Source organism: Novosphingobium album (ex Hu et al. 2023) (assembly GCF_022832385.1).
GTDB lineage: Bacteria > Pseudomonadota > Alphaproteobacteria > Sphingomonadales > Sphingomonadaceae > Novosphingobium > Novosphingobium album.
Window position 1 is genome coordinate 55757 of sequence record NZ_JALHLE010000003.1, and the last position, 57486, is coordinate 113242.

General features: G+C 62.6%; 50 protein-coding genes and 2 tRNA genes (2 of these 52 only partly in view). 20 read left to right on the forward strand and 32 right to left on the reverse strand.

From position 1 onward, the window contains the following. The 3 genes in view from cysD to MTR64_RS02485 are tightly spaced (each overlapping or abutting the next) and all read left to right on the forward strand, a layout consistent with a single transcriptional unit that may run on beyond the window. A protein-coding gene (gene cysD, locus MTR64_RS02475) for a sulfate adenylyltransferase subunit CysD (RefSeq protein ID WP_243990356.1) crosses the window boundary here: on the forward strand, positions 1-865 show its 3' portion. It extends 38 nt beyond the left edge of the window; only the last 865 of its 903 coding nucleotides appear in the window; its start codon lies off the left edge, out of view; the stop codon is at positions 863-865. Further along, a complete protein-coding gene (gene cysN, locus MTR64_RS02480) occupies positions 865-2784 on the forward strand; it encodes a sulfate adenylyltransferase subunit CysN (RefSeq protein ID WP_243990357.1) in 1920 nt (639 codons plus the stop codon). Before cysD ends, cysN begins: the two co-directional genes overlap by 1 nt. Continuing rightward, entirely contained in the window at positions 2784-3521 is a 738-nt protein-coding gene (locus MTR64_RS02485) for a 3'(2'),5'-bisphosphate nucleotidase CysQ (protein WP_243990358.1), read from the forward strand. The genes cysN and MTR64_RS02485 overlap by 1 nt, the downstream gene beginning before the upstream one ends. 124 nt (positions 3522-3645) lie before the next feature. Here the strand turns inward: MTR64_RS02485 and MTR64_RS02490 are convergent, their stop codons facing one another. The 7 genes from MTR64_RS02490 to MTR64_RS02520 all read right to left on the reverse strand — a co-directional run bounded on the left by MTR64_RS02490 (position 3646) and on the right by MTR64_RS02520 (position 10739). Beyond that, a complete protein-coding gene (locus MTR64_RS02490) occupies positions 3646-4209 on the reverse strand; it encodes a MarR family transcriptional regulator (RefSeq protein ID WP_243990359.1) in 564 nt (187 codons plus the stop codon). Between the two features lie 187 nt (positions 4210-4396). Further along, a complete protein-coding gene (locus tag MTR64_RS02495) occupies positions 4397-4561 on the reverse strand; it encodes a hypothetical protein (protein WP_243990360.1) in 165 nt (54 codons plus the stop codon). 278 nt (positions 4562-4839) lie between these two features. Continuing rightward, positions 4840-5793, reverse strand: a complete 954-nt coding sequence (locus MTR64_RS02500) for an aldo/keto reductase (RefSeq protein WP_243990366.1) — start codon at positions 5791-5793, stop codon at positions 4840-4842. Then, positions 5786-6208: a 6,7-dimethyl-8-ribityllumazine synthase gene (gene ribH / locus MTR64_RS02505; RefSeq protein ID WP_243990368.1), complete on the reverse strand. Its 423-nt coding sequence runs from the start codon at positions 6206-6208 to the stop codon at positions 5786-5788. Before ribH ends, MTR64_RS02500 begins: the two co-directional genes overlap by 8 nt. A gap of 1 nt (position 6209) precedes the next feature. Further along, positions 6210-7523: a 3,4-dihydroxy-2-butanone-4-phosphate synthase gene (gene ribB / locus MTR64_RS02510; protein WP_243990370.1), complete on the reverse strand. Its 1314-nt coding sequence runs from the start codon at positions 7521-7523 to the stop codon at positions 6210-6212. 156 nt (positions 7524-7679) lie between these two features. After that, positions 7680-8513 (reverse strand): coniferyl-alcohol dehydrogenase, encoded by an 834-nt coding sequence (locus tag MTR64_RS02515; protein ID WP_243990371.1) that lies wholly within the window; start codon positions 8511-8513, stop codon positions 7680-7682. Between the two features lie 129 nt (positions 8514-8642). After that, positions 8643-10739, reverse strand: a complete 2097-nt coding sequence (locus MTR64_RS02520) for a PQQ-dependent dehydrogenase, methanol/ethanol family (RefSeq protein WP_243990387.1) — start codon at positions 10737-10739, stop codon at positions 8643-8645. A 129-nt stretch (positions 10740-10868) separates the two neighbouring features. On the opposite strand from MTR64_RS02520, the gene MTR64_RS02530 reads away from it, so the two are divergent. From MTR64_RS02530 to MTR64_RS02540, 3 genes are read left to right on the forward strand one after another with little or no spacing between them, the layout of a single operon-like run. Then, the gene (locus MTR64_RS02530; RefSeq protein ID WP_327194241.1) at positions 10869-11549 is read left to right on the forward strand and encodes a TetR/AcrR family transcriptional regulator; all 681 of its coding nucleotides are present in this window, start codon (positions 10869-10871) and stop codon (positions 11547-11549) included. Further along, a complete protein-coding gene (locus tag MTR64_RS02535) occupies positions 11546-12001 on the forward strand; it encodes an MEKHLA domain-containing protein (RefSeq protein WP_243990389.1) in 456 nt (151 codons plus the stop codon). The genes MTR64_RS02530 and MTR64_RS02535 overlap by 4 nt, the downstream gene beginning before the upstream one ends. Positions 12002-12036: 35 nt before the next feature. Beyond that, positions 12037-12825, forward strand: a complete 789-nt coding sequence (locus MTR64_RS02540; protein WP_243990697.1) for a kinase — start codon at positions 12037-12039, stop codon at positions 12823-12825. A gap of 2 nt (positions 12826-12827) precedes the next feature. Here MTR64_RS02540 and MTR64_RS02545 read toward each other — a convergent pair whose 3' ends face one another. Then, entirely contained in the window at positions 12828-13877 is a 1050-nt protein-coding gene (locus tag MTR64_RS02545; RefSeq protein WP_243990391.1) for a YihY/virulence factor BrkB family protein, read from the reverse strand. Positions 13878-13981: 104 nt separating this feature from the next. Here MTR64_RS02545 and MTR64_RS02550 point away from each other — a divergent pair, with 104 nt between their 5' ends. The 3 genes from MTR64_RS02550 to MTR64_RS02560 are packed head-to-tail and all read left to right on the forward strand — an operon-like array spanning position 13982 to position 20723. Continuing rightward, entirely contained in the window at positions 13982-16282 is a 2301-nt protein-coding gene (locus MTR64_RS02550; protein ID WP_243990400.1) for an autotransporter assembly complex protein TamA, read from the forward strand. Next, positions 16282-20538 carry a translocation/assembly module TamB domain-containing protein gene (locus MTR64_RS02555; RefSeq protein ID WP_243990409.1) on the forward strand — a complete coding sequence of 1419 codons (4257 nt, stop codon included), beginning with the start codon at positions 16282-16284 and terminating at the stop codon, positions 20536-20538. Before MTR64_RS02550 ends, MTR64_RS02555 begins: the two co-directional genes overlap by 1 nt. Next, complete coding sequence (locus tag MTR64_RS02560; protein WP_243990411.1) at positions 20538-20723, forward strand: hypothetical protein; 186 nt, start codon at positions 20538-20540, stop codon at positions 20721-20723. Before MTR64_RS02555 ends, MTR64_RS02560 begins: the two co-directional genes overlap by 1 nt. A gap of 31 nt (positions 20724-20754) precedes the next feature. Here the strand turns inward: MTR64_RS02560 and MTR64_RS02565 are convergent. The 7 genes from MTR64_RS02565 to MTR64_RS02595 form a co-directional block, all read right to left on the reverse strand. Then, a tRNA-Lys gene (locus MTR64_RS02565) sits at positions 20755-20830 on the reverse strand. A 25-nt stretch (positions 20831-20855) separates the two neighbouring features. Then, positions 20856-20931, reverse strand: a tRNA-Lys gene (locus MTR64_RS02570). Between the two features lie 103 nt (positions 20932-21034). After that, a complete protein-coding gene (gene rodA, locus MTR64_RS02575; RefSeq protein WP_243990699.1) occupies positions 21035-22147 on the reverse strand; it encodes a rod shape-determining protein RodA in 1113 nt (370 codons plus the stop codon). Next, entirely contained in the window at positions 22147-24267 is a 2121-nt protein-coding gene (gene mrdA / locus MTR64_RS02580) for a penicillin-binding protein 2 (RefSeq protein ID WP_243990419.1), read from the reverse strand. The genes rodA and mrdA overlap by 1 nt, the downstream gene beginning before the upstream one ends. Further along, positions 24264-24812: a rod shape-determining protein MreD gene (locus MTR64_RS02585; RefSeq protein WP_243990420.1), complete on the reverse strand. Its 549-nt coding sequence runs from the start codon at positions 24810-24812 to the stop codon at positions 24264-24266. Before MTR64_RS02585 ends, mrdA begins: the two co-directional genes overlap by 4 nt. Positions 24813-24814: 2 nt before the next feature. Further along, positions 24815-25699: a rod shape-determining protein MreC gene (gene mreC / locus MTR64_RS02590; protein WP_243990421.1), complete on the reverse strand. Its 885-nt coding sequence runs from the start codon at positions 25697-25699 to the stop codon at positions 24815-24817. Positions 25700-25767: 68 nt separating this feature from the next. Further along, positions 25768-26814, reverse strand: coding sequence for a rod shape-determining protein (locus MTR64_RS02595; protein WP_243990422.1), 1047 nt, complete (start codon positions 26812-26814; stop codon positions 25768-25770). A 185-nt stretch (positions 26815-26999) separates the two neighbouring features. On the opposite strand from MTR64_RS02595, the gene mutL reads away from it, so the two are divergent. Together mutL and MTR64_RS02605 are read left to right on the forward strand one after the other, a co-directional pair. Further along, on the forward strand, positions 27000-28823 hold the full coding sequence (mutL, locus tag MTR64_RS02600) for a DNA mismatch repair endonuclease MutL (protein ID WP_243990423.1): 1824 nt from the start codon (positions 27000-27002) through the stop codon (positions 28821-28823). After that, the gene (locus MTR64_RS02605) at positions 28823-29329 is read left to right on the forward strand and encodes a hypothetical protein (protein ID WP_243990425.1); all 507 of its coding nucleotides are present in this window, start codon (positions 28823-28825) and stop codon (positions 29327-29329) included. The genes mutL and MTR64_RS02605 overlap by 1 nt, the downstream gene beginning before the upstream one ends. Here MTR64_RS02605 and MTR64_RS02610 read toward each other — a convergent pair. The 3 genes from MTR64_RS02610 to ychF all read right to left on the reverse strand — a co-directional run bounded on the left by MTR64_RS02610 (position 29269) and on the right by ychF (position 31482). Then, positions 29269-29499 carry an alkaline phosphatase family protein gene (locus tag MTR64_RS02610; protein WP_419144906.1) on the reverse strand — a complete coding sequence of 77 codons (231 nt, stop codon included), beginning with the start codon at positions 29497-29499 and terminating at the stop codon, positions 29269-29271. The genes MTR64_RS02605 and MTR64_RS02610 overlap by 61 nt on opposite strands. 47 nt (positions 29500-29546) lie before the next feature. Continuing rightward, positions 29547-30290 (reverse strand): MauE/DoxX family redox-associated membrane protein, encoded by a 744-nt coding sequence (locus tag MTR64_RS02615; RefSeq protein WP_243990428.1) that lies wholly within the window; start codon positions 30288-30290, stop codon positions 29547-29549. Between the two features lie 91 nt (positions 30291-30381). Next, positions 30382-31482, reverse strand: coding sequence for a redox-regulated ATPase YchF (gene ychF / locus MTR64_RS02620; protein ID WP_243990438.1), 1101 nt, complete (start codon positions 31480-31482; stop codon positions 30382-30384). A gap of 98 nt (positions 31483-31580) precedes the next feature. Between ychF and MTR64_RS02625 the strand changes: the two genes are divergently transcribed. Next, positions 31581-33107 (forward strand): tetratricopeptide repeat protein, encoded by a 1527-nt coding sequence (locus tag MTR64_RS02625; protein WP_243990446.1) that lies wholly within the window; start codon positions 31581-31583, stop codon positions 33105-33107. A 79-nt stretch (positions 33108-33186) separates the two neighbouring features. Here the strand turns inward: MTR64_RS02625 and MTR64_RS02630 are convergent, their stop codons facing one another. The 5 genes from MTR64_RS02630 to MTR64_RS02650 form a co-directional block, all read right to left on the reverse strand. Further along, positions 33187-33894, reverse strand: a complete 708-nt coding sequence (locus tag MTR64_RS02630; RefSeq protein ID WP_243990449.1) for a cistern family PEP-CTERM protein — start codon at positions 33892-33894, stop codon at positions 33187-33189. A gap of 253 nt (positions 33895-34147) precedes the next feature. Further along, on the reverse strand, positions 34148-34717 hold the full coding sequence (gene pth / locus MTR64_RS02635) for an aminoacyl-tRNA hydrolase (protein WP_243990451.1): 570 nt from the start codon (positions 34715-34717) through the stop codon (positions 34148-34150). 87 nt (positions 34718-34804) lie between these two features. Then, positions 34805-35422, reverse strand: a complete 618-nt coding sequence (locus MTR64_RS02640; RefSeq protein ID WP_243990456.1) for a 50S ribosomal protein L25/general stress protein Ctc — start codon at positions 35420-35422, stop codon at positions 34805-34807. A 152-nt stretch (positions 35423-35574) separates the two neighbouring features. Continuing rightward, positions 35575-36426, reverse strand: coding sequence for a TraB/GumN family protein (locus MTR64_RS02645; protein WP_243990457.1), 852 nt, complete (start codon positions 36424-36426; stop codon positions 35575-35577). Positions 36427-36432: 6 nt separating this feature from the next. Continuing rightward, entirely contained in the window at positions 36433-37362 is a 930-nt protein-coding gene (locus tag MTR64_RS02650; RefSeq protein ID WP_243990458.1) for a TraB/GumN family protein, read from the reverse strand. A gap of 121 nt (positions 37363-37483) precedes the next feature. Here MTR64_RS02650 and MTR64_RS02655 point away from each other — a divergent pair, with 121 nt between their 5' ends. The 3 genes from MTR64_RS02655 to ppdK all read left to right on the forward strand — a co-directional run bounded on the left by MTR64_RS02655 (position 37484) and on the right by ppdK (position 43532). Further along, positions 37484-38389: a glycine--tRNA ligase subunit alpha gene (locus MTR64_RS02655; RefSeq protein ID WP_243990460.1), complete on the forward strand. Its 906-nt coding sequence runs from the start codon at positions 37484-37486 to the stop codon at positions 38387-38389. Between the two features lie 120 nt (positions 38390-38509). Continuing rightward, a complete protein-coding gene (gene glyS, locus MTR64_RS02660; protein ID WP_243990468.1) occupies positions 38510-40813 on the forward strand; it encodes a glycine--tRNA ligase subunit beta in 2304 nt (767 codons plus the stop codon). 55 nt (positions 40814-40868) lie between these two features. After that, positions 40869-43532 carry a pyruvate, phosphate dikinase gene (gene ppdK / locus MTR64_RS02665; RefSeq protein ID WP_243990470.1) on the forward strand — a complete coding sequence of 888 codons (2664 nt, stop codon included), beginning with the start codon at positions 40869-40871 and terminating at the stop codon, positions 43530-43532. Between the two features lie 21 nt (positions 43533-43553). Here the strand turns inward: ppdK and MTR64_RS02670 are convergent, their stop codons facing one another. After that, positions 43554-44312, reverse strand: coding sequence for a methyltransferase domain-containing protein (locus MTR64_RS02670; RefSeq protein ID WP_243990473.1), 759 nt, complete (start codon positions 44310-44312; stop codon positions 43554-43556). Between the two features lie 73 nt (positions 44313-44385). Here MTR64_RS02670 and MTR64_RS02675 point away from each other — a divergent pair, with 73 nt between their 5' ends. Both MTR64_RS02675 and hisI read left to right on the forward strand, forming a co-directional pair. Continuing rightward, positions 44386-45126: a ComF family protein gene (locus MTR64_RS02675; protein WP_243990474.1), complete on the forward strand. Its 741-nt coding sequence runs from the start codon at positions 44386-44388 to the stop codon at positions 45124-45126. 344 nt (positions 45127-45470) lie between these two features. Then, the gene (gene hisI / locus MTR64_RS02680; protein ID WP_243990477.1) at positions 45471-45848 is read left to right on the forward strand and encodes a phosphoribosyl-AMP cyclohydrolase; all 378 of its coding nucleotides are present in this window, start codon (positions 45471-45473) and stop codon (positions 45846-45848) included. Positions 45849-45851: 3 nt separating this feature from the next. Here hisI and MTR64_RS02685 read toward each other — a convergent pair whose 3' ends face one another. The 6 genes from MTR64_RS02685 to tyrS form a co-directional block, all read right to left on the reverse strand. Continuing rightward, positions 45852-46553, reverse strand: a complete 702-nt coding sequence (locus tag MTR64_RS02685; RefSeq protein ID WP_243990483.1) for a dienelactone hydrolase family protein — start codon at positions 46551-46553, stop codon at positions 45852-45854. Positions 46554-46598: 45 nt separating this feature from the next. Further along, positions 46599-47516: a cysteine synthase A gene (gene cysK / locus MTR64_RS02690; protein ID WP_243990484.1), complete on the reverse strand. Its 918-nt coding sequence runs from the start codon at positions 47514-47516 to the stop codon at positions 46599-46601. Continuing rightward, positions 47513-48787 (reverse strand): MFS transporter, encoded by a 1275-nt coding sequence (locus MTR64_RS02695; protein WP_243990485.1) that lies wholly within the window; start codon positions 48785-48787, stop codon positions 47513-47515. The genes cysK and MTR64_RS02695 overlap by 4 nt, the downstream gene beginning before the upstream one ends. Positions 48788-48830: 43 nt before the next feature. Further along, positions 48831-50957 carry a TonB-dependent receptor gene (locus MTR64_RS02700; protein WP_243990486.1) on the reverse strand — a complete coding sequence of 709 codons (2127 nt, stop codon included), beginning with the start codon at positions 50955-50957 and terminating at the stop codon, positions 48831-48833. A 137-nt stretch (positions 50958-51094) separates the two neighbouring features. Further along, entirely contained in the window at positions 51095-51433 is a 339-nt protein-coding gene (locus MTR64_RS02705; protein WP_243990497.1) for a PilZ domain-containing protein, read from the reverse strand. A 106-nt stretch (positions 51434-51539) separates the two neighbouring features. After that, positions 51540-52769 carry a tyrosine--tRNA ligase gene (tyrS, locus tag MTR64_RS02710; protein ID WP_243990503.1) on the reverse strand — a complete coding sequence of 410 codons (1230 nt, stop codon included), beginning with the start codon at positions 52767-52769 and terminating at the stop codon, positions 51540-51542. Positions 52770-52938: 169 nt separating this feature from the next. Between tyrS and MTR64_RS02715 the strand changes: the two genes are divergently transcribed. From MTR64_RS02715 to MTR64_RS02725, 3 genes are all read left to right on the forward strand, one after another. Then, positions 52939-53475 carry a DOMON-like domain-containing protein gene (locus MTR64_RS02715; protein WP_243990505.1) on the forward strand — a complete coding sequence of 179 codons (537 nt, stop codon included), beginning with the start codon at positions 52939-52941 and terminating at the stop codon, positions 53473-53475. Beyond that, positions 53472-54677, forward strand: coding sequence for an exo-beta-N-acetylmuramidase NamZ domain-containing protein (locus MTR64_RS02720; RefSeq protein WP_243990506.1), 1206 nt, complete (start codon positions 53472-53474; stop codon positions 54675-54677). The genes MTR64_RS02715 and MTR64_RS02720 overlap by 4 nt, the downstream gene beginning before the upstream one ends. An 82-nt stretch (positions 54678-54759) precedes the next feature. Beyond that, positions 54760-55245: a YybH family protein gene (locus MTR64_RS02725; protein ID WP_243990508.1), complete on the forward strand. Its 486-nt coding sequence runs from the start codon at positions 54760-54762 to the stop codon at positions 55243-55245. Between the two features lie 37 nt (positions 55246-55282). Here the strand turns inward: MTR64_RS02725 and MTR64_RS02730 are convergent, their stop codons facing one another. Both MTR64_RS02730 and MTR64_RS02735 read right to left on the reverse strand, forming a co-directional pair. Further along, positions 55283-56464, reverse strand: a complete 1182-nt coding sequence (locus MTR64_RS02730; RefSeq protein ID WP_243990510.1) for a vWA domain-containing protein — start codon at positions 56462-56464, stop codon at positions 55283-55285. 195 nt (positions 56465-56659) lie between these two features. After that, a protein-coding gene (locus tag MTR64_RS02735) for a DUF817 domain-containing protein (RefSeq protein ID WP_243990511.1) crosses the window boundary here: on the reverse strand, positions 56660-57486 show its 3' portion. It continues 64 nt past the right edge of the window; 827 of the gene's 891 nt are visible here — the last part of the coding sequence; the start codon falls outside the window, past its right edge; its stop codon occupies positions 56660-56662.

Genomic DNA, 57486 nt, shown 5'->3' on the forward strand with positions numbered 1-57486 from the left:
AAGCATCCACATCATCCGGGAAGTCGTCGCCGAGGCTGAAAAGCCGGTGATGCTCTACTCGGTCGGCAAGGACAGCGCCGTCATGCTGCACCTTGCCCGCAAGGCGTTCTATCCTTCTCCGCCGCCGTTTCCGCTGCTCCACGTCGACACCACGTGGAAATTCCAGGCGATGTACGAGCTGCGCGACAAGATGGCCGAGATGTCGGGCATGGACCTGCTCGTCTATCACAACCCCGAGGCGCAGGAAAAAGGCATCAATCCTTTCGACCACGGTTCGCTCCACACCGACATGTGGAAGACCGAAGGGCTGAAGCAGGCGCTGGACAAGTACGGCTTTGACGCCGCCTTCGGCGGTGCGCGCCGCGACGAGGAAAAGAGCCGCGCCAAGGAGCGCATCTTCTCGTTCCGCACGCAGTCGCATGGCTGGGACCCCAAGAATCAGCGCCCCGAGCTGTGGAACCTCTACAACGCCAAGAAGGCCAAGGGTGAATCGATCCGCGTCTTCCCGATCTCGAACTGGACCGAGCTCGACATCTGGCAGTACATCCACCTCAACGACATTCCGATCGTGCCGCTCTACTTCGCCGACGAGCGCCCCACCGTGGAGCGTGACGGCATGCTGGTGATGGTCGATGACGACCGCTTCCCGCTCAAGCCCGGCGAAAAGCCGGTGATGCGTTCGGTCCGCTTCCGCACGCTCGGCTGCTACCCGCTGACGGGTGCCGTCGAGAGCACGGCCAAGACTCTCCCCGAGGTGATTCAGGAAACCCTGCTCACCACCACGTCCGAGCGGCAGGGCCGCGCCATCGACAAAGATGCCGGCGGCGCCGGCATGGAAGTCAAGAAGCAGCAGGGGTACTTCTGATGACCACCAAGACCGAAGAACCCGTCTACGTCGTCGACAGCCTGATCGCGGAGGACATCGACGCCTACCTCGATCAGCACGAACACAAGACGATGCTGCGCTTCATCACCTGCGGCAGCGTCGATGACGGCAAGTCCACGCTGATCGGCCGCCTGCTCTACGATTCGAAGATGATCTTCGAGGACCAGCTCGACGCGCTGACCTCGGATTCGAAGAAGGTCGGCACGCAGGGGCAGGACATCGACTTCGCACTGCTGGTCGATGGCCTTGCCGCCGAGCGCGAGCAGGGCATCACCATCGACGTTGCCTACCGCTTCTTCAACACCGAGAAGCGCAAGTTCATCGTCGCCGACTGCCCGGGCCACGAGCAGTACACCCGCAACATGGTCACCGGCGCCTCGACCGCCGACCTCGCGGTGATCCTGATCGACGCGCGCAAAGGCGTGCTCGTCCAAACCCGCCGTCACAGCTACCTGTGCCACCTGCTGGGCGTGAAGAACATCGTGCTGGCCGTCAACAAGATGGACCTTGTCGACTACAAGCAGGAGGTCTTCGACAAGATCGTCGCCGATTACACCGCCTTCGCGCAGTCGATCGGCATCGAGTCGTTCACCGCAATGCCGATCTCTGGCTTCAAAGGCGACAACATCACCAAACTGTCGGAAAACACCCCCTGGTACACGGGCCCGTCGCTGGTCGAGCACCTTGAGACCGTCGAAGTGCTCAGCTCGGTCGATGCCGAAAAGGCCTTCCGCATGCCGGTGCAGTGGGTCAACCGTCCGAACCTCGACTTCCGCGGCTTCTCCGGCCTGATCGCCACTGGCGGCGTGAAGCCGGGCGACAAGATCCGCGTCCTGCCCTCGGGCAAGACCAGCACGGTCAGCAAGATCGTTACGTTCGACGGCGAGCTGGACGAGGCCGTCGCTGGCCAGTCGGTCACCGTCTGCTTCGAGGACGAGATCGACTGCTCGCGCGGTTCGGTGATCTCGATCGCGGACAACCCGCCGCAGACCGCAGACCAGTTCGAATCCACGATCGTGTGGATGGCGGACGAGGCCATGGTTCCGGGCCGCGCCTACTGGCTCAAGCTCGGCACCCAGATGGTTTCGGCGACGGTTCAGGAGCCGAAGTACGAAGTCAACGTCAACACCATGGAGCACCTGGCGGCCAAGACGCTGGAGCTGAACGCCATCGGCGTGGCTGAGATCGCGACCGACAAGCAGGTGGTGTTCGAGCCCTACGGCGAGAACCGCGCGCTGGGCGGCTTCATCCTGATCGACAAGATGACCAATGCCACGGTCGCGGCCGGCATGCTGAACTTCAGCCTGCGTCGTTCGCAGAACGTGCACTGGCAGGCGCTCGACATCGGTCGCAAGCAGCACGCTGCGCTGAAGAACCAGACCCCGGCTGTCCTGTGGTTCACCGGCCTGTCGGGCTCAGGCAAGTCGACGATCGCCAACCTCGTCGAGAAGAAGCTGCACCGGATGAACCGGCACACCTTCCTGCTCGACGGTGACAACGTGCGCCACGGTCTCAACAAGGATCTGGGCTTCACCGAGGCGGACCGCATCGAGAACATCCGTCGTGTGGGCGAAGTCTCCAAGCTTATGGCGGACGCGGGCCTGATCGTCATCACCGCCTTCATCTCGCCGTTCCAGGCCGACCGTGAGATGGTGCGCTCGATGCTGCCCGAAGGCGAATTCTTCGAGGTATTCATCGACACGCCGCTGAAGGTGGCCGAAGCGCGCGACGTCAAGGGCCTCTACAAGAAGGCGCGTTCGGGTGAACTGAAGAACTTCACCGGCATCGACAGCCCCTATGAAGCGCCGCGCAGTCCGGAACTCCGGATCGACACCACCGTACTGTCACCCGAAGAGGCTGCAAACCTCATTGTCGACACTCTGCTGGGAGACGCATGATGAGCATGACTGACGGTGATCTCGCCGCCCATCTGGCCGATCAGGCCGGCAAGATCCTCCTGCAGGTTCGCGCTTCGGGCATGTTCGAGGGCAAGTCGCTCGGCAAGGCCGGGGACCAGACCGCGAACCAGTTCCTCGTCCATGCGCTGCGCCAGCAGCGCCCCGAGGACGGACTTCTCTCCGAAGAGGAGAAGGACAACGCGGAACGTCTCGCCAAGGAGCGGGTGTGGATCGTCGACCCTGTCGACGGCACCCGCGAATATGGCGAGGAGCGCACAGACTGGGCAGTCCATGTCGGCATGGCCGTGAACGGCGTGCCGGTGCTGGGTGCAGTTGCGCTGCCGGGCCTCGACGCCGTGCTGCGTTCGGACGAGCCGGGTCAAATCCCGGCTGCGCCTGAAAAGCTGCGCATGGTCGTAAGCCGCACGCGCCCTGCCAAGGAAGCAACCGGTGTATGCGAGGCGATCGGCGGCGAACTGGTCCCGATGGGCTCAGCCGGCGCCAAGGCGATGGCAATCCTGCGTGGCGAAGCGGACATCTACCTGCACTCAGGCGGCCAGTACGAGTGGGACAGCATGGCACCTGCCGCCGTCGCACTGGGCTGGGGCCTTCATGCCTCGCGCATCGACGGCAGCCCTCTCGTTTACAATCAGCAGGATGTCTACATGCCCGACCTGCTGATCTGCCGAAAGGAGCACGCCGATCTGGTGCTCGACAAGGTAAAGGCGTTCCTCTGACCGGAACCTGATCATGAATGCAGGCGGCCGGCACGAGGGGGGTGTAGTGCCGGCCGCCCGTTCGACTCCGGGCTCATCCCAGGCCTCAATTCTTCCTTGGGGAGAAGAGACAGCGGCCTGAAAACTATCGTGCAGCCACGGCCTGAGCGGGTGCATCATCCAGCAACACGATGGAACGGGATGCGGAGGCGAAGTAGTCGAGCATCGCGGAATAACCGCGTGCACTCAGCTTGACGTAGACCCGCCTGGCATCGCCGGGGTCGGCTTCGCGGGCCAGAAACTCATTCTTTTCGAGGATCGCAATCCAGCGCAGCGCAGTCGTAGAAGGGACTGCCGATCCGATACAGGCGCTGGTCACCGAGACCCGCCGGCGTTCCTTGGCCGCGATAAACAGGTCCAGGAGAATGTCCCAGGCGGGCTCCCCGAACAGATCTTCGGAAGCGAAGATCTTGGCACGCCTGCGGCGGTCGTCATAAGTCTGGCGCGCCAGTTCCACCCAAACCGGGTGGTCCTGCGTCGCAGCTCTGCCCTTGTGAACCTCGTGCTCACTCTCGGCCAAGAAGCAGGCAGGCAGTGAGGGCTTCTCGCCGATTTCGAGTTCGCGCGCCACGGCGAGCAATTCGTTCGCAATGGCAATGAGGCGAATGGCTTTCGCCCTGTTGCGCATCAACTGACCAGTGCTGTTCATCGACGAAGATCACCAAGCCCGGGGCCGCACCTTCCGTCACAACTGAAGATGCAGCGGTTACTTCATATTCATTGATGGAACAGCCCGAACAATGTTCCGGTTAATTCACCCGGATTTGGTCGTGACTATTGTTGACCACCAATGCCCAGAAATAGTGCCATCCGTTACCTTGGCCGTCTTGAAAAGCTTACTCCGGATCGGATTTACCTCGCGAGAGTCCAAGCTCATCACACAAGGCATTTATGGCCGCATCAAGATGTGCAGCTGCCATGAGAGCATTCAGCTCCTCTAATTTCATGAGACAAGCTTCCAGTTCATCTTTGACTGAAGTGGCGGCAGCAACCTTGTCCACTGGAATATTCTCCGATTCACGCCGCCACACCCGGTATCAGGGCAGTCTGCTTGGCAGCATCGAAGGGGGCTGTGAGATCGAAAGGGGTATGAACAACTTGCAATGTCCAAATCCGATCAAAATTTACAACCTCTTCATCCCCAATATACCACAAACACCACACTTGAATCGATTTATTCTTGCTGACAGCATTATTGCAACAATCACGAACATATTTTTAGTTAAATGGATTAACTTGCACAAAAAGCACGACCCAAGCTGGTGAATATTTCGCAGTTCTATGATTCGGTTGCCTGCAGCGCATTGTTAAGGCTCTGGATCTGTGCAGATCCGAGCGCCAGACGTGCCGCACCCACAAGATCAGCCACTTGCGCCGACGTTGTAGCACTTGCAATGGGCGCGGCGATGCCCGGCTGTGCATTGAGCCATGAAAGGGCAACTTGCGCGGGCGCAACATCCAGTTCAGCGGCAATCTCGCGCAATGCAGCCAGAACATGCCAGCCACCCCGAGCCGCCACGGCGTCGAGCGAATGCGCGCGGCTCGATCCAGCCCAGTCACTGGCACTTTGATATTTTCCGGTCAGGAAGCCCGCGGCGAGACCGTAGTAAGGCAGAACGGCAATGCCGCGGGCCACACAAAGGTCCTGCAAAGGGCCTTCGTATTCGTTTCGCTCAGCAAGATTATAGAGCGGCTGCATCACGGAGAAGCCTTGCGCGCCCATACGGTCTGCCGCGGCAAGGATTTCGGCGAGTCGGCTGGGCGAGTAATTCGAGGCCCCCAGCTCGCGCACTTTGCCCGCCCGCAACACCTCGTCATAGACGCCCGCGACCTCCTCGACCGGGGTCGTGCCATCGTCGCGATGGGCGTAGTACAAATCAATATAGTCCGTCCGCAGGCGATCAAGAGAACCTTCGAGCGCCTGCCGGACTTTCGTCGGCGCCAGAGAGCCGGGCGCGCCGCCCTGGCCGGTCTTCGTGCCGACCCGCATGTCCGTGCGCACGCCTCGGCTTTCCATCCATTCGCCAATGACCGCCTCGGATTCGCCGCCCTTGTTGCCGGGCACCCAGTTGGAATAGCCCTCGGCGGTATCGATCATCCGCCCGCCCGCTTCGTAAAAGGCGTCGAGCACGGCGAAGCTGTCATCCCTGCCGATCGTCCAGCCGAAGACATTGCCGCCGAGAACCAGAGGAATGCCTGCAAGCGCCGGATGATCGCCAGAAAATTCAGCCACCAAATTTCTCCCTCAATTCGAGCAGGGCGATCGCAGCCCTGGCTGCCTCACCGCCCTTGTCCTTCTGGGCCGGATCGGCGCGCACCAGCGCCTGAGCCTCGTTTTCCACGGTAAGGATGCCGTTACCGATGGCAATGCCGTCCATGGTCAGTGCCATGACCCCGCGTGCACTTTCACCCGCGACGATCTCGAAATGATAGGTCTCGCCGCGAATGACGACACCAATCGCGACATAACCATCGTACTCGCCGCCAGCCTCGGCCAGCGAGATGGCGCCGGGGATTTCCAGAGCGCCCGGGACGGTAATCACGTCAGCCTTGTGACCCGCCGCCTTGAGCGCGGCCTTGGCTCCGGCCACCAGCATGTCGTTGAGGTGATCGTAGAATCGGGCTTCGACAATGAGAAAGCGGGCCATATCAGTTCATTTCCAGCGTAACGTCAGAGGGGATCGGGCGTTCACCCACGATGTTGAGGCCATAGCCTTCGAGGGCCACGAGCGAGTGGTGCGTATTGGTCAGCAGCATCATGTCGTGAACGCCCAGTTCGGCCAGAATCTGGGCACCGACGCCATAATCACGCAGCTCTTCCAGATCGGGTGCTTCACCGGCGCGAACGCGTTGCTTGATGTCCATCAGGGTGGAAACAAGCTTGTTCATCGGCCGGTTGATCACGACGATGACACCGGCGCCTTCTTCGGCGATGATCTGCATGGAACGCTGCAGCAGATTGCTGCGGTCTTCGACCTCTTCGCCCAGAACATCGACGAATATCGAAAGCGTGTGCATGCGGACCAGCGTCGGCTTGGACGGGTCGATCCGCCCCTTGATCAGGGCCATGGTCTCGTCCCCGGTTGCCTTGTTGAAATAGCTCCGGGCAGTCCACTGTCCGCCGAAGCGGCTCTCGAAGGTGATCTCGTTGCGCTTTTCCACCATGCGGTCGTGCTTGCGGCGGTAGGCGATGAGATCGCGGATCGTGCCAATCTTCAGGTCGTGCATGCGCGCGAAGCTGATCAGGTCATCCATGCGTGCCATAGTCCCGTCATCGCGCATGATCTCGCAGATCACGCCCGAGGGGTTGAGACCGGCAAGCCGCGAGATGTCCACCGCCGCTTCCGTGTGCCCGGCCCGCACCAGCACGCCGCCATCGCGGGCACGCAGCGGGAAGACGTGGCCGGGCGTGACGATGTCGTCCTTGGTCTTGCTGCCATCAACCGCGACAGAGATCGTACGGGCACGGTCCCCGGCGGAAATCCCGGTGGTCACACCCTCGCGCGCCTCGATCGAAACGGTGAACGCGGTTTCGTGCCGGGTGCCGTTGTTCCGGCTCATCAGATTGAGGCCGAGCTGATCGACCCGCTCGCTGGTCAGCGTCAGGCAGATCAACCCGCGCCCGTGCGTGGCCATGAAGTTGATCGCGGCCGGAGTCGCCATCTGTGCGGGGATGACGAGATCGCCTTCGTTCTCGCGGTCCTCGTCATCGACGAGGATGAACATTCGGCCGTTGCGCGCCTCATCGATGATCTCCTCGATCGAAACGAGCACTTCGCGGTCATCATTCGAGAGGAGCACGCGCTCGAGCTTGCCCAGTGTTTCCGCCGTCGGATTCCAGTCCGCCTCGGTGCAGTCACGCAGGGTGTTGGCGTGGAGGCCTGCCGCGCGGGCGAGCCCGGCCTTGCTCATTCCGCCCTCGGAGACAAGCTGGCGAACCTTTTCAATCACATTGCTGGACATTGGAATATCGCTTTCACATTTTGATGTGAAGTCCGTACCTCCAAATCACATCGCAAGGCAATATCCATCTGTTGCCACTGTGGACCCATCCCCGAAATACGTGAGGGCAGACTTCGAAAAGCCCGCCCTCTGCGTTTCCCATGCGGGCAATATAATTCAGGCGTCCTGCTTCTTGCCGCCCATCATGGCAGTGATATCGACCTGGCCGGTGGCGAGGCCGCCCATGAAGCCGCCATCGACCGGCATGACGATACCATTGACGACGCCAGCCAGATCAGAGTTGATCAACACCAGCGGACCAGCCTGTTCTTCCGGCGTCGTGTAGCGGCCCAACGGCTCGGCGGCGGCATCAACCACGGCCTTGCCCGAAGTTTCGTGGAAGGTCTTCATCATCGGGGTCTGGGTGGGCGAGGGCAGCGAGCAGTTGATGCGGATGCCCTTCTTGATCAGCTGCGCGCCCATGAACTGGGTCCACACGATCACGGCTTCCTTCGAGAAGGCATATCCCTCAAAAACCTGATCCATGTTCGCTTCGCACCACTCGACACCGGCCTGGAAGCCTTGAGTCATCATCAACTGCATGTGAACGGGGATGCGGCGGCTCCAGCCCAGGCCGCCGGTCGAGGCGATCGAGACGATGGCGCCCTTGCCGTCCATCAGCGGGATGACCTGTTCGGTCAGGTGGCGGGTACCGAGGAAGTTCACCTTCATCACGTCCATCGGCGGGAAGCCGCCGCCGCCGGGAAGGCCGGCGCAGTTGAACAGTGCATCGACCTTGCCGCCGACACCGGCCACGGCCGCTTCGATGGTGGCCGGGTCGCGAAGGTCGATCTGCGTGAACGAGGCCATCGGCACCGCACTTTCCCTGAAGTCGAACCCATGCACTTCGGCGCCGAGATCGACCAGCAGCTTCGCGGTCGCTTCACCCATGCCCGAAAAGCAGCCGCTGACGATTACCCGCTTGCCCTTGTAGCCGAGAACATCACTCATCTTGTCCGTCCTTCCACGTTCGGGCCCGATGCGCGGCATCCAGCCCAAAAAAACCTGCGCCGTAGCTACGCGGGGAGGGCCCCTCGCTTCAACCGCTGTCCCGGCTGATCGCTGGCACGATAACGGAGATCACGACGGGCCCGAAGGCGCCGTATCGTCCTTGGGCCGCTTCCCCAGCGCCTCGCGGGCCCTGGCCCGGATATAGGCGTGAATCTGGCGGATTTGCGTGTCCGTCAGATACTCGAAGCGCGGCATTCCCAGTTCCATCAAGGCGCCCGAATGCAGCAGGTCCTTGAGACTGCCTGGGTCAAGCGCGATTGCCGATTCCCGCAAGTCCGGCCCCGGCGTTCCGGTGGCGTGCAGGCCGACGCCGTGGCAGGCGGCGCATTGCACCGAAAGCGCGCGTCCGGCGGCGACATCCGCCTCGTTGAGCTTGAGCGACGGATCATCGAGCGCGTGAACGGTGAAATCGGGTGGCGGTGAGGCTGGAAGCGTCTTGTCGCCGCCGATGGCGAATGTCAGCAGCCGCCGGGGCTGCACGCCGAACTTGTAGCCCATGTCCATCAATTGCCCGTAAGCGGCAGTTGAGCCCCCATAGCCGGCCAGCACCGACACGTATTGCTTGCCGCCGAGGCTGTAGCTCATCGGTGCGCCGACAATGCCGAGCCCAGCGTTGAACTTCCAGAGTTCCTTGCCGGTCTTGCCGTCGTAGGCCTTGAAGTAGCCCGTAGCGGTGCCCTGGAAGACCAGACCGCCCGCGGTCGCCAGTGTCCCGCCGTTCCACAGGCCCTTGTGCTGGACGCGCCAGACTTCCTTCTGCGCCACCGGATCCCAGGCGACCAGCGAGCCATGGCCGTCGCCGGGGTCTTTCTTGAGCGCGCTGACCGACACACCCATGACGTCGAACGCATCGTCCGGCCCGCCTTCGCGCGAGAAGCGCTGGGCGATCTGCTGCACCGGAATGTAGACGAGCCCCGTGCGCGGGCTGAAACTCATCGACTGCCAGTCATGTCCGCCGACACCGCCCGGCCACACGATCGAGGCTCCGGTCACGTAGTGCGCATCGGGGCTGATTTCCGGAACTCCGGTCTTCGGATCGACACGCGTAGCCCAGGTGACCTTGGTCGTCTTGCCGGGTTCGTTGAGCAGCTTTCCGGTCTCCCGGTCGATGACGTAGAAGAAGCCGTTCTTGGGCGCCTGCATCAGCACCTTGTGCATTTTTCCGCCAATTTCGAGACTGGCCAGCGTCATCTGCGAGGTATTGTCATAGTCCCAGGAATCGCCGGGCACGGGCTGGTAGTGCCAGGCGTACTTGCCGGTGGCGGCGTCGAGCGCGAGGATTGAGGCAGTGTAGAGATTGCCCCCGGGGCCGCGCGCCTGCTGATCGTATGGGGCGGCGTTGCCGGTACCAATGTAGACGCGGTCCATTTCCGGATCGAACGTCATCGCATTCCACGGCCCGCCACCGCCGCCGGTCTTCTTCCAGAAGCCGTCCTCCCAGGTCTTGGCGGCCGCTTCCATGGCAGGGTTGCCCTTGTTGTCCTCTGGCGAGCCGGGAACGATGTAAAAGCGCCAGAGCTGCTTGCCGGTCGCGTCGTCGTATGCCGTCACGAAGCCCCGCGTGCCGAAGTCCGCGCCACCGTTGCCGATGATGACCTTGCCGTTCATCACGCGCGGTGCGCCGGTCACGATCGCGTTGACGCCCTCGGGGATGGTCTCGGCGACCCACAGCTCCTTGCCGGTCCCGGCATCGAGAGCGAACAGGCGCCCATCGAGCGAGGCAGCATAGACCCTGCCATTCTCAAAGGCGACACCGCGGTTGGCCCCGAAAGAGAAGTGCATCGCCTTCGGGTTGTGCTTCCACGTTTCGGGATCGTAGGTCCATTTGATCTGGCCGGTCCTGGCATCGACCGCGTAGACCTTGGCATGGCTGCCGGTGAAATAGATCGTTCCGCCCACCTCGACCGGGGTCGCCTCCAGGGTGACTTCGCCCGGCAAATCGAGCGACCATGCCAGGCCCAGTTTGCTTATACTGCCGGTGGTCACCTGATCGAGCCGCGAATAGCTCGTCTCGTCGGCGCCGCCGCCCACGCCGGTCCAGTCGTCTCCGCCGCCTACCCCAGCATCGGATGCGCTGGAACTGCCGCCAGGGCCGGAACATCCACCTAGAGCACCTGCGAAAACAACCGCCGTGATCGCCAAGACCGGCAGGATCCTACGCCGCATATCGAAACCTCTCCCATGATTTGGCGTCTTGTCTAAGGCAGTTTGAGCCATTGTAAATCGCATCTTGGCCGGCTCGCAATTGGGGCGGTGGCTTGCTAGGGCAGAAGGATGTAAAGGCAGGCGGAAGGTTTGCAGTTGGCAACAAGGCTGGTCAGCGCGCGCAAGAAGAAAGAGGATCGGCGTCAGGCAATCCTCGAGGCTGCGGCACGCCGGTTTGCCGAGTTCGGTTTCGAGGCGACGACCGTGCGCCAGATCGCTGATGACGTGAACATTCTGTCCGGCAGCCTCTATCATCATTTCGCGACGAAGGAAGAAATGCTCGGCGAAGCCGTGCGCGACGCGGTGCTGGACCAGCGTGAGCGGGCACAATGCATTGCCGCCTTGCCTTGCGATGCCGAGACGAAGCTCGTGACGTTGATCCGCGAGGAACTGGCAGCGCTGGCGGGGCGGATCGAGGCCTATGCGATCATTTTCAACGAGCGCAAACTCTTCCGCCGCAATCCCGATTTTCTCTATCTGATGAAAGCACGCAAGGAAACCTTCGAGGCCTGGCGCAGCGTGCTGGAGCAGGGGGTCCTGGAGGGGCAGTTCCATGCCAGGATCGATAGCTATCTGACGATCTCGGCAATCATGCGCATGCTCAACTCGGGCGCCGACTGGTACCGGCACGAGGATGGCTCGCCGCTCGATGCGCTGGCTGAATATTCGCTCGAAGCGCTGACGGAGTTCTACGCCGGTTTCGTGCTGCGCTCGGTACGTTCTGCGGAACGGGCCGCGCAGCCGGTACCGGCCGCTGCGGAACTGGCATGACTGGTCCGGTCCCCGTCATCTACCGCGAACCGGAAAGGGCTGCGCGGATCGCGTTGATCGCGGAGAGTTATGCCCGGCTGCTGGGACAGCCGCTGACCGGAGAGGCAAGTGATGTGCTTGCCGCCTTGTGGGCTTCACCTCTCGCTATCGTCGCGCATGGCACCGAAACGGACCCCATATTTTTCTTCGGCAATGCGGCTGCGCTCACCGCTTTCGAAACAGACGTGGAAGCCTTTACCCGCATACCTTCCCGGCTTTCCGCCGAAGCGCCCTTGCGTGAGGAACGGCAGGCTCTGCTGGACCGGGTCACCGCCAACGGCTTTATCGACGACTACGCGGGCGTCCGCATCAGCGCCAAGGGAAAGCGGTTCCACATTGGCCCGGCGGTGGTGTGGAACCTCGCCGATGCCGAAGGGCGCCGCCATGGCCAGGCTGCCTGTTTCGCACCATGACGCACCGGCCTGACCCGCGCGTGATCACTGCCGTCATGGCGCAAGTGCAAGCGGTATTTGCTCAGTCTCCCCGGCGGCCCGCCGTTATCGGCCTGTGCGGCGCACAGGGCTCGGGCAAGACGACTCTGGCGCGGGCCGTGCTGAAGGCATGTGAAGGTGCCGGTTTGCGGGCGGCGGTGCTCTCGATCGATGATCTTTACCTGACCCTTGCGGAGCGGCAGACGCTGGCACGCGACGTCCATCCCTTGCTGGCAACGCGCGGGGTTCCCGGCACACACGATGTCACCTTGGGACTGTCCGTGTTTGCCGCGCTCGATGCCGGCGAACGTGTCGCCTTGCCGCGTTTCGACAAGGCTCATGACGACCGCGCTCCGCAGAGTGAATGGCCAAGTTCCCCGCTGGAATGCAATGTGCTGCTGTTCGAAGGCTGGTGCGTAGGAGCACGACCGCAGGCACGGGTCGATTTGCTGGTGCCGGTCAATGTGCTGGAAGCAAGCGAGGATGTCGACGCCAACTGGCGCACTTACGTGAACGATTCACTTTCAACCGCTTACCAAACATTGTTCGCGCGGATTGACAGATTAATTCTGCTAGCCGCACCGGGTTTCGAGGTGGTCCAGAACTGGCGGCTGGAACAGGAACACGAACTTGCGGCAAACGTGGGGAAGGGCGGCAAGGTGATGGATGAAGCGTCTATCGCGCGGTTTGTTGCCCATTACGAAAGACTGACGCGCTTCATTCTGCAGGAAATGCCCGGCCGCGCCGATCTCGTGATCAGGCTCGATGCTGCAAGGCAACCTGTAGAGATCAGAGAGCGTACCTGAAGTCAGGGCACCCCCGCTCTCTGGCGCGCGACTGCTGCCCGGCTACGCTTGTTCTGTTCCAGCTGCTCGAGCGACGGCACTGCTTGTTCGATGACATCGGCGAGCACTGCACCGCGCTCGCCGGGCGGGCGCTCGGGCCCCACTGTCGTATCGCAATGGACCTGCCGCTCGATCTCAGCATTCAGAAGCGCGCCTAGCAGAACGCCATAGGCCGAAAGGTACATCCACATCAGAAACACGACCACTGCGGACAATGATCCGTAGGTGGCGTTGTAGTCGCTGATATAGGCTACATAGAGCGAGAAGCCGAACGAAATGGCGATCCACAGCAACGTGGCCAGAAGAGATCCCGGTGTCAGCCAGCGCCACTTGGCGGGGCGGCGGTCCGGGCCATAGCGCATGATCAGCGCGAACCCCGCGCTACCCAGGCAGATCGCGGCGATCCACGTCAGTGACTTGAACAGCATCTGGGAAGATGCGCCGAGATAGACACTCGCATGCGTCTGGAGCCACGCGAAGACACCGCCAGACACAACACCGGTAAGCGCTACCAGAATCGTGGCGACCGTCAGTGCGGCCTGACGCAGCGACAACGCGATCGTTCCGCGTGTCTCGTGTTCGTCGTTGATGATGTTGAGGGCACTGATCATGCCGCTGGCGGCCCGCATTCCGCCGAAGATCGCGAAGAACAGCGCGATCGCCAAAGCGAGTCCGGTCACGCCCGAGCTGGTGGAGACGATACGGATCAATTGCCCTTCCAGCAGGTGGGTCGCTTCGGGAGGAAGGACTCGCGCCAGTTTCTCCATCTGCTTGCCAACCGTATCGGTATCGCCGATTAGCCCATAGATCATCACGGTGGCTGCGATGAGTGGCGTAAGTGCCAGAAAAGTGTAGAAGGCTAAGCCCGCAGCCAGCAGACCCAGTTCGTGAAAACCCGTCATCACCCAGACACGTTTAAGCACTGTACGCCACGCGGGCCAGGGCATCGCCCATGGCGACGTTGCAGTGGCGCCGGGAGGCGGTTCGCAGGCCGGGGCGTCGCTTTTCGGCATGGACCGGAGTCTGCACGGGAACTTTGCGTGTTGCAATGCGATAGCGATGTTCAGGAAGGATCGTGTCGTCCGGTCTCGCTAAGGGGTGATTCGCAGCGTTTCTCATGTCTCGGTTAGTTGATCGTCCAGCCTTTTGCGGCCTTCGGTACCGGCGAGAGGCCGGACTGCTGGCCCTTTCCGCAGTCCTTGCGTCTTCAGCTTCGCCAGTGCTTGCGCAAGGCACGCCTTCCGCGCCCGGCGTGGATGCGGAGAATGCCAACGCCAGCGAAGAGCAGCTCTCAGCCGGCCATGTTGCCGTGCCTGCGCCACCGGCCGATGCAACACTCCCCGAAGTTGAGCCGGTCATATCGGACAAGGAATTCAACGCGTCCGTGCCCACGCTTGATGCGCAGGATGACCCGGAACTCGACAAACCGCTGGAATCGCTCGAATCCTTCGAACGAAGGCTGGCGGCGGAACAATCGGGCGCTACTCCCGAAGAGGGGCAGTCGCCGCCGCTCGGTGATGCCTCGCTGGCCGATGGGGATGCCGCAGAGGAAATCGGCGATGCCCCCGTCACCGACACCGAGCTTGCGGCACCGTTGCCATCGCTCGACACGTTCGAAGTTACCCCGGTCCAGTTTGCTGAAGACGAGTCCACTGACGAGAAGGAAGTGGAAGTCGCCTATTCGGTAGATCTGGAAGGGCTGGAAGAAGCCGACAAGCAGACTGATGTAAGCCTTAAGGGGGAGTTCAATTCGTTTTCCGCGCTCAAACAGGGCGATGGGAAAGCCGCCAACACGGCGATGGTACGGGCACGGCTGAACGAGGACAGCCAGCTTCTCCAAACGATCCTTGCTTCGGAGGGCTGGTATTCGCCGGTCGTACGTTCGCGTCTCACGCCATCGCGCGACAAGGACCGCAAGGGGCTTGTCGCACTGCTTTCGGTCAAGCCAGGCAAGCGTTACGTCTTCTCGGACATCGTCATCGAGGCTGCCCCGACCGAGCCGCCTGACCTGATCCGGAACAATCTCGCGCTGAAAACCGGCGGCCCCATCATCGCCGACCGCGTGCAGGGCGCAGAAGCGCAAGTCGCGGTGGCTCTGCCCGAAAATGGCTATCCTTTCGCCGAAGTGGGAGAACGCGACATTCTGCTCGACCGGGACACCGGAGAAGGTGTCTACAAGCTGCCGGTTGCTGTTGGGCCACGCGGACGGTTCGACAGTTTCACCACCGACGGCAGCCTGGCGTTCAGCGCTGACCACATCCACGTTCTCTCGCGGTTCAAGCAGGGCGAGCTCTATGACAGCCGCAAGGTAGATGATCTGCGCAAGGCACTGATCGCCACCAATCTTTTTCGCGCCGTCTCGGTCGCACCACAGCGCAACGGTGAGACGCAAGGCGACGGGACCGAGTATGTCACGCTCCATGTACAACAGGAAGCCGGGCCGCCGCGCACGATTGCTGGCTCGGTAGGCTACGCTGCGGGCGAAGGCATTAGCGCGCAGGCATCCTGGACCCACCGCAACCTGTTCCCGCCGGAAGGCGCGCTGATAGCCAGTGCTACCGCCGGTACGCAACAACAGGGGGCAGGCGTCACGTTCCGGCGTTCGAACGCAGGCAAGCGTGACCGGACGTTCGAGGCAACAGCCGAGGCCTTCCACAACGACTACGATGCCTACAGTGCCTACACGGGACGGCTGGCGGCCCGCATCAGCCGCGATTCCACACCGCTTTGGCAAAAGCGCTACACCTATGCCTATGGCGTCGAACTGCTGGCAACCGCTGAAACCGACTACGATGCCGGGACCGGCGAGCGGAAACGTCACACCTACTATGTGGCCGGGCTCAACGGGCAGCTGGGCTTTGACACGACGGACGACCTGCTCAATCCCGCCAAGGGCTTTCGCGTGACGGCTCTGGTTCAACCTGAAACGACCATCGACGGGGGCTTCAATCCCTATGTCCGGGCCCGGTTCGACACATCGACCTACTACGCGGTCAGCGACAGCCTGGTTCTCGCAGGCCGCATCCGGTTGGGAACTATCCAGGGAACCGGCCTGTTCGATATCGCGCCGTCGCGGCGGCTCTACGCGGGTGGCGGCGGCTCAGTGCGCGGCTATGCCTATCAGGGCCTTGGCGAGCAGGCACCCGACGGCAAGCCGGTGGGCGGGCGCAGCCTCAACGAAGGCTCGTTCGAGGCGCGTTACCGTTTCGGCAACTATGGCGTCGTGGCGTTTGTCGACGCGGGGCAGGCCTACCGCGAGACGATGCCGCAGTTCTCTGACATGCGATATGGCGTAGGTCTCGGCGGCCGGTTCTACACCAATTTCGGACCGATCCGCCTCGACGTGGCAACGCCCATCAACCGGCGGTCGGGTGAATCGCTGATCAATGTCTACGTCTCGATCGGGCAAGCGTTCTGATGACGGACGAGGACAGCATCCCGGTAACGGCTCAAAGCGATGACACCGCCGGTCCGGATTCGGCGACTCCCACACTTTGGCAACGCGCCAAGGTCCGCGCATTGAAGACGGTAATCCTGGCCGTGCTCGGCCTCACCGGACTTGTTATTGCGGTGATATTCGGGATCGACACCGGTCCGGGGCATCGCTTCGTAGCGAACCAGATCGCCGCGCTCAAGTTCGAGAACGGCATGCGCATTACGGTGGGCAGGATCGAGGGATCGCTTTACGGCAAGATGACGCTCCACGATCTGTCGGTACGCGATACCAAGGGGGAATTTCTCTTTTCACCCGAGATCGACGTGGACTGGCGGCCTTTCGCCTATCTCGACGACCATGTCGATGTGCGCAGCGCCATTGCCCAGCGCATGATTCTGCGCCGGGTGCCGGAGTTCAAGGAGACACCACCCAGCGACGAGCCGCTACTGCCGGACATCGACATCGATGTAGGCACGTTGCGCATCGGCCGCTTCATTGCCGAACCTCCCGTTTCCGGCGAGCGCCGCATCGTAACGATCGATGGCAGTGCCCATATCGCGGATGGCCGCGCTCAGGTGAAAGCGAAGGGCGGCACAATCGCGATCGAAGGCAGGGAAGGCGGCGATGCCTTTACGCTCGATCTCGATGCCGTGCCTGCGAAGAACCGCCTGGCTATCGATCTCGACATGGACGCGCCCACTGGCGGCCTCATCGCGTCGCTTGGCGGGCTGAAACAGCCGCTCAAGCTCAAGGTCGGCGGAAAGGGTGACTGGACCGCATGGAACGGGGCCCTGAATGCCGATCTGGGGCAAGGGGAACTGGCCCGGCTCAACCTGACCGCACGCAACGGCACCTTTGCCATCAACGGCCCCACACGCATTGCCCTGCTGTTCAGCGGGCCGACCGCAAACCTGCTGGGGCCGGTGACGCACGTCGACGTTTCGGCCGAGCTGGACCAGCGGCGCGCGAAACTGACGGGCATGATCGAAAGCGATGCGTTCAACCTAACGCCGACCGGCACGATCGATCTGGGCAAGAACCGGTTTGAGCAGCTCCAGCTTGCCTTCGAACTGCTCAAGCCGTCGGCGCTGGCCGAGAACCTGAGCGGCGCAGGCCTGCGCGCGCTGGCAACGCTCGATGGCGCATTCGCCACTCCGGCCATCGCCTATCAGATCAGCGCGCGGCAGATCGTCATGAACGGCATGGGGCTGGAGAACCTTGCCGCGAGCGGAGCTGCCAAGGTCGATGCCGGTCACATCATGATCCCCGTGGCCGCGAAAGTGCAGCGGGTGACCGGGCTGGATACAGTGGCAGGCGGCACGCTGCCCAATGTCACCCTGAATGGCGATCTCGCGATAGAGGGATCCCGGATCCTGTCGGACAACATGCGGCTCAGGTCCGACAGGATCGATGCCGGACTGATCCTGGTGGCCGACGTGAGCAAGGGCCTCTACACCGGCGCCATCGACGGCAGCATAGACAACTACCGGCTCGCCGGCGTCGGCATCTTCAATATCCGCACCAACATGGACCTGAAGACGGAAACCGGCGGCTTCATCCTGCAGGGTTCCGTAAAGGCCAAATCGACAAAACTGCTCAACGACAGTCTCCAGAGCTATCTCGGCGGCAATTTTGCCGCGTCGAGCGACGTCCGTTACGGGCCGGATGCCGTGGTGCGCTTCTCCGGCCTTCGCCTGACGGCGCCCGATCTGAGGATCACGGACGGAGACGGCCTCTGGGCCCCGGACGGGCGCATCGCGCTGAATGCGGACGGGGCATCCGAGCGCTACGGCGCTATCGGCGTGCGGGTGGCAGGCACGATCCGTGATCCCGACGCGCATGTGACCGCAGAGCATCCGGGGCTGGGCATAGGGCTGGCGAATGTCGACGCCCGCGTCACCGGCGCGGAGGGTGGCTACCGCCTGGCCCTGACCAGCCACACCGACTACGGGCCGTTAAAGGCAGATGTCACGCTGGGCATCGGCAAGGCCACCGCCGTAGCGATCAACGATGCCAATCTGTCCGGCGTTCGCTTTGCCGGAAACCTTGTCCAGACACCTTCCGGGCCTTTCTCGGGAAAATTGACGGCCGATGGCAACGGCGTAGGGGGCGTGCTCGACCTTGACGCGGAGGGCGAATACCAGGCCGTCAATTTCCATCTGCGCGCGAACGACGCGGTATTCGACGGGCCGGCCAAACTGACGATCGGTTCGGCGATCATCGACGGGCGTGCGGTCCTGTATGACCGGCCTCTGATCGTGACCGACGCGCAGCTTGCGGGTACGCAACTGGGCTCGTTCGACCTGGCGGCAGGCCGCGTGCTCGTCGACTATCGTGACGGGCGTGGAAAGGCCAAGGCACTGGTCGAAGGCGTGAGCGGTGTACCATTCCGGCTCGGCATCAATGCGGACCTGACACCGGACATCTGGCGGGTGGCATTGCGCGGCCGCATGCGTGGCCAGACGATCAAGACGGAAAGCCCCGCGCGCATCGTTCCAAAGGCTGGCGGCTATGAACTGCTGCCTACCGGGATTTCCATCGGCGGCGGCACTGCCAGGGTCGCCGGGCGCTATGGGCCGGGAATGAAGCTCCAGAGCCGCCTGGAAAGCATCGACATGGCACTCGTGAACGCTTTCATGCCGGGATACGGGATAGGCGGAAAGGCCAGCGGCAGTCTCGATTTCGAGCAGACCGGTCCGTCCGCATTCCCGCGTGCCGACGCGCGGCTAACAATCAGTGATTTCACCCGGACCAGCGCCAGCACAGTCAGCCAGCCCGTCGACGTCAACTTCGTGGGCAAGCTGTTGCCCGACGGCGGAGAAGCGCGCGCCGTCATCCGCCGACGCGGATCGGTGATCGGGCGCCTTGTCGCCAGCCTACGGCCTTTGCCTTCGGGGACTGGCGCCTGGACGGCCCGGCTGATGCAGGCACCGCTGGGGGGCGGTATTCGCTACAATGGTCCTGCCGATACGCTTTTTTCCTTTGCCGGGCAGGGCGGGCAGACACTGTCCGGCTCGATCGGACTTGCAGCGGACTTCTCGTGCCGGGTGTCCGATCCCTGCCTCAACGGCGTCGTGCGAGGCAGAGAGATGGCCTATGAAAACCTGGCCTACGGAACCCGCCTCACAAGCATGGATCTTGCCGGAAAGTTCACCGGCGATTCGCTGGACATCACTTCGTTGACGGCCAAGGCAGGCAGCGGCTCGCTCAGCGCCAGCGGCCAGGTCAGCCTCGCCGCAGCGGCGGGGTATCCAACGGACATTTCCGTGACGTTGAACAATGCCCGCCTGGCGCGGAGCAATGCGCTTGCGGCAACGGCCATCGGCACGCTGCATCTCACCAAGACCGCTGGCCAGCCGGCTCTGCTCAGCGGAGATTTGAAGCTTCCCGAGACCCGCTATCAGATCGTGCGCGAAGGGGCCGCACAAGTGCCGCGCCTCGCCGGTGTGCATTTCAAGCCGAGCCGGGGCATCACGCGCGTTACAGGCGACGAAGTCGCGCCAGCCTTCTCCAGCGTCTTTGCGCTGCTGCGCCTCGACCTGAACCTCAGGGCACCGGAAAAGCTCTACGTATCGGGCATGGGGCTGGAATCGGAATGGAGCGCGAGGTTCCACCTGGGCGGAACCAGCGCGGAGCCTGTCATGACGGGTCAGGTGAACAGCATCCGCGGCACGCTGGGTTTTGCCGGGCATTCCTTCAAGATCGAGCAGGGCCTGATCACATTCACCGGCGGGAAGACCATCGATCCGACAGTAGCGATCACCGCCACTGATACGATCGAGGACGTGGACGTCAGTGTGGTCGTCTCCGGGCAGGCGATGAATCCGCAGGTTTCCTTCAGTTCCTCGCCATCGCTTCCGGACGACGAAGTGCTTTCGCGCATTCTGTTCGGCAGTTCGGTGGCCAATCTTTCGGCAATCCAGGCGGTGCAACTCGCCAGTTCACTCAACTCGCTGCGCGGAACAGGGGGAGGCCTCAACCCGCTGGGCAAGCTGCGCTCGGCCGCCGGTATCGATCGCCTGCGCATTCTCGGCGCGGATGAGGCTTCGGGGCGCGGCACCGCTCTGGCCGCGGGGCATTACCTGACCGACGACATCTACGTCGAGCTGATTACCGATGCCCGTGGCTTCACCGCGACGCAGCTGGAAGTCAGCGTCACGAAATGGCTTTCCGTCCTCAGCCAGGCCGGTGGCTCGGGCGCCAATAGCGTCAACGTTCAGATCAAGAAGAACTACTGATGAAGCGCCGGACAATCCTTGTGCTGCTGGTCCTCACGGCAAGCGGCTGTAGCCAGCGTCAGCCCGGTTTCGACGAACGGTACGACGCCGCAAGCGCAAAAATCGGCAAGATGGCAGAGGATATCGACGCCCGCGTTTCAGCCAGCGAAATGCCTCAGGATGAAGCCACGTCGGCGGATCACTGATCCGTTCGATTTTCCGATTTGATTGGGGATGTGGTGGACGCACTAGGGCTCGAACCTAGGACCCGCTGATTAAGAGTCAGCTGCTCTACCAACTGAGCTATGCGTCCCCACGAGTACCGCGGGAGGAAGGCTTGGTGGACGCACTAGGGCTCGAACCTAGGACCCGCTGATTAAGAGTCAGCTGCTCTACCAACTGAGCTATGCGTCCACGCTGCCTGTCCGGTAAGGGCCTTGCGGCCCCGCCGATTCGGCGGCGGAGCGGCTCCTATAACGTATGTTCCGGGCATTGGAAGGGGAAACTTGAAGGAAATTCAGGAGAATGTCGCCGGCCTTTGATTCCAGCGGTTTACCGCCATCATGATGCCAACGCAGATCATGTTGGTGAGCATCGAAGTACCGCCATGGCTCATGAAGGGCAGGGGGATTCCCACAACCGGCGCAAGGCCCATCACCATCATCAGGTTGATCGCGACGTAGAAGAACACCGTAGCCGCCATGCCCGCCGCCAGCAGGCTGGAGAAGCGGTCAGGGGAATTGCGGGCAACGTTCATGCCCCAGTTCAGCAACACGCCGAACACGAACAGCACGAACAGACCGCCGACGAAGCCCCATTCCTCCGCCATGGTCGCAAAGACGAAATCGGTGTGAGCCTCGGGCAGGTACTGGAGGTGGCTCTGGGTGCCGTTGCCAAAGCCCTTGCCGAATACACCGCCGGAGCCAATCGCGATCTTGGACTGGGTGATGTGATAGCCGGTGCCCAACGGGTCGCTTTCCGGGTCCAGGAAAGTCAGGACGCGATTGCGCTGATAATCGTGCAGAAGCGTGAAGAACGCGACTGGAATTGCGATAATTGCTGCTGCGCCGGCGCTCAGGAACCACCACAGGGGAAGTCCGGCGAGGAACATCGTGACCGCTCCGCCGAAACAGATTGCCAGCGCTGTTCCCAGATCGGGCTGGAGAACCACCAATCCGGCGGGGATGCCGATCAGCACACCGGCGGGCACCAGGCCCCGCCAACTCCCGGTCATGGGCGGTGGCAAGGTCTCGTAGAACCTGGCGAGCACCAGAACGATCGCAGGCTTCATCAGTTCGGATGGCTGCAGCGTCATGAAGCCGAGGTTGAGCCAGCGCTGGCTGCCGCCGCCGACGGCGCCAATCAGTTCAACCAGAACCAGCAGCGCAACGATACCGCCGTAGATGGGATAGGCCGCCATACGGAAGAAGTTCCGGCTCATCCGGGAAATGACGATAGCCATTACCAGGAAGACCCCGAAACGGATCACGTGGCTGAGCGCATAGGGATGCAGGTGCCCGCCAGCGGCCGAATACAGGACTGCCGCGCCCAGTGAAATGAGACCGAACAGCGGAATCAGCATCTGCCATGGCTGAGCAGCGACGACTTCGGGGATGATGGACCTGCTCATCATGGATTGCCGCCTGACGTGGCCGATGCGGCCTGACCGTTCGCAGTCGAAGCCTCGCCCCCCGCATCGGCCCCGCCGGGCGCACCTGCCGCTTCCCCTCCGACTGCTTCCTGACGGCTGCCCGGCTCAGCGGGCGCCTGTGTCGCGTTTGAAGCCGGCTCCGCGTCCTGTGCCTTTCTGGCTTTCTCGATTTCCTCCTCGGCAGACACCTTCGGCGCACCAACGCCGTATTGCGCGACATATTGCCGGTACCGCGCGTCGAGACGTTCCTGCGCAGTGCCTCCCCAGCCCTTTTCCATTGCCAGCAGCGTATCCCAGGCCTTCCCGGGATCGAACAGGTAGGTCATCACGTCCTTTGCAATCGGAGCCGCCGCGCTGGCGCCGAATCCGCCGTGTTCCACGACCACGGACATGGCATAGCGGGGGGAGTCAGTCGGAGCATAACAGATGAAATGCGAGTGATCGCGGGATTTCCAGTCAGCCACATGCCCGCGCGAAATCATTCTGCGCACCTGTGCGGTCCCGGTCTTGCCGGCCATCAAGACACCGTTGATGTCAATCCGGCTGCCTCGCCCGGTACCCGAGCCATTGACGACGTTGAACATTCCATCGTGGACGACGGCCAGTTGTTCCGGGGTGAACGGCAACGCCGGTCCGAATGGCTTGGGCTGCCCGTAGAGCAGCGAGGGCTGGAGATTGTGTCCGCTGGCGATGCGCGACGTCATCACCGCCATCTGGAAAGGCGAGACCGAGACGTAGCCCTGACCGATCGAGGCATTCAGCGAATCAGCCGCTGTCCATTCCTGATGATATCGGCGCATCTTCCAGGCAGCGTCTGGAATGGTGCCATAACGTTGCTGCGCGACCGGGATATCGAATTCCTGGCCCAGCCCGAGCAACCGCGCAACCGGCGCGATGGTATCGTAGCCGACCCGATGCACCATGCTCCAGAAATAGGTGTTGCAGCTGCGTTCAATCGCTGAGCGCATGTCCACCGAGCCGTGCACCGCGTCACAACGGAAAAAACGCCGGCCGAGCCGATAGCCGCCCGGACAGTTGACCCGTTCATCGGGAGAGACGCCATGAAGCTGGAACGCGAGGGCGGCCATCGGCTTCATTGTCGACCCGGGAGGATACAGGCCGCGCAGGGCCTTGTTCAGCAACGGGATGTGGTCATCCTCGTTGAGCATCTTCCATTCGAGACGGCCGATCCCGTCGGCAAAACTGTTCGGATCGAACGCCGGCATCGAGCAAAGTGCCAGGATGCCGCCGGTCTGGCAGTCGATCACGACAACGGCGGCAGACTGGAGGCCGATCCGCCGTGCGGCGTAGTCCTGCAGCCCGCCGTCGATCGTCAGCTTGATCGATTGGCCAGGCGTATCCTCGCGCGTTTCCAGTTCGCGCACGATGCGGCCGGAGGCGGTGACTTCCACTCGCCGTGCACCGGGCTTTCCGCGCAGTTCCTTTTCGAACACCTTTTCAAGGCCGTCCTTGCCGACCTTGTAGCCAGGTGTGATCAGCAATGGATCGTGATCTTTCTGATATTCCTCAGCCGAAGCAGGACCGACATAGCCGATCAGATGCGCAACCGACGGACCGTTCGGGTAGTACCGCGAAAAGCCCCGCTGAGTGACGATGCCCGGCAGGTCGGGCAAACGCACGCTCACGGCAGCGAAGCGCTCCCACTCGAGGCCTGAGGCAACTTCGACGGCAGCAAAACCGCGAGCCTTGTCGATCTTGTCTTCGAGATCCTGCCGCTGGACGGCATCGAGCTGGAGCAATTGCTCTACAGCGGCGATTTCCTGTTCAACATTCTTCATCCGTGCCGGGATGGCATCGACACGGAAATCCGCATGGTTGGAAGCCAGCGGTGTGCCATGCCGGTCGAGAATCCAGCCCCGGCGCGGCGGAATGAGCGAAAGATTGACTCGGTTGCTTTCGGCTTCGAGCTTGTATTTCTCGTTCTCGAAGACAGCGAGATAGCCCATGCGCGCGGCCAGCAGCATGCCGATGCCACCCTGCACCGATCCGACCACCAGACTGCGCCGGTCAAAGCTGTTGCGCAGAGTGGCGGAGGTCGTGTGGATTTGGGGTAGCAGACGCCGGAATGAAATCTTCATTGCACGACCATGATGGGCGTCAGCCGGAAGCGGTCAACAACGGCGACGAGGCGTCCGACCAGAGGATAGGAAAGCACGGAAATCACGACTTGCGGCAGGATAATCCCCACATGAGCGCCCGCACCCGCCAGGTTGACCAGCACCAGGCATGCAACGATATAGGTGACGATCAGGCCGATCGCCACCAGCCATTCGGTGAGAAAGCTGCGCCAGGGCACGCGCGCCTCGATCAGTTCGAGTACGATGGCCGCGAGTGACCACAAGAGCACGGCAGCGCCGAAAGGCTGGCCCGAGAACAAATCGTCGAACAGACCAAGTGGGAGGCCGGACCAGATCGGCAACAGACCCGGCCGCAGTTGCCGCCAGGACAGGAACAGCAGGAATCCCAGCGGGGGCAGCACCGGAGCCGAGGCAATCATCAGCCAGCCGGGCACGAGCGAACCGACCAGAATGGTCAGCCAGGGCAGGGTAAACGCCAGCAGCGGCGAGGGCGCGCGGTTGATGTTCCGCCGGGCCGGTCCGCCGCTGCGCGATCGCTTGGGCACGGTCAGCGCCCTCCGGATTCGATATTGGCAGGCGGCGGAGGTTCCTGCGGCGCCCAGGTGTGCTCGATCATCACGAAATCGGTGTCCGAAGGATTGGCAAGCACGCGCGCGATGGCCCCGTCGCGCAGGATCTTGGTCAGGATGACCATCGGTGTGCCGGGGCGATACAGCCCACCGGACCCCGACGAGACCATCACGTCACCTGTCTTCAGCGGATTGATCCCGAGATTGATCAGACGGACGCGCACGGTACCATCGCCATTCCCCTGAGCAAACGCGGGTACACCATCAGTAGCCCGGCGTACCGGCACCAGGCTTTCGGTGTCGGTGATCAGCAGCACGCGTGCGCTCGACGAACCCACTTCCATGACGCGGCCGATCAGGCCCTCTGGCGAACGCACCGGCATGCCTTTGGCCAGGCCGTCCTTGCGTCCGGCGCTGATGATCGCGAAGCGTCGCGCGCTGGCGCTCGTCGACCGCGTAAGTCGCGCGAAAGCCACCGGGGCGCTTCCAGCCTCCTTCAATCGCAGAAGAGACTTGAGCCTGCGGTTTTCCGCTTCGGTCGCCTTGGCTTCAACCAGCCGCACTTTCGCCTCGGCGAGCTCGCGTTCGAGCCGGGCCTGTTCTCGTCCGGATACAAAGAAACCACCGATACTGGCCCACACGTGCCTGCCATAGGAACGCCCGGCGGCCGTGACTTCTCCGGCCGGTTGAGTCGCATCGACCGCAACGCCGCGCAACCCTGAGAAAGCGCCAGGATTGAGGATGGAAACGACAAGCAGGATAAGCCCCACCACTACGACAACGCCGCCTGCAGTGTAGCTGAAGAACGTCGAGTACTGCGCTCTGCGGGAAAATCCGGAGCGCCGATTTGCAGGCGGTGCCATGCGCCATGCACTCCTGTATTCCGGGCGGCGGTCCCTGCCGGGGCTGGCGCCGCCCCCTTAGCGACCTGTCAGGCGGACATCAGCACGCCGCGATACACCGGATCTTCCATGGCGCGGCCAGTACCCAGCGCAACGCAGGACAGCGGATCTTCGGCGACGCTCACGGGCAGGCCGGTTTCCTCACGCAAGTAGTCGTCGAGGCCCTGGATGAGCGCGCCGCCGCCAGTGAGCACGATACCCTGGTCGACGATGTCGGCAGCCAGTTCGGGCGCCGTATTTTCCAGCGCGATACGCACGCCTTCGATGATCGCACCGATCGGTTCGGCAAGGGCTTCGGCGACGTTCGCCTGATTGATCGTGATTTCCTTGGGCACGCCGTTCACAAGGTCGCGGCCCTTGATATGGATAATCTCGCCAATGCCGTCCTCGGGGATTACGGCGATTCCGTAGTCCTTCTTGATGCGCTCTGCGGTGGCATCGCCGATCAGCAGGTTGTGGTGACGGCGGACATAGGACACGATCGCTTCGTCCATCTTGTCGCCGCCGACGCGCACCGAAGTGGTATAGGCAAGGCCACGCAGCGAAAGCACCGCGACTTCGGTAGTACCGCCGCCGATGTCGACGACCATCGAGCCGACCGGTTCGGTGACAGGCATGTCGGCGCCAATCGCGGCGGCCATCGGTTCGAGGATCAGGTAGACCTGGCTGGCGCCGGCGTTGCTGGCCGCGTCGCGGATCGCGCGACGTTCGACCGAAGTCGAACCCGAGGGCACGCAGATCACGATTTCCGGGTAACGGAACAGGTTCTTCTTGCCGTGCACCTTGCGGATGAAGTGCTTGATCATTTCTTCCGCGATTTCGATGTCGGCAATGACCCCGTCGCGCAGCGGGCGGATCGCCTCGATGTTGTCGGGCGTCTTGCCCATCATCATCTTGGCGTCGTCGCCGACGGCCTTGACCTTCTTGATGCCGTTCAGTGTTTCGATGGCCACCACCGAAGGTTCATTAAGAACGATTCCGCGATCCTGAACATAGACGAGCGTATTGGCGGTCCCAAGGTCGATCGCCATGTTCTGGGAGCCGAGTTTGAAGAATCGCGAGAAGGGGCCGGCCATTTAAAATCCGTCATTTTTCCAGTCTCTTGCCCGAGAATCCTCGGAACCGTCGACAGGCAGGTTGGCATGGAAGGGCACCCCTTAGCCCATCGATTCGCGAAACGCCAAAATTTTGTGTCGATTTCCGGTGGGTTTCCGCTGGCATCCGTCTCGAATTGAAGCCGTTTCACCGCTAGGGTTTGCCCATGCCCACCATTCGCCGCCTGCCAGAACACCTCGTAAACCGCATTGCCGCGGGTGAAGTGGTCGAGCGCCCTGCCTCCGCACTCAAGGAAATCGTGGAAAATGCGATCGATGCGGGCGCCACGCAAGTGACTGTGCGCCTCGCTTCCGGCGGCCTCGACATGATCGAGGTGACCGATGATGGCTGTGGCATGCGGCCTGACGAAATCGCGCTGGCGCTGGAACGGCACGCGACATCGAAGCTTCCGGACGAACATATCGAGCAAGTCGTGACGCTCGGCTTTCGCGGCGAGGCCCTGCCTTCGATCGGTTCGGTGGCACGCCTGACGATTGAAAGCCGTCCGCACGACGCGGGAGAGGGCTGGAAGCGGGTGACTGATCATGGCGAAGTCACCGCCGATGGTCCCGCCGCATTGCCGCCGGGAACCCGCATCCGGGTGGAAAACCTGTTCGGCAAGGTCCCGGCGCGGCGCAAATTCCTGCGATCGCCGCGTTCGGAATACGCGGCCTGTCAGGACGTCGTGCGCCGTCTGGCGATGGCGCGCCCTGATGTCGGATTCGTGCTGGAACATGACGGGCGCCGGGTTATGGCGGTGCAGCCGCGCGAGGAACTGGCTGCACGCGTCGCCCGACTCGTCGCCCGTGAACTGGCAGACGACGGTGTGGTCATCGAAGCGGAGCGAGGCAGCGCGCGGCTGACTGGCGTCGCGGGCTTGCCCACCTTCAACCGGGGCGTGGCCGATCACCAGTACCTGTTCGTCAACGGTCGTCCGGTGAAGGACCGCGTGCTTGTCGGCGCGGTGCGCGGCGCCTACGCCGACATGCTTGCGCGCGACCGGCATGCCGTGCTGGCGCTGTTCCTGGACATTCCGCCAGAGGAAGTGGACGTCAACGTGCATCCGGCCAAGACCGAAGTGCGCTTCCGCGATCCCGCCTTCATTCGCGGCTTCCTGATCGGCGCGTTGCGCCATGCGCTGGAAGGGGCAGGGCAGCGCAGCGCCCAGCCGCCGTCCGCCAGCGCCATGGGCAACTGGCAGGTCGAGCCGGCCGCGCCCGCGGCGACAGCGCCCGCACCGGCGCTGGGATCACTCTTCGCGCGGCAATACGCGGCACCGCAAACACGCATTCCGCCCGCCCGCGTCTCCGAGGCAGGCTCGGCTTGGCGGTCCTACGAAGCCGAAGTCATGGCCGAGCCGTCGGCCCGCGCGGAAGCAGCGCCGGACGAACCCGAAGAGGCCCTGCATTATCCCTTGGGCGTGGCACGCGGGCAGGTTTCCGGCACTTATATCGTGGCCGAAGCGGACGACGGGCTGGTCATCGTTGACCAGCACGCCGCACACGAAAGGCTCGTTCTCGAACGGCTCAAGGCGGCAGGGGCCGGAGACGCCGTAGCGCGTTCACAGGCCCTGCTGCTTCCCGAAGTCGTGGAACTGGAAGAGATCGCCTGCGACTCGCTGGAAGACAAGCTTGAGGATCTGGCCAGGTTCGGCCTTGCCCTCGAACGGTTCGGCCCGGCTGCCATGCTGGTGCGTGCAGTACCTTCGGTGCTGGGCAAGAGTGACGTCCATGCGCTGGTGCGCGATATTGCCGACGATCTGGCACGCAATGGCGATGCTTTGCTGCTCGGCGAAAAGCTCGATCTGGTGCTGGCGACAATGGCCTGCCACGGTTCGGTCCGGGCCGGACGCTCGCTCTCGGTCGCCGAGATGAATGCGCTCCTGCGCGAAATGGAACGCACACCGCGCTCCGGCCAATGCAACCATGGCCGCCCCACATGGGTTAAACTTGCCCACCAGGACATCGAGAAACTTTTCGGGCGAAAGTGATGCAACGGACAAAACTGAAGCTGTTGCTTCCTGCCATTGCGGCCGGTGCGATCCTGACCGGCTGCGCGGAGAAGGATCCCGCCACACAAGCCTCCGAGGACGCCCGCGATGTCGCGATGGCAGAGCGCATGAGCCGGGTTCCCGTCCAGCCTGTCGTGCCGGAGCCGCTCACGGCGGACCTGATCACCCGCTATGGCCTTGATCGCGCCAGGTGTTCGTTCCGGAAGAGCAAAACGGGCGAGCCGCTGTTCCTGGCCAGCACGCAGGAGGGCTTCCTGAGCCTGTCTGGCGAACTTGCCCGCATGGCGGCCAGAACCGGCAGCGGTGAACTGCTGGGCGGTGCGCGTGCTGCTTATACGGGGCTATCAAACTGGGTGGATTTCATGGCCCTGCCGGAGACGGGGGACAAGCCAGGGCCGGACCGCTGGCCGGTGCGGATGATCATTCACGATTCGCAGGACCGCATTGTCTTCACCGCCGACGGCGTGATGTCCTGCGCCGAATGAGTGTCGGTCAGTGCCGAGAGGTTGGGCGTTACCCCCCGGTCAAGATAATCAGCGCGAAACCCATCGATGGACACCAGGATGACGACCTGCGTGCGGGCTGGTCCGGCCGCAGCGGGAACAGCGGACAATAGCGAGAGCAGCGCGGCGAGCAGCAAATGGATTCGGCCCATGGCGTTCTCTTGCTCCAGACGCGTGACTATTTGAAGTCGTTGGAAAATCAGTTACCCACGATGAGCATCCAAAGCCCCATGCCGATCATGAAGAGGTTCTCTGTCATCGAGACGAAGCCCAACAGCACTTTGCCAGAAGCCCCCACGCAGGCGCATTCGAGTTGCCGCTTCTGGACATAGACCGCGTAACAGACCGATGCAGCTCCCACTGTGCCGATAAACAGCGCGATCGGGATCGAGACCCATGGCAGCACATGCGCCGTCATCAGGGCACCGGCGCTCCATTCCAGAAATGGATAGGCATAAGCGTAAGGGACCCAGCGCTGCGCCAGCAGGTCATAGCCCAGGAACATGATCGAGAACTGCTCGATGTCCTGCAACTTGAGCATCGCCAGCAGCATCATGGTGATCGAGACGAACCACCCCGCCGCCATGATGGACAGCGGCGTGTCCAGCACGGCCCAACTAGCCCCCAGCGCAATCAGCGCAGCCGTCAGAAATACGCAGAGGACCGGCGTGTAGCTGGTCCTAGCGGAATCCTCTTCCAGCCCGAAGAAGCGCCTCAAGTCCTCATAACCGCCAATCCTCTGGCCCGCGATGAAGGTCTGCGGAGTCGCGTCCACCCCGTGCGCAGCCTTGAAGGCTTCCACGTCATCACGGGTGGTCAGGCGCTGGTCCTCGATCGCGTAGCCCCTGCGCTTCAGCAGGTCCTTCGATTTCAGGCCATAGGGGCACACATGCTTCTCCATCACCATGCGATAGAGAACGGCATTCTGATTGGGATCGGTCATTGGGCAGGCAAATCAGGTAACAGCAAATTCCCTCATTGCTTGCCCAACGCCGCAGGACGGATTTGGTGCCCGATAATCCGGTAAAAGGCGATCAGACGTTGAACTTGAAGTGCATCACGTCACCGTCACGCACGACGTATTCCTTACCTTCCTGTCGCAGTTTGCCGGCATCCTTCGCGGCCGTTTCGCCACCCAGCGAAACGAAATCGTCGTAGGCAATAGTCTCGGCGCGGATAAAGCCGCGCTGCATGTCGGAGTGGATTTCGCCAGCCGCCTCGGGCGCCTTGGCCCCCTTGTGCACGGTCCAGGCACGGGCTTCCTTCGGGCCAACGGTGAAGAAGGTGAGCAGGGCGAGCAATTCATACCCGGCGCGGATCACCCTGGCGAGACCGGTTTCGTGCAGGCCCATTTCCTCGAGGAAAACCATGCGCTCGTCTACTTCCATGCCGACCAGTTCGGACTCGATGGCGGCCGACACAATCACGGCAGTGGCGTTCTCCGCAGCGGCCTTCTCAAAAACGCGCTTCGAGAATTCATTGCCTTCTGCAGCCGACTCTTCCTCGACGTTGCAAACGTAGAGCACCGGCTTTGCCGTCAGCAGTTGCGCCTGCTGGAACACGCGCGCTTCCTCGTCGTCCTTGGGCTCGGTGAGTCGCGCGGGCTTGCCAGCACGAAGCAGTTCCAGTGCCTGCCCAAGGACCGAAGCCATGATCTTGGCTTCCTTATCACCACCAGTCGCCTTCTTCTGGGCTGCGGGTACGCGCTTTTCGAGGCTTTCAAGGTCCGACAGCAGGAGTTCGGTCTCTACCGTCTCGGCGTCGGCGATGGGATCGACCTTGTTGTCGACATGCTGGATATCGTCGTTCTCGAAGCAGCGCAGCACGTGGATGACGGCATCAACCTCGCGGATGTTCCCCAGGAACTGGTTGCCCAGGCCTTCGCCCTTCGAGGCGCCGCGCACGAGGCCGGCGATGTCGACGAAGGACAGCTGGGTCGGGATGATCTTCTGGCTGCCCGCGATCTCGGCCAGCTTGTCAAGGCGCGGGTCGGGCACGCCAACCTGCCCGACGTTGGGCTCGATCGTGCAAAACGGATAGTTCGCCGCCTGCGCCGCCTGTGTTTCGGTCAGTGCATTGAACAAGGTCGACTTGCCAACATTGGGCAGGCCCACGATCCCGCAACGGAAACCCATGTGTAACTCCGGAAATGAAATTTGGCCGCCCATAGCGGCCGCAACCGGTCTTGGCCAGTTTCACCTATTCTTCACCCGTAACAGCTAGGTATCCGAGGATGAAACGCGTCATCAGATCGAGCATTCCGTTCGCTGCGGCCGTGCTCCTTGCCGGATGCGGATTGAGCCCGGAAGACCGCTTTGCCCGTGCGGAAAAAGCCTATGCAGAGCATGAATGGTCTGCGGCACGGATCGATCTCAGCAGTATTGTCCAGAGCTCGCCGGATGACGCTCAGGCACTGCAACTGCTGGCACGGACCTATATCGCACTGTCGGATCCCATTTCGGCCAAAGCCATTCTTGAACGGCTCGATAAACTAGGAAGTTTGCCACCGGACGCGGCAATCCTGCAAGGAAACGTCGCTCTTCTGAACAAGCGATTCGACGAAGTATTGACCGCGGTTGCCAACGACAGATCTGCGGAAGCCTGCCGGCTGACGGCGCTGGCCCGATTGGGAAAGGAAGAAAGGGACAAAGCTGCCGAAGCGTTTGCCCTGGGCGAGAAAGCGCCGGGCGAGAAGGGGCGTCTGCTTGCGGACTATGCCAATTTCCAGTTCGCTTCCGGAAACCTGCCTGAAGCCCGGCGCCTTGCAGAGCTTGCAGCAAGGGAAAGGCCCCGCCCGCTCAATTCCTACCTGACCAGCGGGGATCTGCTGGCATCCACGCACGAACTCGACAAGGCCCTTGCTGTCTACACTGCCGGCCTCAAAGACTACCCCGAGAGCAGAGCGGCTCTGCTCAGCAAGATCAGAATGCTCGACGCTTTGGACAAAGCCGAAGAAGAGCGCGCTCTGGTAGCGAAAGGCCTTGCCGCCAATCCGGACGATCTCGATCTCATCTATTTCAACGCTCATCTCGATGCCGCAGGCGGAAAATGGGACAATGCGCGGACCAAGCTGCAAGCGCATGAACAGGAGCTGGAAAAACAGCCCCTGGCCAATGCGCTCTATGCAAAGACATTGCTTGAACTCGGTCAGGGGGAACAAGCCAGGACCCGGCTTTCGTCACAAGTTTTGCGCGAGCCCGGCAATCGTCAGGCCCGCATGCTACTGGGTGAAACAAAGCTGAAACTGGGCGATGCAGCAGGGGCTGTCGAGACCCTTCAGCCCTTAGCCCAGTTGCCCAACGCAACTCCGGAGGAACTTGCCCTGCTTGCGAAAGCCTACAATGCGTCCGGCGGTTCCGGCTCCGACGCGACGGCGCAACGGGCGCGCGAAGCTGCTGCCGCTGAACTGATGTCCCGCATCGCAAAGGCGGACAAGGCGATCCGGGGGAAGGATTGGCAGACAGCCATTCACGAATACGAGACGATCCTTCAGCAGACAGATGGCCGAAACGCGCTGGTGCTCAACAATCTGGCATTTGCCTATAGCGAGACCGGGGATACGGCCAGGGCGCTCGGCTACGCCGAACGCGCACTCAAGCAGGCGCCGGACAATCCTTCAGTGATGGATACGACCGGGTGGCTGCTTCATCAGACCGGCCGCAACAAAGAGCGCGCAGCGAAACTTGTTCGTGAAGCCGCCCGATTGGCTCCAGGCAATCAGACAATAGCGCGCCATCTCGCGGAAATCGCCAAAAGCTGAAATGCGAAAGGCCCCTCCCGATGGGCAGGAGGGGCCTCTTCACGGCTTCCCTGGGGAGCTGATCCAGGGATGTGAGTACTTATGCGGCCGCTGCGCCCCCAGGACGCTTGCGCGAACGCATCAGACCAAGGCCTGCGAGACCAAGGCCCAGAATGCCGAGCATACCCGGCTCCGGAACTTCGGTGCCGCCGGAAGAGCTTGAACTGCTCGTAATCGTTCCCGAACCGCTGGCCGAAGAGATACCGCCAGCGCCACTGATTGCCTGATAGCGGTCGTAGAAGTTCGACAGGGTGATCGATGACGGGGCAGAGTCGAAGGAAAGGGTCAGCGTGCCGGAGCCGGTATCGCCGGTCTGGACACCGCCCGAGTTACCGCCGCACGAGTTGCTGAACCCGCTCTTGAAGCACACATCGACTGAGCCGATCTGGTTCGGGTACTGGCTGTTGAGCACGGCGTTCGAGAAGGTGCCGGTGCTGCTTGCGCCAGCGATGTTGGGATCGACATCGAATGCAAAGCTGGAAACGGTCGAAGTGACGCCGCCACTGGAGGTGTTGGTCACGCTATAGTCGAACACATATCCGCTCGAGGTGATGTCAGTGAGCGTGAAGGTTGCCTCGGACGTGAGGCCGGAGATCGAGGTGCCGCCGGAAAACCCATCATAGGCGACCGTAAATGACTGACCGATATCGCTCGAATCCAGCGTGATGGCATCGGCCCACGCCGGTGCAGCGAAGGCGAGGCTGCCTACAGCGGCCAATCCGGCAATAGTTTGCGTCAGTCGCGACATGAATGGCTCCCTGAAATCTTTTCAAATTCAGCAACGATGTTGCCATTTGAAACGCAAACTGCGTGCCAACTCAGGGATTGTGCCATGGTTCCTGGTTAACGATGGGAGCGCAAGACCGAGGATGTAAACTAACTCGACACAACATTCGGACTTAATAAGTTAACACGCCTAATGTCAGGGGAGCGCACTGGAGAGGTCCGGGGTGATGCACACGCATCTGCGCCTCGGTATTGCCGACCCTTGTCCTTGCGGATCATGCTTGCTGGCGCAACGCAACGTCATTCATGAAACGGGTTTCGTCGCCAGCTGCCAGCCTGTCCGCCTCGGCCGCTACCGCGCCAAGCATGTCTGCCAGCGGGTCCATTTCCGCCTTTGCGTAGTTGCCAAGCACGTAGCCGGTCACCTTGTCCTTGTGGCCGGGATGGCCGATTCCAAGCCGGACCCGGCGGAACTCCGCTCCAAGGTGCTGGCCGATCGACCGCAGTCCGTTGTGTCCGGCATGGCCGCCGCCCTGTTTGACCTTCACCTTGAACGGGGCGAGATCAAGCTCATCGTGGAAAACGGTGAGGCCGGAAAGGTCCAGCTTGTAGAACCGCATGGCCTCGCTGACCGCGCGGCCACTTTCGTTCATGAAGGTAGCGGGCTTGAGCAGAAGGATTTTCTCGGTGCCGATGCGGCCTTCCTGCAGCCAGCCCTGGAACTTCTTCTGCACCGGCCCGAAGCCATGGACCTCGGCGATCGTGTCCATCGCCATGAAGCCCACGTTGTGGCGCTGCATCGCGTATTGCGGACCGGGGTTTCCGAGGCCGACCCAAAGCTGCATGGCAAATACGTATCCGTAGAAAAAAGAAAGGCCCTTCCCGCGCGCCGGTATGCCGGGGCGGGAAGGGCCATTTCAAGCTGGAAAAGCTTACTCGGCTTCGCCTTCGGCCTTGGTCGTGTCGCCTTCCGAGCTCTTGAGAGCCGAGGGCGCCGCGATCGTGGCGATGGTGAAGTCACGGTCGGTGATCGCCGAATCGACGCCCGCCGGAAGCTTCACGTGGCTGAAGTGGATCGATTCACCCACGTCGAAGCCGGTGACGTCGATCACGACGTCATCGGGGATCTTGTCGGCGGGGCAGACCAGCTCAAGCTCGTGACGCACGATGTTGAGCACGCCGCCACGCTTCAGGCCCGGCGACAGCTCTTCGTTGGCGAAGGCCACCGGCACGTTGACGTGCACGGTCGCGCCCTTGGCGAGGCGCAGGAAGTCGACGTGCAGCGGACGGTCGCTGACGGGGTGGAAGGCAACGTCCTTCGGCAGGGTGCGAACCTTCTTGCCGCCCACTTCGACTTCGACGATCGAGTTGAAGAAGTGGCCGGTCATGAGCTGACGGGTCAGCTCCTTTTCCCCGACGTGGATGGCGAGGGGTTCTTCATTGGCACCGTAGACGACGGCGGGAACGCGGCCTTCGCGACGCAGGGCACGGGAGGCTCCCTTGCCTGCCCGTTCACGCGTCTCGGCCGGCAGGGTAAGCTGATCGCTCATGGGACTTGCCTTTCGAAAACTGGATATATCCGGCACGAAACCGCGTATTCGGCCCGTACCGCCCGTCACGCCTCCAGGGATGACCATGACGGAGAGGGCGCGCCCTTACGCGTAAACCGGCAAAAAGGCAAGCGTCAGACGGGCAGTCCGCGTCACTCCACCCGGGTAACCGTAAAGCCCTGGCTGGCCAGCATCGCGGGCAACCCGTCGGGACCGGCCATGTGGGCAGCACCGACTGCCACGAACGGCTTCCGGTTGGCCTGTACGGCCTGTGCAATGCTGGCAGCCCATTGGCGGTTCCGTCCCGTAAACAGCGCCGCGCGCAATTCCGGGTCTGCCAGCAGCCCCGTGCGGGTATCCTGCTCGATCGCCGTCATGTCCCCCTCGCGCCAGGCGGCAGGGAGGTCAAGGTCGGGCTTGTCCGCCTCCTGGACGACCACACTGAGCAGGTCCCGCTGATCCTTTTCGGGCAAGGCATCGAATATGCTCAGCTGCCGGGTGGCGCCTTCCAGTTCGACGACCGGCCGGTTGCCCGCCTGCGCAATCACCGCACGGTCCACACCGTAGCGCGGATCGCTTCCCTCCTTGTCCTGCCGCACGATCGTGAGTGCAGCCGCCCAGGTATCCATCGCGGCAAAATCCCCGTCATGAAAACCATTGCGCTTGAGCAGCGCGGCAAGGGCAGGGCGTTCGGCCGGGGCAATGCGCTGTGAAAGTGGCGGCTGCCCTTCGCTTTTCGCCAGCGCCGCGAAGGCCGCCCCGACGGCCGCCTCGTCGGCCAGATTGGCGACTTCGACCATGATCGTGCCCGCACCGTCCAGCGCATCGCCAACCGTTGCCGTCCGCCATTCGAGCGGGCCGGGCGCACTGTGGATCGTTCCGAAGAGCCAGCCCTCATGCCCGTCCGCACTCTCGATATGCCACAAGGCCGGATCGGCCTTCTGCGGCGTGGGCGCGCAGCCGAGCAGCGCCAATGCAGACAGGGCAAGGAACCAGCGGCGCATTGCCGGTTACTGAACCCGTTCGGACGACACACCGTCCTGCGCGAGTTGATCCTGCACGCTGCCTTGTCCGGCAAGATGTCCAGCGCCCACCGCGATGAACACGGTTCCAGGCTGCTTCAGACGCTCCTCGATCCACTTGGACCAATGAGCGTTGCGATCCGTGAGCAGAACCTTCCGCAACTGCGGGTCGTCCTCCTGCTCGTTGAGCAGGCGCGCCAGGTCATCGGCCTTGCCGGCCTTCCACGCCGCAACCATGGAGTCGATATCCGTCTTGACCGTGGGCAGTGCTTTAAGAACCTCATCCAGATACCGGCGCTGGGTGGCCTGCGGCAGGTCGTCGAATAGCGAGATCTGGTATTCCGGCGTTTCCAGCGCCGTATTCTCCATCTGGCGCGCCTTGGCCATGGCGCCGATTTGCGTATCGACGCCGCTTTCCAGATTGTAGCCCGACACCTTGAGCGGGATCAGCGTGAGCATGAGCGCGGCGAACCAGGCGTCGTTCTTGTCGAACGCTTGCGGCGGCAGGCCGATCGAGGTCATCCCCGCATCGTAAGCGGCCCGTTCCTTGTCATCCAGCGTATCGGGCAGCGTCTTGCCATCCTCGCGCAGGCTCTTCTGCATGATGACCGACTGAGAGCCCTCGGCCTTGTCGATGGGAATTTCGGTGACGAGCTGGCTCGAGGAATCGAAAGCCTTTGCGACTGGCCCGGCATACCAGGCAACATTCTCGGGCAGGATGTGGATCGTGCCGAACAGCCAGATAGTGGTGTCCTCGTCGGCCACTTTCCAGAGCGCGGGGGTGGCCGGGGCGAGCGTTTCGGCCGCCGGCGCGGCGGGCACCGTATCTTCCGCGGCAGCGGGTAGGGTGGAGAACAGGGCAAGCGCGCAGGCAGCGTTGCGCAGGGCAGTCTTCAGCAAGGTCATCCTCATAGCCATGCGGGACAAAGGCCAAACGCAAGCTTAATGCAAGTGGCATCGCCAGTTCCCCGCTTGCGCGGTTGATTTGAACCGCCCGATCCGCCAAAGGCCGCGCAACCAAGAACTCGACGGAATTTCCATGACTGCCGCCGCGAAACAGCCGCTCAGCTTCCAGGACATGATCCTGACGCTCCACAATTTCTGGAGCGCACAGGGATGCCTGATCCTCCAGCCCTACGACATGCGCATGGGCGCAGGCACATTCCACCCGTCAACGACGCTGCGTGCACTGGGTCCGGAACCCTGGAAAGCCGCCTATGTCCAGCCTTCTCGCCGCCCGACCGACGGCCGCTATGGTGAGAACCCGAACCGGCTGCAGCACTACTATCAGTATCAGGTCATCCTGAAGCCGAACCCGGAGAACCTGCAGGAACTCTATCTCCAGAGCCTCGCCGCCATTGGCATCGATCCGCTGGCGCACGACATCCGCTTTGTCGAGGACGACTGGGAAAGCCCGACGCTGGGCGCCTGGGGGCTCGGCTGGGAGGTCTGGTGCGACGGCATGGAAGTGACGCAGTTTACCTATTTCCAGCAGGTCGGCGGGTTCGACTGCAAGCCGGTCGCGGGCGAGCTGACCTATGGCCTCGAACGCCTCGCGATGTACATCCAGGGCGTCGACTGGGTCTATGACCTGCGCTTCAACAACGAAGGCGTGAGCTACGGCGACGTCTACCTTGCCAACGAGCAGCAGCAGTCGAAGTACAACTTCGAGATTGCCGACACCGAGCAGCTGTTCAAGGGCTTCCAGCACGCCGAGGCCGAGTGCAAGCGCTGCATCGAGGCGGAAATACCGCTCGCGGCTTACGATCAGGCGATCGAAGCCTCGCACCTCTTCAACCTGCTGCAGGCGCGCGGCGTGATCTCGGTGCAGGAACGCGCCAGCTACATCGGCCGCGTGCGCGATCTCGCCAAGGGATCGTGCCAGGCCTGGATCGACAAGAACAAGGACCAGTGGGAAGCCAAGTTCCCGGGGTGGACCGTATGAGGCTTCGACAAGCTCAGCCTGAGCGGGGCGGAGAGGGCGCTTTCACACCTACTCCGCTCGTCCTGAGCCTGTCGAAGGACGCTGGCGCCACCCTATCAACCCGTGAACGGGCCGACTGACATGACCGACTTCCTTCTCGAACTTCGCTCCGAGGAAATCCCCGCCCGCATGCAGGCCGGCGCGCGCGCCGATCTGGAAAAACTGTTCCGCAAGGAAATGGACGCTGCCGGTGTGGCTCTGGATACGGTTGCGGTGTGGTCGACGCCGCGCCGTCTCGCGTTGATCGCGACAGGCCTTCCCGAAACCACCGAGGCCGTCAGCGAGGAAACCAAGGGCCCCGCCACCAGTGCGCCCGACCAGGCGCTCGCCGGCTTCCTTGGCAAGGTGGGGCTGACCAAGGACCAGCTCGAAGTCCGCGACGTCAAGGGCAAGCCCACGTACTTCGCCGTCGTCGAAAAGCCCGGCCGTTCCGTGAGGGACGTTCTGGCCGAGGCGATCCCGGCGATCGTCCGCGCATTCCCCTGGCCCAAGTCGCAGCGCTGGGGCGCAGCCTCGATCAGCACGGAATCGCTGCGCTGGGTGCGCCCGCTCTCGGGCATCGTCGCCATTCTCGGCGAGGACCTCGTCGAATGCGAAGTGGGTGGCATCGCCTCGGGCTACGTCACCAAGGGCCACCGCTTCCACCACCCGCACGAGATCACCATCGGCAGCGCGCATGACTATGCCGACAAGCTGCGCGCCTGCCACGTCCTTGTGAACCACGAGGAACGGCAGGACATCGTGCGCGAAAAGGCGCGCGAGGCCGCCGCCGCAGCCGGTCTGACGCTGGTCGAGGACGAAGGTCTGGTGATCGAGAATGCGGGCCTGACCGAATGGTCGGTACCGCTTCTCGGCCGCTTCGACGAAGCCTTCCTCGAAGTGCCGCCCGAAGTGATCCAGCTCACCGCGCGCGTGAACCAGAAGTATTTCGTGTGCGAGGATAGCGCGGGCAAACTCGCCAATGCCTTCGTCTGCACCGCCAACATCGCGGCGACCGACGGCGGCGCCGCGATCGTCGACGGCAACCGCAAGGTGCTCGCCGCCCGCCTGTCCGACGCGCGCTTCTTCTGGGAGCAGGACAAGAAGACGCCTCTTTCGGTCCAAGCCGAAAAGCTGGGCCGCATCACCTTCCACGAGAAGCTCGGCACCGTCGCCGACAAGGTCGAACGCGTGGCCAAGCTGGCCGAATGGCTGGCGAACGAGTGCGTGGTTCCGGACTGCGATCCCGCACTGGCGCGGCAGGCCGCCGAACTGTGCAAGGCAGACCTCGTGACCGAGATGGTCGGCGAGTTCCCCGAACTGCAGGGCCTGATGGGCGGCTACTACGCCCGCGCCGAGGGCCTGCCCGACGCCGTGGCCGATGCCATTCGCGATCATTACAAGCCGGTGGGGCAAGGTGATGAGGTGCCGACGGCGCCGGTGACGGTGGCGGTGTCGCTGGCGGATAAGCTGGATACGCTGGCTTGCTTCTACTGCATTGATGAGAAGCCGACAGGCTCCAAAGATCCGTTCGCGCTTAGACGAGCTGCCATTTCTATCATCCAACTGTTAATCGCGAACAGCACTCGGGCCTCACTCACCCGTCTGCTGCTGTCTGCAACACATGGTTGGTATGTTCAACAAGCGCAGAAGATCAGTCAGCAAACCTACGTTGACGTCTATTTTGGCTTAGAGTTGGTGCATGGGCGGCAACCAAATCTCGATGAAGTCGAACGAGTTGCAACTGAGCGCAATCCAAGCAGTATGCCACTTCGCGAGCAGGCCTTCGCCGCGGTAAGACTGTTGCTCGACTTCTTCGCCGACCGCCTCAAGGTTCAGCAGAAGGAAGCTGGTGTCCGCCACGACCTGATCGACGCGGTTTTCGCGCTTGGCGGGGAGGACGATCTGGTCCGCCTGCTCGCCCGCGTCCATGCACTGCAGGCCTTCGTCGAGACCGAGGACGGCACCAACCTGCTCGCCGGCTACAAGCGCGCCGCCAATATCCTCAAGAAAGAGGGCTATGCGTCCGTCCCCGGCAAGGGCGAGGCGGAGATTGCCATCGCCCGTACTGGCGACGAGGACCCGCTTGAGAACGTCGACGATCCCGACATGCGCGATGTCTACGCCGCCCGGAAGGGGCTGGGCTACGAGCCGGAAGCTGCTGAAAAGGCCCTGATGGACGCACTCGACGTGGCTGCGCCCAAGGCTGCTGCGGCAGTCGCGGCCGAGGACTTCTCCGGAGCCATGGCGGCGCTGGCTACCTTGCGCAATCCGATAGATACGTTTTTCGCGGATGTTACGGTAAACGATCCCGATCCGCTGCGACGTGATACCCGTTTGGCACTGCTTGATACCTTTCGTGTTGCGGTGCACAATGTTGCTGACTTCTCGCGGATAGAGGGCTAGGACCGCGCCCCGAGTGCGAGAAATCGCAAGAAGACGAAAGAGAGCCAGGGGATAGATGAGCACGCAGGTTTACACGTTCGGTGGCGGGGTCAAGCACGATGATCCGCGCGCGAAGGACAAGGTGATCACCGGCGGCAAGGGCGCGAACCTTGCGGAAATGGCGGGGATCGGGCTTCCGGTGCCTCCGGGCTTTACCATCACTACCGAACAGTGCGTGCAGTACCTCGCCGAGGGCGGCGACTTCTCCGACGCGCTGCGGGCCGACGTGGCACAGGCGCTGACCCACATCGAAAAGACCGTGGGCAAGAGCTTCGGCGATGCCGCCGATCCGCTGCTGGTCTCGGTCCGCTCGGGCGCGCGCGTCTCGATGCCGGGCATGATGGACACCGTCCTTAACCTCGGCCTCAATGACGAGACCGTCGAAGGCCTCGCCGGAACCTCGGGCGATGATCGCTTTGCGTGGGACAGCTACCGCCGCTTCGTCCAGATGTATTCGGACGTCGTGCTCGGCGTCGAACACCATCTGTTCGAGGAAGCGCTGGAAATCGCCAAGGAAGACAACGGCTATCTCAACGACGTCGAGATGACCGCCGACGACTGGCGCAAGATCGTCAAGGAATACAAGGGTATCGTCGATGCCGAGCTGGGCCGTCCGTTCCCGCAGGACGTGACCGAGCAGCTCTGGGGCGCGATCCGCGCCGTCTTCGATTCCTGGGATTCGGACCGCGCCAAGGTCTATCGCCGCCTCAACGACATTCCGGGTGACTGGGGCACTGCCGTCAACGTGCAGGCCATGGTCTTCGGGAACATGGGCGATACGTCTGCTACCGGCGTCGCCTTCACCCGCGATCCGGCGACCGGCGAAAAGGCCTATTACGGCGAATGGCTGGTCAATGCTCAGGGTGAGGACGTCGTTGCCGGCATCCGCACCCCGCAGTACCTGACCAAGGCGGCCCGCGAGCGCGCCGGAGCCAAGCCGCTGTCGATGGAAGAGGCGATGCCTGCCGCCTATGGCGAACTGGCCGCCGTCTTCGAGCTGCTCGAAAAGCACTACACCGACATGCAGGACATCGAGTTCACGGTGCAACAGGGCAAGCTGTGGATGCTGCAGACCCGTTCGGGCAAGCGCACCGCCAAGGCCGCGCTGAAGATGGCCGTCGACATGGTCGAGGAAGGCCTGATCGACGAGGCGACAGCGATCAAGCGCGTCGATCCGATGGCGCTTGACCAGCTGCTGCACCCGACGCTCGATCCCAAGGCGCCGCGCGACATTCTCGGCAAGGGCCTGCCTGCTTCGCCGGGCGCGGCTTCGGGCGCGATCGTGTTCGACGCCGACACCGCCGAAAAGCGCGCGGATATGGGCGATGCGGTGATCCTCGTGCGCGTCGAGACGTCGCCGGAAGACATTCACGGCATGCACGCGGCCAAGGGCATCCTCACCGCGCGTGGCGGCATGACCAGCCACGCCGCCGTGGTGGCGCGCGGCATGGGCCGTCCCTGCGTCTCGGGCGCCTCGGGCCTGTCGATCGACATGAAGGCCCGCGTGATGAAGATCGGCAAGCGCGAGCTGAAGGAAGGCGACATCCTGACGCTCGACGGCGCTTCGGGCGACATCATGGCCGGTGAAGTGCCGACCATCGAGCCCGAACTGGCCGGTGACTTCGCGACGCTGATGGTCTGGGCCGACAAGCACCGCCGCATGAAGGTCCGCACCAATGCGGAAACGCCCGCCGACTGCAAGATGGCCCGCCAGTTCGGTGCCGAAGGCATCGGCCTGTGCCGCACCGAGCACATGTTCTTCGACGCGAGCCGCATCAGCGCAGTGCGCCAGATGATCTTGGCCGAGGACGAGGCAGGCCGCCGCACCGCACTCGAAAAGCTGCTGCCCGAACAGCGCGCCGACTTCGCCGCGATCTTCGAGATCATGCGCGGGCTGCCGGTGACCATCCGCCTGCTCGACCCGCCGCTGCACGAGTTCCTGCCGCACGCGGACGAGGAATTCGCCGAGCTTTCGGACGAGATCGGCATCGGCGTCGATACGCTCAAGCGCCGCGCGGGCGAGTTGCACGAGTTCAACCCGATGCTCGGCCATCGCGGCTGCCGCCTCGGCATCACGTTCCCCGAGATCTACGAGATGCAGGCCCGCGCGATCTTCGAAGCCGCCTGCGACGTGGCCAAGGCGCATGGCGAGGCGATCGTGCCCGAAATCATGATCCCGCTGGTGGCAACGAAGAAGGAACTCGAAATCCTCAAGGCGCTGGTGGCCCGCGTAGCCGTGCAGGTCTTCGAGGAGAAGGGCTCTACGCTCGAATACATGGTCGGCACCATGATCGAGCTGCCGCGCGCCGCGCTGATGGCAGGCGAGATCGCCGAAGTGGGCGAGTTCTTCTCGTTCGGCACCAACGACCTGACGCAGACGACGCTGGGCCTCTCGCGCGACGACGCAGGCAAGTTCCTGCCCGTCTATGTCCAGCAGGGCATCTTCGCGCGCGACCCCTTCGTCAGCCTCGATGTCGACGGCGTCGGCCAGTTGGTAAGCCTCGCCGCCGAGCGCGGCCGCGTGACCCGGCCCGACATCAAGCTCGGCATCTGCGGCGAACATGGCGGCGATCCGGCCTCGATCGCGTTCTGCGAGAAGACCGGGCTCGACTACGTCAGCGCCTCGCCGTTCCGCGTGCCGATCGCACGGCTGGCAGCGGCACAGGCCGCGCTGGCCTGATAACCCTGTGCGGGCTGGAGCCTAGCGCTTCCAGCCCGACAGCGTCAGAATCTCGAACCGTTCTACCGTGCGGCCGTCCTCACCGGCGGCCGCAAAGGCTTCGCGCGCGCACGCCAGCCCGGCTTTGCCTAGTGGTGGGCCAGGATCGGAGAGGACATTACTGAGCCCCAGCGCGCGCAGATCGCCGACGAGGCGCTCCAGGCTGCGGAAAACCACGTCCAGCGGCCGGTGGTCCGTTACCGGGTCGGCGAACAGAGTACGCTGGAGCAACTGGGCACCGGCCCGCACATCGATGGCGGGATGCAGGCGCGGGGAAGGGCGGTCACCATCGGCGGCCAGCATGACCTCGCGGAGGACCGGCAGGCTGCCGGACGACACGAAGCTGGCAATCACCATGCCGCCGGGCGCCAGTGCCTTGCGCATGTGAACAAGCGCACCGGGCACGTCATTTACGGTATCGAGCGTGCCAAGGCTGGCGATGAGATCGAAACCCTCGAACGGAAAGGGCTGCTCTTCGGTGAACCCCAGTGCCGGTTCGGCTTCGATCACCTCTACACCGCGTGCCAAGAGCGTCTGAGCCAGCGCACCGCTGTAATCGCCAATGATCAGTGCCTTGGCAGGCTCGAAGCGCAGGAAGGCGAGCCTCTCCAGAACATCTTCGACCATGTCGTCGATCAGGTAGCATGGAGCATCGGGCAGGGCTTGTAGCGCCAGCATTCGACGGCGGGTGGCGATGCGGCGGGCGGAGGAGAAAATGCGGGGAGGAGCTTTGCTGGCCATCACCACCCCCTGCCGCGCGGATGAAATCCTTGCAATGGGTTGTCGCACCAAAGAGCTCCGATAGCATCGGTGCATGCGAATTGCCCAAGCCATGGCACCACTTGTGGATCTGGTGTTTCCACCGCGCTGCCCGCTATGCGGCGACGGCATTGGCGCGCAGACCGGCCTGTGCGCTGCGTGCTGGGGCGAACTGGCGATACCCGGCGAACCGGCCTGCGTAACCTGTGGCCGTCCCTTCGGTGATGGCGTTCAGGAGGGCGCGACATGCGGGCCCTGTCTGGAAAAACCGCCGCGCCACGACGGGATCGCCGCAGCGACGCTTTACAACGATGCCTCACGCAAGCTGGTGCTCTCGCTCAAGCACGGCAACCGGATTTCGCTGGCGCCGATGATGGCGGGGCTGATGGTGCCCAAGCTGGAGGAGCTGGGACCGAACTGCCTGCTTGTGCCCGTGCCGCTCCACCGTTGGCGCCTGTGGCAGCGTGGCTACAATCAGGCGGCAGAGCTGGCACGATCGATTGCCAGGCAGACCGGCGCGCGCCTTGCGGTGGATGCCCTGGTCCGGCGCAAGGCTACGCCTTCATTGGGTGGTTTGGGAAAGAAAGCCCGAAATCGAGCCTTGTCAGGAGCCATTGGCGTGAACCACAGATGGGCCAGCCGCTTGAAAGAATCCAAGATCGTCCTGGTCGATGACGTGCTTACGAGCGGTGCAACCAGCAATGCCTGCGTATCAGCGCTCAAGCGCGCAGGAGCAAAGACCGTGGTCGTCGCCTGTTTCGCCCGTGTCCTCGACGAAGCCCTTGATCTCGCCTGAATCGCCACAGAAAACGCCCGGAACCATTGGCTCCGGGCGTCCTCGTGACGAAACTGTAAGGCCCTGCTTTGCAGTTCGACGGTACCCCTGAATACCGCCTGGCCAATCCCTCATCGCTGCGACCGGGTGTGGCCCTACCACAATCCAATCGCAAATTCCCTGAACCGTGGCGCTTGTCTAACAGCGACCTATGGGTCAGAAGCAGCCCCCCAGCTGCAGGTGCAAAATTCAATGAATCGGCACGATTGGAAAGGAGATTCGCGCGAGGGCGTGGATTTTGCCCATCAGCTGTGGTTATCGTGCAACATTAAAATACTGAAAGCCCGATCAAGGAAATCTCCGGAATGACCGATGTCTCCACTGCCGAACGCGAACTCGGCGCTGCCTTCCTGCCGCGCTTTGATGCCAAGGGCCTGCTGATCGCGATTGCCGTCGATTCGGCGACAAAGGACATTCTGATGGTCGCCTACATGGATGCAGAAGCCCTGCAGAAGACCCGCGAGACCGGGCTTGCCCACTTTCATTCGCGCTCACGCGGGAAGCTATGGTTGAAAGGTGAAACCTCAGGCCATTTCCTGCGCGTGCAGGAAATCCGTGTCGATTGCGATCAGGATGCGCTGGAACTGGTGGTCACGCCAGAAGGCCCTGCCTGCCACACCGGTGCCCGCAGCTGCTTCTACCGGCGGCTCGAAGGCGATGCGCTGGAACGCATCGCCTCCTGACCATCAGGCCAGCACTTCGTCGAACAAGCTGAGCATCGCCGCCCACGACTGGCGGTCGGCGCTGCGGCTGTAAGCCAGGAATTCCTGGCTCTTCTTGTCGCTGTCCGGATCTGTAAAACCGTGGCGCACCTGACTGTAGGCATGGAAATGCCAATCGGCATTCACGGCGTTCATTTCCGACCAGAACTGGAGCACCTGTTCGTGGGGAACCAGAGGGTCGGCGTCACCATGGCAAACAAGGATGCGAGCCTTGATGGCGCCCGGTTCAGCGGGTTCAGGTGTCTCAAGGATGCCGTGGAAGCTGACTACCGCCTGCAAGTCTTCACCGGCACGCGCGGCTTCAAGTACCGCCTGACCACCCATGCAATGGCCAATCGCGAACATCGGCAAATCGGGAGCCAGCTCCCGCAGAGCGGCAATCCCCGCGCCGATCCGGCCGCGATAGTAGGCATTGTCCTCGCGGAGCGCCGCCGCCATTGGGAACGAGGCTTCAAAGCTTGCCACCGGATCGCCGTAAAAGTCCGCAATCATGGTGAGATAACCAGCCTCTGCCAGTTTTCGAGCGCGCTCCTCCATCAGCGGGTTGACGTTGGCAATCGTCGGAAAAAGCACGACGGCCGCACGAGCCATTGCTGCTGGCCGTGCCAGCCAACCCGTCAGAGTTTTTCCGGCGTGCACGTAAGAAACGGTTTCGAGTGTGCTCATGAAAAGTCGTGTCTCTCGAAATGGAACGTCTTGCGGGCAGCCGGATCACTCGGGCAGGAAATCCGGCACGGAAAGGTAGCGTTCGCCAGTATCGTAGTTGAAACCGAGCACACGGCTGCCTGCGGGCAGTTCCTTCAGCTTCTGGGCTATGGCAGCCAGCGTCGCGCCGGAACTGATCCCCACCAGCATGCCTTCCTTCGTCGCGCACAGGCGCGCCATTTCCTTGGCGTCAGCCGGGTCGACCTGGATGGCCCCATCGATGGCCTGCGTGTGCAGGTTGGCCGGAATAAAGCCGGCGCCGATACCCTGGATGGGGTGGGGGCCGGGCTGTCCGCCCGAAATCACCGGAGAAAGCGTGGGCTCCACCGCGAAGGCCTTCATGTCCGGCCACGCCTGCTTGAGTGCCTCAGCACAGCCAGTCAGGTGCCCGCCGGTTCCCACTCCTGAAATGAGGACATCGACAGGAGTTTCCGCAAAATCCGCAAGAATTTCCTGCGCGGTGGTCCTCACGTGGATCGCGATATTGGCGGGATTGTCGAACTGCTGCGGCATCCACGAGCCGGGCGTCGCCTCGATCAGTTCCTTGGCACGCTCAATCGCCCCCTTCATGCCCTTTTCGCGCGGTGTCAGATCGAACTGCGCTCCATAGGCCAGCATCAGGCGGCGCCGCTCGATCGACATCGATTCGGGCATGACCAGGATCAGCTTGTAGCCCTTGACCGCCGCCGCCATGGCAAGGCCGATGCCGGTATTGCCCGAGGTCGGCTCGATGATCGTGCCGCCGGGCTGCAAGCTGCCATCAGCCTCTGCCGCCTCGATCATGGCGAGGCCGATGCGGTCCTTGATCGATCCGCCGGGATTGGCACGCTCTGCCTTCACCCAGACTTCGTGATCCGGAAACAGACGCGACAGGCGAATGTGCGGCGTATTGCCGATAGTGGCGAGTATGCTGTCTGCCTTCATGTCTCTTGCTCCCAACGCGCTGAGAATGTGCGGGCCTCTCTGATTTCCGGAAAGATCCACGCCCAGATAAGGGTAATAACTATGGCACCGGCGCCGCCGAAAACAACCGCTCCGGTTGCACCGAGCAAGGCTGCCGCAATACCTGACTGCATTTCTCCGAGCTCATTCGACGCAGAGATCGCCAGACCTGAAATCGCAGAAACCCGTCCGCGTACATCGTCCGGCGTCCGCAGTTGCACCAGTGAACTGCGGATGAAGACGGAGATCATGTCAGCCGCGCCCAGCAGGGCCAGGCACAACAACGAGACGGCGAAGATCTTCGACACGCCGAAGGCAACCGTCATGGCGCCGTAGGCCCCCACCGCCAGCAGCATCTTCACGCCCACGTTCCTTTCCAGCGGGCGGAACGACAGCCACAACGCCACCGTCGCTGCCCCGGCCGCGGCCGCGGCGCGCATCCAGCCGAGCCCCTCAGGGCCCACATGAAGGATGTCGCGTGCAAAGACCGGCATGAGGGCAGTTGCTCCGCCCAGCAGGACGGCGAAGAGGTCCAGCGTGATGCAGCCGAGCAGGAACCGCTCGCGCCACACGAACTGGAAACCGTCGATGATCTGGCGAACGGGATGCGCCTTGCGGGCATCGCGGTGCACTTCTGGAAGATTGTTGATCGACATGATCGACAGTGCCGCGATTACCTGAAACAGCGCCGTGGACCAATAAGGCAGGGCGCGATCGGCCGCGAAGAGAAAACCGTAGGCGGCAGGTCCGACGATCATGCCCGTCTGCATCGCGATCGAGTTGAAGCCGATGGCACGAGGAATCAGACTGGCTGGCACGGTGTTGGGCGCGATGGCACCCATGGCCGGGCCGATGAAAACGCGGACGATGCCGTGCAACATCGCGAATGCGTAAAGCACAGGCAAACTGTGCACTTCGAGTTCGGTCGTGATGCCCAGCCCCAGCGCTACCAGGACGTCGAGCAGCGCCGCCATTCCGGCCACTTTGCGACGATCAATCCGGTCGGCGACGACACCGGCGACAGGCGTCAGCAGGAAGACCGGGAGAAACTGGACGAAACCGAGCAGGCCAAGCTGGAACGACGCCTGCGTGATCGACATGCCGTATTCGCTGCGGGCGACATCGTAGAGCTGGTAGCCGATAATGACGACCATGCCGGTGCCGGCCAGCATCGCACTGAATCGGGCGAGCCAGAATTTGCGGTAGTTAGCGATTTGAAGGGGGGAGGAAAGCGTATTCACGCGACGCTGCATGGCAGCACCTCCTCCCCTTGCCAAGAGATAGCGGATTGAGGAACTAGAAGGAAAGCTTCGCCGTCAATCGCAAGTCCCGTCCGGCAATCGGCACGAAGTCACGCGTTTCCGATGCGGCGATCCTTCCCTTCGCGTCGAGCAGGTTATCCGCCGCGAGGATCAGCATAAGAGGGCTTTGTTCGCCCATCGGGCGCCAGGTGGCGCTCAGGTTCACAAGCGTAAAGGCACTTGTGGGGTTCTCGTTATCGGCAACGTGGCGCTGCCGGGCGTTCCATTCGATTTCACCACGCAGGTCGAGACTGGGCGAATCGAATTCCAGCCCGCCGCGCACGCGGAGAGGCGGGATCCGCGGCACCGGCCCGATGTTGACCAGGCGAGCATGGGTATAGTCGATACCGGCATCGGTCTTCAGCGAACTGCCGTTGTCCCAGCGCAGGAACGTCAGGGCTCCTTCGGCTTCCACACCCCGGAAGCGGGCCGGGGCCTGAAGGTACTGATACACCGGGAAGTCCTCGATCACCTCGCCGGTGGGAACGGCAGTGATGAAGTTCGCGAAGTTGGTGCCATAGGCCGTCACCGATCCCGCAAAGTTACCGCCATTGTAGCGAATGCCGGCTTCGATGCCGTCGCTGCGTTCGACTGCGAAATCCGGATTGCCGCGTTCATAGGACTGGGTGGCATCGTGCATGCCATCGACAAACAGTTCTTCCGCCGAAGGCGCGCGCTCACCGTGCGAATAGTTCACCGACAGGGTCAGATGATCCACCGGGTGCCAGGCCAGTCCGGCAACTGCCGAATACTGTGAGAAACTACGGCGTTCGGACGCTGGTATCGTGTGAACTCGCGTATTCTCGTAGCGCACGGCACCCTCGATATCGAACTGCCCGACTTCCAACTGTTGCAGGGTAAACGCAGCAAACTGGTCAGTCTGGTTGTCGGGCAGCAGAAGCTCGTCACCGCTGATATCAAGGCGGGCGGTGGAATATTGGACGCCGCTGGAACCGGTCCAGATGCCACGACGCGCCTGATCGGCCTGAAGGCGAACCTTGATCGCCTTGTTGTGGAACTGCGTGCCAACTGCGCCGTCCTCGATTTCGGCGTGTTCATAGTCTCCGAATGCACCGCGAACCTCGACCCGGTTGAAAAAGCCATCGAGATTAAGACCCGCACGCAAATCGACGCGAGTCTGGCGCAATGAAATGCTGGTAGCACCGGGATCGACGGAAGGGCGTGGCGGAATTCCATAGTCGGTGGACAGCCGCTGAACCGAGACGCCGATGTCGCCACCCTCGTCAATGAACGCAAGGCCACCGCCCACGGACCAGCCCTTCGTCCAGCTGTTGGGAATGGAGCCTGTCCGGTTCGCCTGGTCAGTGAGAGAAGCAGCGCCGGCCAGATCTCCTGCCGCCTGGAGGTCGTCTGCCTGCGCCAGCGTCCGGGCTCGCAACTCCGGCGACAGCACGTGGCCGCCAATCTTCAGATTGTCGCTGTGGAAGTAGGAGGCGTCGACGTGGGCAACCAGCCTGTCGGCCAGTTTCACGTCGCTGGCGACACCGCCGTTAACGAGGTTTGCCGCTGTCCCGTAGGACGCCAGAGCGTCCACCTTGAACGTGTTGTCCGGAACACGCCGGGGGATGCGCTTATCGATGGCATTGACGGCACCGCCCGCCGGATCGCTGGCGTAGAGAAGGACGCGGGGCCCGTGCAGGACTTCGACGCGTTCGACATTGAGAGTGTCCAGAGAAACAGCGTGGTCTGCAGACACCGATGATGCGTCCAGCGCGCCGATGCCGTCCAGCAAGACCTGCACACGCGGCCCGTCGAAGCCGCGCAGGATCGGGCGCGAGACGCCCGGTGCAAAGCCGCTGCTGGAAACGCCGGGCAGACTGGCCAGCATCTCGCCGATCTGCGGTTTCAGGTCGCGGGTCAGGCTGTCCCCCTGAAGGACGACCGGAGCCGCGATGGGATCGGCATTACCGGAAATGACACGGCCGGTGACGATGATTTCCGGTCCGCTTTCCTGGAAATGGGAAGACTTGGTCTTGCCGGACGATGCACTGTCCGGTGCCACGGACTGCGCAAGGGCCGGGCGCGGCGTTGCGCTCGCAGCCAGAACGGCAAGGGAACTGGCACATGCCAGCACGGCGATTCGGGGGGGGCGTGCAATCATTCCGCCCGCCTAGTTGTGATGTTATATTATATCAAGCAATGATTTGCAGATGCGGAAAAAATTGCTGCTGCGCACCAACATTTCAAGGGTGTGTAAGGGGAAGGGCACCCGCCTTCACCGGCGGGCACCTCGAAAGATCAGCGGCGCGGACGCAGGCGCGGATTAGGCTGCAAGGTATCGACCAGTTTGAGGAAATCATCGACACGGATGATCCGCTCGAACTGAAAACCCGCACGGCCTTCATGCGCCCAGATCAGATGGGCCTCGATACGGCCGACGACAGGCAGGCGCATGACCACGCGCTCACCGCGTTCCAAGCCAAGATCACCATGGACCATGAAGCCCTGGGCGGAAACATTGATGATATGCAAGTTCACATCGCCCTGCTGGCGATGCTCGGCCATCACGGAATAATCCACCGGATGGCGCGCCGCCCGACGCTTGTCGGTTACAGAAAGCTGCGCGCCTGCACTCATTGTCATTGCCCTTGTTTGTGACCTCAGGGTGCGACAATGGAGCCAATTCACCAACATTCGGTAAACCCGGCAGTTTCATGCCGGACGAGCGGTGCATTTTTGCCGCTTAAATGCCTTTAATAATTCCGTGCTTCTTCTTGCCGAGGCTCAGCTTGCGAGTTTCGCCCGCTGCCGGCGCGATGAGCATTCCCGGATCGTCTGTCGCCTCATCGTCCAGCTTGACCGCACCTTCCGCGATCTTGCGCTTGGCTTCGCCGTTGGAAGCCGTGAAACCCAGAGCCGTGCACGCCGCGCCGAGGCGGATGCCTTCACTGCCGACTTCAATCGTGGGCAGATCCTCGCCAAGCCCACCGCCGGCGAACGTCTCGCGCGCGGTGGCTTCGGCAGCGGCTGCTGCCTCGGCGCCGCGGCACAGCTTCGTCGCCTCGTTGGCCAGAATGACCTTGGCATCGTTGATCTCGCCGCCTTCGAGCGCCTCAAGGCGGACAATCTCGTCGAGCGGCAGATCGGTGAACAGGCGCAGGAACTTGCCGACATCGCGGTCGTCGCAATTACGCCAGAACTGCCAGTAGTCATACGAGGGCAGCGAGGCCTCGTTGAGCCAGACCGCGCCCGAGACGGACTTGCCCATCTTGGTGCCATCGGCCTTGGTGATCAGCGGGGTCGTCAGACCAAAGACCTCGGTCGAATCCATGCGGCGCGTCAATTCGACACCGTTGACGATATTGCCCCACTGGTCCGAACCGCCCATCTGCAGGCGCACCCCCTGCGTGTTGCACAAGTGGCGGAAATCGTAGCCCTGCAGGATCATGTAGTTGAATTCGAGGAAGGTCATCGGTTGCTCGCGCTCGAGGCGCAGCTTGACCGAATCGAAGCTCAGCATCCGGTTGACGGTGAAATGGGTACCGACCAGCTGCAGCATCTCGATGTAGCCGAGCTTGCCCAGCCAGTCGTGGTTGTTGACCATCACTGCGTCCGTCGGGCCATCACCGAAGGTCAGGAATCGTTCGAACGCGGTGCGGATCGATGCGATGTTGGTTTCGATCGCCTCGTCCGTAAGCATCTTGCGGACTTCGTCCTTGCCGGTCGGATCGCCGATGCGGGTGGTTCCGCCGCCCATCAGGACGACCGGCTTGTGCCCGGCCTGCTGCAGGCGGCGCAGCAACATGATCGACACAAGATTGCCGACGTGGAGCGAAGGCGCCGTCGCGTCGAAGCCCACATAACCCGGCACAATCTGCTTGGCGGCAAGGGCATCAAGGCCCCCGGCATCTGTCATCTGATGGATGTAGCCGCGTTCGTCGAGCAGGCGGAGCAGGGATGAAGTGTAGGTCATGGGTCTTTTTCGGCTTAAACGGGAGCGGCGCGCCTAGCACGCTGCGGGCGCGAAACAAAGTCAGAGCTGTGTCCGCCGCGCTACGGTCCTCAACCGTTGGTCGCTTTGCGCATGGCAACCGGACGAAACCGCATTGCCCGGCGCCTTTTGTCCCATATAGCGTGGGGCCATGGCCGATCTGACCTGTCATCCCGCCCATCCGCCCGCGCAAGTCCGCAGCGTGGAATTCCGGATCATCGGTTTCGATGCCAACTGGCTGCGCGCCCGCTGGAAAATCATGGGTTCGGGAAAGCTGGTTGTGCCCTCGTTCGCGGGAAAGGGGCGTGCCGACGGGCTCTGGCAGACAACCTGTTTCGAACTGTTCCTGCAGCAACCGGGCAGCCCGGCCTACACCGAACTCAACCTGTCCCCCTCGGAGCGCTGGAACGTCTATGACTTCTCCGCGCGGCGCGAGGGCATGACCGAAAGGCCCATGCCGCGCGAACCAGAGTGCACCATGCGCCTCGGCACCGACATGGCGATTTTCGACGCGGCCATTCCCGCGATGGGCCTACCGGCCGCGCCGTGGCTTTGCGGTGCCACGGCGGTGATCGAGGAGGAGGGCGGCGTGAAAAGCTATTGGGCGCTTTGCCACGGCGGCGAGGCCCCCGATTTTCATGATCCGACTTGCTTCGTCGAAGAGGTTGCGGCACCCAGCGCCGCATGAAGTTCGGTATCGACCGCCTGCTGGCGGACCCGTCGCTGCGCAAGCCCCTCGATGGCAAGCGCGTCGCTCTCGTCGCCCATCCCGCCTCGGTGACCGGGGGGCTGGTCCACTCGCTCGATGCGCTGATCGCGGCAGGGGTGAACGTGACCAGTGCGTTCGGGCCGCAACACGGGCTCAAGGGCGACAAGCAGGACAACATGGTCGAGACCTCGGACGAGACCGATCCCGCCTACGGCATCCCGGTGTTCAGCCTCTACGGCGAAGTTCGGCGCCCGAGTGCCGCAATGATGGACACGGCAGACGTGTTCCTGTTCGACCTGCAGGACCTCGGCTGCCGTATCTACACCTTCGTGACAACGCTGCTCTATTTGCTTCAGGCGGCAGCTACACAGGGCAAGAGCGTCTGGGTGCTGGACCGCCCCAATCCTGCCGGACGCCCGGTGGAAGGCACCACGCTGCTGCCGGAGCAGGAGAGCTTCGTGGGCGCGGGACCTATGCCGATGCGCCACGGGCTGACGCTCGGCGAGATGGGGCACTGGTTCGTGCGTCACTTCAACCTCGACGTCGATTACCGCGTAATCGAAATGGAAGGCTGGCAATCGGACGGTGCGCCGGGCTTCGGATGGCCGGAAAGCCGGATCTGGATCAATCCCAGCCCGAATGCGGCCAACCTCAACATGGCCCGCGCCTATGCCGGCACGGTGATGCTGGAAGGCACGACCCTTTCGGAGGGACGCGGCACCACGCGTCCGCTCGAAGTGCTGTTCGGCGCGCCCGATGTGGATGCCAAGGCGGTGCTGGCGGAAATGGAACGGTTGGCGCCGGATTGGCTGACCGGATGCGCGCTGCGCGAATGCTGGTTCGAGCCGACCTTTCACAAGCACCAGAAGGCCTTGTGCAATGCGCTGATGATCCACGCAGAAGGGCCATTCTACGATCACGCCGCGTTCCGCCCTTGGCGGCTGCAGGCACTGGCGTTCAAGGCGATCCGCAATCTCTGGCCGGACTATCCAATCTGGCGTGACTTCCCGTATGAATACGAGTTCGAGCGTCTCGCCATCGACGTCATCAACGGCGGTCCCGCACTGCGCGAATGGGTGGATGACAGAGCCGCGCAGCCCGGCGATCTGGACGCCCTGGCATCGCGGGACGAGGCGGCATGGCGGGAGACCATCGACGATCTGCTGATCTATAAAGGTTAACCCGCTTGCCAATGGGGCTGGTGGACCTAGGCTCCCTCTCCGCGAGCACCGCAAAGGTGCCGCTTGGAGAAGAGGGGATGTCATGCAGAAATTTCCGTTTGCCGTAAGTCTCGCAGCCCTGACGCTGGGCAGCGCCGGTTTGGCCGGTTGTGGCCAGAAGACGACCACTGAAGCCATCCAGCCCGTCACCGAAGCGGAGGCCAAGTCCGTGGTCGCCGATTTCGCGACGGCGGCTCAGTCGATGGACCTGCCCGCCATCGACAAATGGTACAACGACGACGTCGTTGCCTTTGATCCCCAGGAGACCGGACATATTCTCGGCAAGGTTTCCATGCACGTAGCCAATGCACGCTTTGTGGACATGAAATTCGACCATGCCGACATGCCTGATCCGAAGATACAGATCCTCGGACCCGGCCAGTTCATTGCATCAGGTCTGGCGCATCTCACCAGTTCCACGGGCAAGGAGAAGGAAGCGGATTTCCGTTACACGGAAGTCTTCCAGAAGCAGGCCGACGGAAGCTGGCAGTCGATCCACGAACACATCGATTTCCCGCCGAAAGCCTGACTGCTGAGTAACGGACCGTTCCAACGGCGCGGTCCGTTCAGCTCTTCTTTCGCGTCAGTTCCTTCATGGCCCCTTCGAGTCCGTCGAGGGTGAGGGGGTACATCGCCCCGCCCATCAGATCGCGGATCATCTTGGTCGATCCGGAATACTGCCACTGCCGCTCGGGCGAGGGGTTCAGCCAGACAGTGGCCGGATAAGTCTGCATTACGCGCTGCAGCCAGACCGCACCGGCCTCGTCGTTCATGTGCTCGACCGAGCCGCCCGGGTGGCTGACCTCGTAGGGGCTCATCGCGGCGTCGCCGACGAAGATGACCTTGTAGTCGTGGCCGTACTTGTGGAGGATGTCCCAGGTCGGCGTGCGCTGCGACCAGCGGCGGCGGTTGTCCTTCCACACGCCTTCGTAGAGGCAGTTGTGGAAGTAGAAGAACTCCAGGTTCTTGAATTCAGCGGTGGCGGCGCTGAACAGGTCCTCGACCATCTTGATGAACGGGTCCATCGAGCCACCGACATCAAGGAACAGCAGAACCTTGACGGCATTGTGCCGCTCGGGCCGCATGACCACGTCGAGCCAGCCTTGCTTGGCAGTGCCGCGGATGGTTTCGTCGAGATCCAGTTCCTCGGCGGCGCCTTCGCGCGCGAAACGGCGCAGGCGCCGAAGCGCCACCTTGATATTGCGGGTGCCCAGTTCCTTCGAATTGTCGAGATTGGCAAACTCGCGCTTTTCCCAGACCTTGATCGCCCGCCCATGCTTGCCTTCTCCGCCGATACGGATGCCTTCGGGGTTGTAGCCGGAGTGGCCGAACGGCGAGGTGCCGTTGGTGCCGATCCACTTGTTGCCGCCCTGATGGCGTTTCTGCTGCTCCTCAAGCCGCTTCTTGAGCGTCTCCATGATCTCGTCCCACGAGCCGAGCGACTTGACCTTCTCCATCTCCTCTTCGGAGAAATAGCGCTCGGCCAGCTTCTTCAGCCAGTCCTCGGGAATGTCGACCGGCTGCTGGCCGTAATCGGTGAGGATGCCCTTGAACACCTTCTGGAACACCTGATCGAAGCGGTCGAGCAGGCCCTCGTCCTTCACGAAGGTGGCGCGGGATAGATAATAGAAAGCTTCGGGCGTCTGCTCGATCACGTCCTTGTCAAGCGCTTCGAGCAGCACGAGGTGCTCCTTGAGCGAGGTGGGAATACCCGCGGCGCGCAGTTCGTCGACGAAATTCAGCAGCATGATCTCAGCCTTTGCCCGAGGGCTCCGTGTGACGCTCCGGATGACACGGAACCTTGGAAATGTGTGTTCGGTTTGCCTTGCCGCGCGCCGGAAATCTCCCGGTCACCCGCGAATGCGGTGTGAACTTCCGGTACGCCGCATTGTGACGGCACGAGAGAGGAGCAGAGCCAGATCATCGCTGTCACCATATCCCATTCATGCGACTGTAGGAAACGCCCGTCCGGCTTGGGCGTGCTGCTGCGGGCGATGCACTGCGGCAACGAGGACGAAGGAGATGTACATCAGAAGATACCACGCCCCCAGCTTGCCGGGATGGACGAGAGCCCAGCCATGGCGCTGGTCGGGATAGATCCACGCGTGCGAGAATGTCGAGATGTTCTCGGCGAACCAGATGAACAACGCCACCAGAAACCAGCCCAGCAGCAGCGGCATCCAGCGGTCGCGGCGCCATACCCGGAACCAGATGCGGGTGCGGGCGAAGAGGAGGGCGATAGCGGCAAATAAGGCGATCCGGACATCGGGCAGCCAGTGATGGGCGAAGAAGTTCACGTAGATCGCCACCGCCAGAAGTGCGGTATGGGCCGGCTTCGGATACCGGCTGAACCGGAAATCGAAAATGCGCCAGATGCGCGCGATGTAACTGCCCACCGCCGCATACATGAACCCGGAAAACAGCGGCACGCCGCCAATTCGCAACAGGCTTGCCTCGGGATACTCCCATGATCCGTGCGCGGTCTTGAACAGCTCCATCACGGTGCCGACCATGTGGAATGCCAGAATGACCTTGGCCTCTTCCAGCGTTTCGAGGCGCAGCGCGAGCATGGCGATCTGGATTGCAAGCGCGCTCAGCGTCAGGAAATCGTAGCGCGAAAGAGGGGGGTGTGCCGGATAGAACAGGTGCGTGCCGAGCAGCAGCGCCAGCAGCAGCGCGCCAAACAGGCAGGCCCAGCCTTGCTTGAAGCCGAACAGCAGGAATTCATAGACCCACGCGCGCCAGCCCGGCCGGGGCTCGAACGCCTCCA

Coding starts and splice junctions, on each gene's coding strand:
- cysN (WP_243990357.1), top strand. CDS start 865: ATGACCACCAAGACCGAAGAACCCGTCTACGTCGTCGACAGCCTGATC.
- MTR64_RS02485 (WP_243990358.1), top strand. CDS start 2,784: ATGAGCATGACTGACGGTGATCTCGCCGCCCATCTGGCCGATCAGGCC.
- MTR64_RS02490 (WP_243990359.1), bottom strand. CDS start 4,209: ATGAACAGCACTGGTCAGTTGATGCGCAACAGGGCGAAAGCCATTCGC.
- ribH (WP_243990368.1), bottom strand. CDS start 6,208: ATGGCCCGCTTTCTCATTGTCGAAGCCCGATTCTACGATCACCTCAAC.
- ribB (WP_243990370.1), bottom strand. CDS start 7,523: ATGTCCAGCAATGTGATTGAAAAGGTTCGCCAGCTTGTCTCCGAGGGC.
- MTR64_RS02515 (WP_243990371.1), bottom strand. CDS start 8,513: ATGAGTGATGTTCTCGGCTACAAGGGCAAGCGGGTAATCGTCAGCGGC.
- MTR64_RS02520 (WP_243990387.1), bottom strand. CDS start 10,739: ATGCGGCGTAGGATCCTGCCGGTCTTGGCGATCACGGCGGTTGTTTTC.
- MTR64_RS02535 (WP_243990389.1), top strand. CDS start 11,546: ATGACTGGTCCGGTCCCCGTCATCTACCGCGAACCGGAAAGGGCTGCG.
- MTR64_RS02540 (WP_243990697.1), top strand. CDS start 12,037: ATGGCGCAAGTGCAAGCGGTATTTGCTCAGTCTCCCCGGCGGCCCGCC.
- MTR64_RS02545 (WP_243990391.1), bottom strand. CDS start 13,877: ATGCCGAAAAGCGACGCCCCGGCCTGCGAACCGCCTCCCGGCGCCACT.
- MTR64_RS02550 (WP_243990400.1), top strand. CDS start 13,982: ATGTCTCGGTTAGTTGATCGTCCAGCCTTTTGCGGCCTTCGGTACCGG.
- MTR64_RS02555 (WP_243990409.1), top strand. CDS start 16,282: ATGACGGACGAGGACAGCATCCCGGTAACGGCTCAAAGCGATGACACC.
- MTR64_RS02560 (WP_243990411.1), top strand. CDS start 20,538: ATGAAGCGCCGGACAATCCTTGTGCTGCTGGTCCTCACGGCAAGCGGC.
- rodA (WP_243990699.1), bottom strand. CDS start 22,147: ATGAGCAGGTCCATCATCCCCGAAGTCGTCGCTGCTCAGCCATGGCAG.
- mrdA (WP_243990419.1), bottom strand. CDS start 24,267: ATGAAGATTTCATTCCGGCGTCTGCTACCCCAAATCCACACGACCTCC.
- mreC (WP_243990421.1), bottom strand. CDS start 25,699: ATGGCACCGCCTGCAAATCGGCGCTCCGGATTTTCCCGCAGAGCGCAG.
- MTR64_RS02595 (WP_243990422.1), bottom strand. CDS start 26,814: ATGGCCGGCCCCTTCTCGCGATTCTTCAAACTCGGCTCCCAGAACATG.
- mutL (WP_243990423.1), top strand. CDS start 27,000: ATGCCCACCATTCGCCGCCTGCCAGAACACCTCGTAAACCGCATTGCC.
- MTR64_RS02605 (WP_243990425.1), top strand. CDS start 28,823: ATGCAACGGACAAAACTGAAGCTGTTGCTTCCTGCCATTGCGGCCGGT.
- MTR64_RS02610 (WP_419144906.1), bottom strand. CDS start 29,499: ATGGGCCGAATCCATTTGCTGCTCGCCGCGCTGCTCTCGCTATTGTCC.
- MTR64_RS02615 (WP_243990428.1), bottom strand. CDS start 30,290: ATGACCGATCCCAATCAGAATGCCGTTCTCTATCGCATGGTGATGGAG.
- ychF (WP_243990438.1), bottom strand. CDS start 31,482: ATGGGTTTCCGTTGCGGGATCGTGGGCCTGCCCAATGTTGGCAAGTCG.
- MTR64_RS02625 (WP_243990446.1), top strand. CDS start 31,581: ATGAAACGCGTCATCAGATCGAGCATTCCGTTCGCTGCGGCCGTGCTC.
- MTR64_RS02630 (WP_243990449.1), bottom strand. CDS start 33,894: ATGTCGCGACTGACGCAAACTATTGCCGGATTGGCCGCTGTAGGCAGC.
- pth (WP_243990451.1), bottom strand. CDS start 34,717: ATGCAGCTTTGGGTCGGCCTCGGAAACCCCGGTCCGCAATACGCGATG.
- MTR64_RS02640 (WP_243990456.1), bottom strand. CDS start 35,422: ATGAGCGATCAGCTTACCCTGCCGGCCGAGACGCGTGAACGGGCAGGC.
- MTR64_RS02645 (WP_243990457.1), bottom strand. CDS start 36,426: ATGCGCCGCTGGTTCCTTGCCCTGTCTGCATTGGCGCTGCTCGGCTGC.
- MTR64_RS02650 (WP_243990458.1), bottom strand. CDS start 37,362: ATGGCTATGAGGATGACCTTGCTGAAGACTGCCCTGCGCAACGCTGCC.
- MTR64_RS02655 (WP_243990460.1), top strand. CDS start 37,484: ATGACTGCCGCCGCGAAACAGCCGCTCAGCTTCCAGGACATGATCCTG.
- glyS (WP_243990468.1), top strand. CDS start 38,510: ATGACCGACTTCCTTCTCGAACTTCGCTCCGAGGAAATCCCCGCCCGC.
- ppdK (WP_243990470.1), top strand. CDS start 40,869: ATGAGCACGCAGGTTTACACGTTCGGTGGCGGGGTCAAGCACGATGAT.
- MTR64_RS02670 (WP_243990473.1), bottom strand. CDS start 44,312: ATGGCCAGCAAAGCTCCTCCCCGCATTTTCTCCTCCGCCCGCCGCATC.
- MTR64_RS02675 (WP_243990474.1), top strand. CDS start 44,386: ATGCGAATTGCCCAAGCCATGGCACCACTTGTGGATCTGGTGTTTCCA.
- hisI (WP_243990477.1), top strand. CDS start 45,471: ATGACCGATGTCTCCACTGCCGAACGCGAACTCGGCGCTGCCTTCCTG.
- MTR64_RS02685 (WP_243990483.1), bottom strand. CDS start 46,553: ATGAGCACACTCGAAACCGTTTCTTACGTGCACGCCGGAAAAACTCTG.
- cysK (WP_243990484.1), bottom strand. CDS start 47,516: ATGAAGGCAGACAGCATACTCGCCACTATCGGCAATACGCCGCACATT.
- MTR64_RS02695 (WP_243990485.1), bottom strand. CDS start 48,787: ATGCAGCGTCGCGTGAATACGCTTTCCTCCCCCCTTCAAATCGCTAAC.
- MTR64_RS02700 (WP_243990486.1), bottom strand. CDS start 50,957: ATGATTGCACGCCCCCCCCGAATCGCCGTGCTGGCATGTGCCAGTTCC.
- MTR64_RS02705 (WP_243990497.1), bottom strand. CDS start 51,433: ATGAGTGCAGGCGCGCAGCTTTCTGTAACCGACAAGCGTCGGGCGGCG.
- tyrS (WP_243990503.1), bottom strand. CDS start 52,769: ATGACCTACACTTCATCCCTGCTCCGCCTGCTCGACGAACGCGGCTAC.
- MTR64_RS02715 (WP_243990505.1), top strand. CDS start 52,939: ATGGCCGATCTGACCTGTCATCCCGCCCATCCGCCCGCGCAAGTCCGC.
- MTR64_RS02720 (WP_243990506.1), top strand. CDS start 53,472: ATGAAGTTCGGTATCGACCGCCTGCTGGCGGACCCGTCGCTGCGCAAG.
- MTR64_RS02725 (WP_243990508.1), top strand. CDS start 54,760: ATGCAGAAATTTCCGTTTGCCGTAAGTCTCGCAGCCCTGACGCTGGGC.
- MTR64_RS02730 (WP_243990510.1), bottom strand. CDS start 56,464: ATGCTGCTGAATTTCGTCGACGAACTGCGCGCCGCGGGTATTCCCACC.